This window comes from Streptosporangium roseum DSM 43021 (assembly GCF_000024865.1).
In the GTDB taxonomy this organism is placed as follows: Bacteria; Actinomycetota; Actinomycetes; order Streptosporangiales; family Streptosporangiaceae; genus Streptosporangium; species Streptosporangium roseum.
This window is the reverse complement of the sequence record NC_013595.1, coordinates 5,945,876-6,001,374: the sequence shown is the minus strand read 5'-3', so window position 1 is coordinate 6,001,374 and position 55,499 is coordinate 5,945,876. Positions and strand designations below refer to the sequence as shown.

General features: G+C 71.7%; 56 protein-coding genes (2 of these 56 running past the window's edge). 29 read left to right on the top strand and 27 right to left on the bottom strand.

The window, feature by feature from the left end:
* The 4 genes from SROS_RS26400 to SROS_RS26385 form a co-directional block, all read left to right on the top strand.
* Window positions 1-361, top strand: partial view of an ABC transporter ATP-binding protein gene (locus SROS_RS26400; RefSeq protein ID WP_245564281.1) — the 3' portion only. 374 nt of this gene lie to the left of the window's left edge; the window shows 361 of its 735 coding nt (coding positions 375-735); the start codon falls outside the window, past its left edge; it ends in the stop codon at window positions 359-361.
* Window positions 358-1,152, top strand: coding sequence for an ABC transporter permease subunit (locus SROS_RS26395; RefSeq protein ID WP_012891974.1), 795 nt, complete (start codon window positions 358-360; stop codon window positions 1,150-1,152). Before SROS_RS26400 ends, SROS_RS26395 begins: the two co-directional genes overlap by 4 nt.
* A 175-nt stretch (window positions 1,153-1,327) precedes the next feature.
* A complete protein-coding gene (locus SROS_RS26390) occupies window positions 1,328-2,167 on the top strand; it encodes a pentapeptide repeat-containing protein (RefSeq protein ID WP_012891973.1) in 840 nt (279 codons plus the stop codon).
* 144 nt (window positions 2,168-2,311) lie between these two features.
* On the top strand, window positions 2,312-3,745 hold the full coding sequence (locus SROS_RS26385; protein ID WP_012891972.1) for a carboxylesterase/lipase family protein: 1,434 nt from the start codon (window positions 2,312-2,314) through the stop codon (window positions 3,743-3,745).
* A gap of 48 nt (window positions 3,746-3,793) precedes the next feature.
* Here SROS_RS26385 and SROS_RS26380 read toward each other — a convergent pair whose 3' ends face one another.
* Complete coding sequence (locus SROS_RS26380; protein WP_012891971.1) at window positions 3,794-4,927, bottom strand: PucR family transcriptional regulator; 1,134 nt, start codon at window positions 4,925-4,927, stop codon at window positions 3,794-3,796.
* A gap of 160 nt (window positions 4,928-5,087) precedes the next feature.
* Between SROS_RS26380 and SROS_RS26375 the strand changes: the two genes are divergently transcribed.
* From SROS_RS26375 to SROS_RS26365, 3 genes are all read left to right on the top strand, one after another.
* A complete protein-coding gene (locus tag SROS_RS26375) occupies window positions 5,088-5,927 on the top strand; it encodes an alpha/beta hydrolase family protein (RefSeq protein ID WP_012891970.1) in 840 nt (279 codons plus the stop codon).
* A 333-nt stretch (window positions 5,928-6,260) separates the two neighbouring features.
* Window positions 6,261-6,923: a TetR/AcrR family transcriptional regulator gene (locus SROS_RS26370; protein WP_043652992.1), complete on the top strand. Its 663-nt coding sequence runs from the start codon at window positions 6,261-6,263 to the stop codon at window positions 6,921-6,923.
* Window positions 6,924-7,128: 205 nt separating this feature from the next.
* Window positions 7,129-7,872 carry a polyprenol monophosphomannose synthase gene (locus SROS_RS26365; RefSeq protein WP_012891968.1) on the top strand — a complete coding sequence of 248 codons (744 nt, stop codon included), beginning with the start codon at window positions 7,129-7,131 and terminating at the stop codon, window positions 7,870-7,872.
* Between the two features lie 139 nt (window positions 7,873-8,011).
* Here the strand turns inward: SROS_RS26365 and SROS_RS26360 are convergent, their stop codons facing one another.
* From SROS_RS26360 to SROS_RS26340, 5 genes are all read right to left on the bottom strand, one after another.
* The gene (locus SROS_RS26360) at window positions 8,012-8,536 is read right to left on the bottom strand and encodes a GNAT family N-acetyltransferase (protein WP_012891967.1); all 525 of its coding nucleotides are present in this window, start codon (window positions 8,534-8,536) and stop codon (window positions 8,012-8,014) included.
* Between the two features lie 200 nt (window positions 8,537-8,736).
* Window positions 8,737-9,333, bottom strand: a complete 597-nt coding sequence (locus SROS_RS26355) for a helix-turn-helix domain-containing protein (RefSeq protein WP_012891966.1) — start codon at window positions 9,331-9,333, stop codon at window positions 8,737-8,739.
* A 522-nt stretch (window positions 9,334-9,855) separates the two neighbouring features.
* On the bottom strand, window positions 9,856-10,089 hold the full coding sequence (locus SROS_RS26350; protein ID WP_012891965.1) for a hypothetical protein: 234 nt from the start codon (window positions 10,087-10,089) through the stop codon (window positions 9,856-9,858).
* Window positions 10,090-10,209: 120 nt separating this feature from the next.
* Complete coding sequence (locus tag SROS_RS26345) at window positions 10,210-10,677, bottom strand: hypothetical protein (protein WP_012891964.1); 468 nt, start codon at window positions 10,675-10,677, stop codon at window positions 10,210-10,212.
* Window positions 10,678-11,368: 691 nt separating this feature from the next.
* Window positions 11,369-12,094, bottom strand: a complete 726-nt coding sequence (locus tag SROS_RS26340) for a TetR/AcrR family transcriptional regulator (protein WP_012891963.1) — start codon at window positions 12,092-12,094, stop codon at window positions 11,369-11,371.
* Between the two features lie 187 nt (window positions 12,095-12,281).
* Between SROS_RS26340 and SROS_RS26335 the strand changes: the two genes are divergently transcribed.
* Window positions 12,282-13,055: a DUF4386 domain-containing protein gene (locus SROS_RS26335; RefSeq protein ID WP_012891962.1), complete on the top strand. Its 774-nt coding sequence runs from the start codon at window positions 12,282-12,284 to the stop codon at window positions 13,053-13,055.
* A 324-nt stretch (window positions 13,056-13,379) separates the two neighbouring features.
* Here the strand turns inward: SROS_RS26335 and SROS_RS26330 are convergent, their stop codons facing one another.
* Together SROS_RS26330 and SROS_RS26325 are read right to left on the bottom strand one after the other, a co-directional pair.
* Entirely contained in the window at window positions 13,380-14,033 is a 654-nt protein-coding gene (locus SROS_RS26330) for a hypothetical protein (protein WP_012891960.1), read from the bottom strand.
* 256 nt (window positions 14,034-14,289) lie between these two features.
* Window positions 14,290-14,862, bottom strand: coding sequence for a TetR/AcrR family transcriptional regulator (locus SROS_RS26325; RefSeq protein WP_043656726.1), 573 nt, complete (start codon window positions 14,860-14,862; stop codon window positions 14,290-14,292).
* A 93-nt stretch (window positions 14,863-14,955) separates the two neighbouring features.
* Between SROS_RS26325 and SROS_RS26320 the strand changes: the two genes are divergently transcribed.
* The 6 genes from SROS_RS26320 to SROS_RS26295 all read left to right on the top strand — a co-directional run bounded on the left by SROS_RS26320 (window position 14,956) and on the right by SROS_RS26295 (window position 19,042).
* Window positions 14,956-15,687 carry an SDR family NAD(P)-dependent oxidoreductase gene (locus tag SROS_RS26320; RefSeq protein WP_012891958.1) on the top strand — a complete coding sequence of 244 codons (732 nt, stop codon included), beginning with the start codon at window positions 14,956-14,958 and terminating at the stop codon, window positions 15,685-15,687.
* A gap of 385 nt (window positions 15,688-16,072) precedes the next feature.
* Complete coding sequence (locus SROS_RS26315) at window positions 16,073-16,543, top strand: fluoride efflux transporter FluC (protein WP_012891957.1); 471 nt, start codon at window positions 16,073-16,075, stop codon at window positions 16,541-16,543.
* The gene (locus SROS_RS26310; RefSeq protein WP_012891956.1) at window positions 16,543-16,887 is read left to right on the top strand and encodes a DUF190 domain-containing protein; all 345 of its coding nucleotides are present in this window, start codon (window positions 16,543-16,545) and stop codon (window positions 16,885-16,887) included. Before SROS_RS26315 ends, SROS_RS26310 begins: the two co-directional genes overlap by 1 nt.
* Window positions 16,884-17,258: a fluoride efflux transporter CrcB gene (gene crcB / locus SROS_RS26305; RefSeq protein WP_012891955.1), complete on the top strand. Its 375-nt coding sequence runs from the start codon at window positions 16,884-16,886 to the stop codon at window positions 17,256-17,258. The genes SROS_RS26310 and crcB overlap by 4 nt, the downstream gene beginning before the upstream one ends.
* Before the next feature lie 171 nt (window positions 17,259-17,429).
* Window positions 17,430-17,792, top strand: coding sequence for a YciI family protein (locus tag SROS_RS26300; RefSeq protein WP_012891954.1), 363 nt, complete (start codon window positions 17,430-17,432; stop codon window positions 17,790-17,792).
* A 2-nt stretch (window positions 17,793-17,794) separates the two neighbouring features.
* The gene (locus SROS_RS26295) at window positions 17,795-19,042 is read left to right on the top strand and encodes an RNA polymerase sigma factor (protein WP_012891953.1); all 1,248 of its coding nucleotides are present in this window, start codon (window positions 17,795-17,797) and stop codon (window positions 19,040-19,042) included.
* Window positions 19,043-19,136: 94 nt separating this feature from the next.
* Here SROS_RS26295 and SROS_RS26290 read toward each other — a convergent pair whose 3' ends face one another.
* Genes SROS_RS26290 through SROS_RS26270 form a run of 5 tightly spaced genes read right to left on the bottom strand, consistent with a single transcriptional unit; the run spans window position 19,137 to window position 23,583 of the window.
* Entirely contained in the window at window positions 19,137-19,742 is a 606-nt protein-coding gene (locus SROS_RS26290; RefSeq protein WP_012891952.1) for an energy-coupling factor transporter transmembrane component T family protein, read from the bottom strand.
* On the bottom strand, window positions 19,739-20,413 hold the full coding sequence (locus SROS_RS26285; protein ID WP_012891951.1) for an energy-coupling factor ABC transporter ATP-binding protein: 675 nt from the start codon (window positions 20,411-20,413) through the stop codon (window positions 19,739-19,741). Before SROS_RS26285 ends, SROS_RS26290 begins: the two co-directional genes overlap by 4 nt.
* The gene (locus SROS_RS26280) at window positions 20,414-21,568 is read right to left on the bottom strand and encodes a thiolase family protein (protein ID WP_012891950.1); all 1,155 of its coding nucleotides are present in this window, start codon (window positions 21,566-21,568) and stop codon (window positions 20,414-20,416) included. It lies immediately after the preceding gene.
* Window position 21,569: 1 nt separating this feature from the next.
* Window positions 21,570-22,949, bottom strand: a complete 1,380-nt coding sequence (locus SROS_RS26275; protein ID WP_012891949.1) for a class I adenylate-forming enzyme family protein — start codon at window positions 22,947-22,949, stop codon at window positions 21,570-21,572.
* Window positions 22,950-22,956: 7 nt separating this feature from the next.
* Complete coding sequence (locus SROS_RS26270) at window positions 22,957-23,583, bottom strand: biotin transporter BioY (protein WP_043652982.1); 627 nt, start codon at window positions 23,581-23,583, stop codon at window positions 22,957-22,959.
* A gap of 347 nt (window positions 23,584-23,930) precedes the next feature.
* On the opposite strand from SROS_RS26270, the gene SROS_RS26265 reads away from it, so the two are divergent.
* A complete protein-coding gene (locus SROS_RS26265) occupies window positions 23,931-24,890 on the top strand; it encodes an alpha/beta hydrolase (RefSeq protein ID WP_012891947.1) in 960 nt (319 codons plus the stop codon).
* Window positions 24,891-25,003: 113 nt separating this feature from the next.
* Here SROS_RS26265 and SROS_RS26260 read toward each other — a convergent pair whose 3' ends face one another.
* Window positions 25,004-25,876, bottom strand: a complete 873-nt coding sequence (locus SROS_RS26260; protein ID WP_245564279.1) for a glycoside hydrolase family 19 protein — start codon at window positions 25,874-25,876, stop codon at window positions 25,004-25,006.
* A 457-nt stretch (window positions 25,877-26,333) separates the two neighbouring features.
* Here SROS_RS26260 and SROS_RS26255 point away from each other — a divergent pair, with 457 nt between their 5' ends.
* Both SROS_RS26255 and SROS_RS26250 read left to right on the top strand, forming a co-directional pair.
* Window positions 26,334-27,557: an MFS transporter gene (locus SROS_RS26255; protein WP_012891945.1), complete on the top strand. Its 1,224-nt coding sequence runs from the start codon at window positions 26,334-26,336 to the stop codon at window positions 27,555-27,557.
* A gap of 208 nt (window positions 27,558-27,765) precedes the next feature.
* A complete protein-coding gene (locus SROS_RS26250; protein ID WP_012891944.1) occupies window positions 27,766-28,647 on the top strand; it encodes a putative protein N(5)-glutamine methyltransferase in 882 nt (293 codons plus the stop codon).
* A gap of 171 nt (window positions 28,648-28,818) precedes the next feature.
* On the opposite strand, the gene SROS_RS26245 is transcribed toward SROS_RS26250, so the two are convergent.
* Both SROS_RS26245 and SROS_RS26240 read right to left on the bottom strand, forming a co-directional pair.
* Window positions 28,819-29,643 (bottom strand): NmrA family NAD(P)-binding protein, encoded by an 825-nt coding sequence (locus SROS_RS26245; protein ID WP_012891943.1) that lies wholly within the window; start codon window positions 29,641-29,643, stop codon window positions 28,819-28,821.
* Window positions 29,644-29,845: 202 nt separating this feature from the next.
* Window positions 29,846-30,298, bottom strand: coding sequence for a hypothetical protein (locus SROS_RS26240; RefSeq protein WP_012891942.1), 453 nt, complete (start codon window positions 30,296-30,298; stop codon window positions 29,846-29,848).
* 96 nt (window positions 30,299-30,394) lie between these two features.
* Between SROS_RS26240 and SROS_RS26235 the strand changes: the two genes are divergently transcribed.
* The 3 genes from SROS_RS26235 to SROS_RS26225 all read left to right on the top strand — a co-directional run bounded on the left by SROS_RS26235 (window position 30,395) and on the right by SROS_RS26225 (window position 32,897).
* On the top strand, window positions 30,395-31,081 hold the full coding sequence (locus SROS_RS26235) for a response regulator transcription factor (protein WP_012891941.1): 687 nt from the start codon (window positions 30,395-30,397) through the stop codon (window positions 31,079-31,081).
* A 10-nt stretch (window positions 31,082-31,091) separates the two neighbouring features.
* The gene (locus SROS_RS26230; RefSeq protein WP_012891940.1) at window positions 31,092-32,369 is read left to right on the top strand and encodes a HAMP domain-containing sensor histidine kinase; all 1,278 of its coding nucleotides are present in this window, start codon (window positions 31,092-31,094) and stop codon (window positions 32,367-32,369) included.
* 111 nt (window positions 32,370-32,480) lie between these two features.
* The gene (locus SROS_RS26225; RefSeq protein WP_012891939.1) at window positions 32,481-32,897 is read left to right on the top strand and encodes a PepSY domain-containing protein; all 417 of its coding nucleotides are present in this window, start codon (window positions 32,481-32,483) and stop codon (window positions 32,895-32,897) included.
* A 395-nt stretch (window positions 32,898-33,292) separates the two neighbouring features.
* On the opposite strand, the gene narI is transcribed toward SROS_RS26225, so the two are convergent.
* The 5 genes from narI to SROS_RS26200 form a co-directional block, all read right to left on the bottom strand.
* Window positions 33,293-34,021 carry a respiratory nitrate reductase subunit gamma gene (narI, locus tag SROS_RS26220; RefSeq protein ID WP_012891938.1) on the bottom strand — a complete coding sequence of 243 codons (729 nt, stop codon included), beginning with the start codon at window positions 34,019-34,021 and terminating at the stop codon, window positions 33,293-33,295.
* A complete protein-coding gene (gene narJ, locus SROS_RS26215) occupies window positions 34,018-34,644 on the bottom strand; it encodes a nitrate reductase molybdenum cofactor assembly chaperone (protein ID WP_012891937.1) in 627 nt (208 codons plus the stop codon). Before narJ ends, narI begins: the two co-directional genes overlap by 4 nt.
* On the bottom strand, window positions 34,641-36,302 hold the full coding sequence (narH, locus tag SROS_RS26210) for a nitrate reductase subunit beta (protein WP_012891936.1): 1,662 nt from the start codon (window positions 36,300-36,302) through the stop codon (window positions 34,641-34,643). Before narH ends, narJ begins: the two co-directional genes overlap by 4 nt.
* 87 nt (window positions 36,303-36,389) lie before the next feature.
* Window positions 36,390-40,055 carry a nitrate reductase subunit alpha gene (locus SROS_RS26205; protein WP_012891935.1) on the bottom strand — a complete coding sequence of 1,222 codons (3,666 nt, stop codon included), beginning with the start codon at window positions 40,053-40,055 and terminating at the stop codon, window positions 36,390-36,392.
* A gap of 51 nt (window positions 40,056-40,106) precedes the next feature.
* The gene (locus tag SROS_RS26200; protein WP_012891934.1) at window positions 40,107-41,303 is read right to left on the bottom strand and encodes an MFS transporter; all 1,197 of its coding nucleotides are present in this window, start codon (window positions 41,301-41,303) and stop codon (window positions 40,107-40,109) included.
* Between the two features lie 329 nt (window positions 41,304-41,632).
* Here SROS_RS26200 and SROS_RS26195 point away from each other — a divergent pair, with 329 nt between their 5' ends.
* Window positions 41,633-42,487, top strand: a complete 855-nt coding sequence (locus SROS_RS26195) for a universal stress protein (protein ID WP_012891933.1) — start codon at window positions 41,633-41,635, stop codon at window positions 42,485-42,487.
* Window positions 42,488-43,140: 653 nt separating this feature from the next.
* Entirely contained in the window at window positions 43,141-43,866 is a 726-nt protein-coding gene (locus SROS_RS26190) for a dienelactone hydrolase family protein (RefSeq protein WP_245564277.1), read from the top strand.
* A 242-nt stretch (window positions 43,867-44,108) separates the two neighbouring features.
* Here the strand turns inward: SROS_RS26190 and SROS_RS54535 are convergent, their stop codons facing one another.
* A complete protein-coding gene (locus tag SROS_RS54535) occupies window positions 44,109-44,318 on the bottom strand; it encodes an Rrf2 family transcriptional regulator (RefSeq protein ID WP_425358637.1) in 210 nt (69 codons plus the stop codon).
* 151 nt (window positions 44,319-44,469) lie between these two features.
* Here SROS_RS54535 and SROS_RS26185 point away from each other — a divergent pair, with 151 nt between their 5' ends.
* A complete protein-coding gene (locus SROS_RS26185) occupies window positions 44,470-45,204 on the top strand; it encodes an SDR family oxidoreductase (RefSeq protein ID WP_012891931.1) in 735 nt (244 codons plus the stop codon).
* 168 nt (window positions 45,205-45,372) lie between these two features.
* On the opposite strand, the gene SROS_RS26180 is transcribed toward SROS_RS26185, so the two are convergent.
* The gene (locus tag SROS_RS26180; protein ID WP_012891930.1) at window positions 45,373-45,810 is read right to left on the bottom strand and encodes a cupin domain-containing protein; all 438 of its coding nucleotides are present in this window, start codon (window positions 45,808-45,810) and stop codon (window positions 45,373-45,375) included.
* 124 nt (window positions 45,811-45,934) lie between these two features.
* Complete coding sequence (locus SROS_RS54530) at window positions 45,935-46,321, bottom strand: hypothetical protein (protein ID WP_081453224.1); 387 nt, start codon at window positions 46,319-46,321, stop codon at window positions 45,935-45,937.
* A 148-nt stretch (window positions 46,322-46,469) separates the two neighbouring features.
* Between SROS_RS54530 and SROS_RS26170 the strand changes: the two genes are divergently transcribed.
* On the top strand, window positions 46,470-47,009 hold the full coding sequence (locus SROS_RS26170; RefSeq protein ID WP_012891929.1) for a GNAT family N-acetyltransferase: 540 nt from the start codon (window positions 46,470-46,472) through the stop codon (window positions 47,007-47,009).
* A gap of 154 nt (window positions 47,010-47,163) precedes the next feature.
* On the opposite strand, the gene SROS_RS26165 is transcribed toward SROS_RS26170, so the two are convergent.
* The gene (locus SROS_RS26165; RefSeq protein WP_012891928.1) at window positions 47,164-48,063 is read right to left on the bottom strand and encodes an aminoglycoside phosphotransferase family protein; all 900 of its coding nucleotides are present in this window, start codon (window positions 48,061-48,063) and stop codon (window positions 47,164-47,166) included.
* 432 nt (window positions 48,064-48,495) lie between these two features.
* On the opposite strand from SROS_RS26165, the gene SROS_RS54525 reads away from it, so the two are divergent.
* From SROS_RS54525 to SROS_RS26155, 3 genes are all read left to right on the top strand, one after another.
* Window positions 48,496-49,056 carry a leucine-rich repeat domain-containing protein gene (locus SROS_RS54525; protein WP_148269208.1) on the top strand — a complete coding sequence of 187 codons (561 nt, stop codon included), beginning with the start codon at window positions 48,496-48,498 and terminating at the stop codon, window positions 49,054-49,056.
* Complete coding sequence (locus tag SROS_RS26160; RefSeq protein ID WP_245564272.1) at window positions 48,984-49,502, top strand: GNAT family N-acetyltransferase; 519 nt, start codon at window positions 48,984-48,986, stop codon at window positions 49,500-49,502. Before SROS_RS54525 ends, SROS_RS26160 begins: the two co-directional genes overlap by 73 nt.
* A gap of 485 nt (window positions 49,503-49,987) precedes the next feature.
* Window positions 49,988-51,109: a DUF5685 family protein gene (locus SROS_RS26155; RefSeq protein WP_012891926.1), complete on the top strand. Its 1,122-nt coding sequence runs from the start codon at window positions 49,988-49,990 to the stop codon at window positions 51,107-51,109.
* Window positions 51,110-51,293: 184 nt separating this feature from the next.
* On the opposite strand, the gene SROS_RS26150 is transcribed toward SROS_RS26155, so the two are convergent.
* Window positions 51,294-51,986 carry a B3/B4 domain-containing protein gene (locus SROS_RS26150; RefSeq protein ID WP_012891925.1) on the bottom strand — a complete coding sequence of 231 codons (693 nt, stop codon included), beginning with the start codon at window positions 51,984-51,986 and terminating at the stop codon, window positions 51,294-51,296.
* Window positions 51,987-52,401: 415 nt separating this feature from the next.
* On the opposite strand from SROS_RS26150, the gene SROS_RS26145 reads away from it, so the two are divergent.
* Window positions 52,402-52,998, top strand: coding sequence for a TIGR03086 family metal-binding protein (locus tag SROS_RS26145; RefSeq protein ID WP_012891924.1), 597 nt, complete (start codon window positions 52,402-52,404; stop codon window positions 52,996-52,998).
* 124 nt (window positions 52,999-53,122) lie between these two features.
* Here the strand turns inward: SROS_RS26145 and SROS_RS26140 are convergent, their stop codons facing one another.
* Window positions 53,123-54,814: a right-handed parallel beta-helix repeat-containing protein gene (locus SROS_RS26140; protein WP_012891923.1), complete on the bottom strand. Its 1,692-nt coding sequence runs from the start codon at window positions 54,812-54,814 to the stop codon at window positions 53,123-53,125.
* A 67-nt stretch (window positions 54,815-54,881) separates the two neighbouring features.
* On the opposite strand from SROS_RS26140, the gene SROS_RS26135 reads away from it, so the two are divergent.
* On the top strand, window positions 54,882-55,499 hold the 5' portion of the coding sequence (locus SROS_RS26135; RefSeq protein WP_012891922.1) for a TetR/AcrR family transcriptional regulator. 201 nt of this gene lie beyond the right edge of the window; the window shows 618 of its 819 coding nt (coding positions 1-618); it begins with the start codon at window positions 54,882-54,884; the stop codon falls past the right edge of the window.

Here is a 55,499-nt window from a genome sequence, read left to right as displayed (position 1 = left end):
GCTGGGCATGCCGGAGTTCGCCGACCGCCCGGTCCGCGGGTTCTCCACCGGGATGCGGCAACGGCTCAACCTCGCCACCGCCATGCTGGGAGATCCCCCGGTGCTGGTGCTCGACGAGCCCAGCAACGGGCTCGACCCGGAGGGCATCGCCTGGCTGCGCCGCTTCCTCCGCGCGATGGCCGCCGAGGGCCGCACCGTCCTGGTCTCCAGTCACGTGCTGAGCGAGGCCGAGCAGATGGTCGACCAGGTCCTCGTCATCCGTCGCGGGCGGCTGATGAGCGCCGGGCCGCTGGCTGACCTGACCGGCGACGGATCCACCCTTGAGCAGGCGTTCCTGCAGCTGACAGGAGGTGCCGCATGAGGCGGCTCGTCAAGGCGGAGTTCCGCAGGCTGTTCACGACGGCGCTGTGGAAGTGGGGGCCGCTCGCCGCCGTCGTCTGCGGCGGCGTCCTGGTCGGCCTGGCCACGCTGGTCGGGCCGGAGAACTTCGAACCCGCGATGCCGGGCGTACGGACCGAGGAAGGCGTCCGCACCGTCCTCAGCCTGACCGGCCTGACCGTGATCGTCCCTGCGCTGTTCGGGGCGACCGCCGTGACCTCGGAGTACCGCCACAAGACGATCACCCTCACCTTCCTGTTCGCCCCCCGGCGGCAGACCGTGCTGGCCGCGAAACTGCTCACGTACGCGGTCGCGGGAGCGGCCTACGGCCTGGTGGTCACCGCGTCCGCCGCCGCCGGCCTGTACGGCGGGGCCACGCTGCGAGGAGTGAGCATCGGCGCCGGGCCGGGCACGGTCGCCGAACTCCTGCTCCGCCTGGCCGCCGCCATGACCGTCTACACCATGCTCGGCGTCGGGATCGGAGCGCTGCTGCGCAACCAGACGGCGGCCCTCGCGGCCCTCGGCCTGTACCTCTACATGGTCGAACACGCGCTGGCGCTGATCCCCGGCGTCAACCTCCTCTATCCCTACCTGCCGGGCGGAGCCACCGCGGCGCTGACCAACTTCAACCTGATCAGCCAGGCGGCGGCGGAGATCTCCGTCTCCTCGGCACAGCTCCTGCCGCCGGCGCTCGGCGCGCTCGTCCTGGCGGCCTACGCCGTCACGGCCACCGCGCTGGCGATCGGCGTCCCCATGCGCCGCGACGTGACCTAGCCCCCGTTCGTGACCGAAGGGGCACATGGCCGCGGACGTGTGAGCAGGAGGGCCCACGCGCGAGGGCGCAGGCGCACGGGCGGGATTCGGCTAGGGTTCATCGGGAAAGTGCCGGTCCAGCCGTCCGTGGACGGCTGCGACCAGCAGGGTTGCTTCGTACGGGAGACCGCGCACGTTGTCTGGGAAACGCGAACACGCAGAGCCCGCCTCCGAGGGAGGCCGCCTCAGCCTGCGAGCCGACTGCGAGAGCTGCTTCGCGCTGTGCTGTGTCGTGCCGGCGTTCTCGGCCTCGGTGGACTTCGCGATCGACAAGAAGGCCGGGCAGGCCTGTCCCAATCTGCGGCAGGACTTCCGCTGCGGCATTCACACCCGCCTCAGGCAGCAGGGTTTTCGGGGCTGCACCGTCTACGACTGCTTCGGCGCCGGGCAGAAGGTCTCCCAGGTCACCTTCGGCGGCCAGGACTGGCGGCAGTCCCCGCAGACCGCGGAGCAGATGTTCGAGGTGTTCCCGATCATGCGGGACCTCCACGAGCTGCTCTGGTATCTGACCGAGGCGCTGACGCTGCGGCCGGCCCGCCCGCTCCACGGCGAGCTCAGCCTCGCGCTGGAACAGACCGAGCGCCTCACTCACGCCAGCCCCGGCGCTCTCGTCGAACTGGACGTGGCGGCCCACCGGCGAGACGTCAACGCCCTGCTGCTGCGCGCGAGCGAGCTCGTGCGAGCCGAGGTCCGGCACAAGAAGAAGGACCGCAGAGGAGCCGACCTCATCGGCGCCAAGCTCAAAGGCGCCGACCTCAGGGGCGCCAACCTGAGAGGGGCCTATCTCATCGGGGCCGACCTCAGAGGCGCCGACCTGAGAATGGCCGACCTCATCGGGGCCGACTTCAGAGGCGCCGACCTCAGGGGCGCCGACCTCACCGAGAGCATCTTCCTCATCCAGTCCCAGCTCGACGCGGCGAAGGGCGACAGCGCGACCAGGCTGCCGCCGTCGCTCACTCGGCCGGCGCACTGGTAGCCGCCGGGCACCTCTGACGGCCACTCCCCGACAGGCAGATCCGGATCGCGACGGCGGTCCGGATCTCATGGTCTTCCGCGCCCTTCTGGTCCTACCGATCGATCGGTAGGATCGTCGCCTCCGACGAACGGAAGGACAGCCGATATGGAAACGATCGCGGTCACCCGGCAGGGCGAGGTGCGCGGCCGGATCGATGACGGGATCGCCGCCTTCCTGGGGATTCCGTACGCCGCCGCCCCGTTCGGCGCCCATCGCTTCCGCGCACCCGCACCCGCCGAACCGTGGCAGGGGGTCCGTGACGCGCTGGAGTTCGGCCCGACCGCGCCCAAGCGGCCCTACCGGCCGCCCCTCGATCGGCTGATCCCCGACCCGGACGTCCCCGGTGACGAGTGCCTCAACCTCAACGTCTGGACGCCCCTGGTGGGTGAGGGACGGCTGCCGGTGATGGTCTGGATCCACGGCGGTTCGCTGCGCAACGGGTCGTCGAGCCTGTCGCTCTACGAAGGGCGTGCCTTCGCGCGCGACCGCGTCGTCCTGGTCTCGGTCAACTACCGGCTCGGCGTCGAGGGGTTCGGCGTGTTCCCCGACGCCCCGGACAACCGGGGCCTGCTGGACCAGCTGGCCGCCCTCCGCTGGGTCAGGGACAACATCGCCGCCTTCGGTGGCGACCCCGGTAACGTCACCGTCTTCGGCGAGTCCGCGGGGGCGATCAGCATCGGCGCGCTGCTGGCGAGCCCGCACGCGGCCGGGCTGTTCGGCCGCGCCGTACTGCAGAGCGGGCCGCCGCGCGCGGTGTCGCGTACGGCGGGCGCCAAGACCACCGGACTGATGGCCGAGAGGCTCGGCGTGCCCGCCACGGCCGAGGCCTTCGCCGCGGTCGACCGTGAACGGCTGCTGGACGTCCAGGCCGAGGTCACCGGCAAGACCACCCCGATCGGCGGCGGTCCCGGCTTCGACATCGTCGTCGACGGCGAGACCGTCCCCGCCGACCCGCGGGCCGCGCTGGAGGCGGGAGCGGCCCGCGAGGTCGATCTGCTCCTGGGGGCCAACCGCGAGGAGTACCGGCTGTGGTTCGTGCCGACCGGCGTGCTCGAGCGCGTCGGCAGGCTCACCCTGCGGCTGGCCCTAGCCAGGTTCCGGATCAAGGGCCGGTTGGCCAGGCTGTACCGGGCCAACCGGCCGGGCGCGAAACCCGGGGAGATCCTCGGAGCGATCGCCACCGACCTGCTCGTCCGGGTGCCGCTCAACCGGATCGCCGACTCCCGCCCCCCGGGCGCCGGGACCTTCGTCTACGAGTTCGCCTGGGCCTCGCCCGTGGGCGGCCTCGGCGCCTGTCACGCGCTGGAGATCGGTTTCGTCTTCGACACGCTGCGCACCCCCGGACAGGTCGCGCTCGCCGGGCCCGGCGCACCGCAGAACCTGGCCGACGCCATGCACCGCGCGTGGGTCGCGTTCGCCACCACGGGAGACCCGGGATGGCCGGCGTGGGACAGCAGCCGGCCCGTCATGGTCTTCGACGAGCCCGGCATGGGCCCCGTGCTCGCCCCTCGTGACGACGAGCTGCGGATGTGGCCCTGACCGCCGGCGGTTCAGGCGCTCCCGACGCCGGGGGACGGAGGCTCCCCGTCAGGCGAGGTCCCTGGCGGTGAGCGCCGCCTCCAGCAGGCGCGCCTCGGCCGGGACCATGAGGTCCAGGCCGGTCAGAGCCGTCACCCTGCGGAGCCGGTAGTCGAGGGTGTTGCGGTGGATGTGCAGGTCCTGGGCGGTCCGGCGGCGGTTGTGCCCGCGGTTGACGAAGGCGCGCAGCGTGTCGACCAGGTGCGGGTGGCCGTTCAGCGGGTCGAGCTTGGCGGCGAGTCTGACGAGCCCGCCGCCGGGCCGGGCCAGCTGGTACTCGACAAGGACGTCGTCGAAACGGTAGAGGCCGGGCGGACGGCCGAGGCGCTGGACGACCGACATGACCCTGCCCGCCTCCTCGGCGGCCTCGGGAATGAGACCCGGCTCCGCGGCCGAGGCGGTGGCCGCGACGACGGGCCGGTCCGTGGCCTCCGCGACCCTGGTCACCAGAGCCGGCAGGTCGAGCCCTCCCGGCAGCAGCGCGACGCCTCCGGTGTGGTCCAGCGCGGTGAGCACCGGCATCCCTGTGTGGGCGTCCAGGGCCGACTGCACGAGCCTGACGGTACGGCGCGCGGCCGGCAGCGCAGTGGTGAACCGGATCTGCAGGACCTCGTAGGCGGGCGCGACCGTGACCCGCGCCGCCTCCGCCAGCTCCTGGTGAGGCTGACCGGACAGCAGCGCTGTGACCAGCGCTCGCCGTACCTTCCCCTCCTCGCCGCGGATGTCCTCCTGCGCCTGCAGATGGGCGATGGCGACCGCGGGCACGGCCGAGCGCAGGCATCCGAGCAGGTTCACGCCCGCCTCGACCAGCTGCTCATGCCCGGCGGTCTCGGCCAGGGCGCGCCACCAGACTTCGGCGCCGATGAGATAGGCGGTGAGCGCGGCCTCCAGAGGGACGCGCTCCTCGGCCCGCCGCGCCGACCAGGCGATGAGTTCGGTCAGGTCGCCGGCGCCGAGGACGTCGTCCTCCCGCAGCGTCCGCAGCAGGAGTCCGAGCACCGCCGCGACCGACCGGCTGACCTCCTCGTCGAGGACGTCCTTGGGCAGCTCCCGGTAGAAGGACACCTCGGACTCGCACCGCGCGACCACCTCCGTGGTGAGTCGCCTGACACGTGGAGCCATGCGGGCGTGAAGGTCGGGCATCCCGGGATCGTCACATTGCACAAACCGTGGCGTCAATCATTGCCGCGAATGCGGAGAGACGTCGGGCGCTCCCTCGTTCAGGATGTGCGATCAAACGAGAAGTGCGTCGGAAGCAACCCCCGGTTCACCTCTCGACACCCCCCGGTCAGGAGAACCGTCCATGCTCCGAAGACTGCTCGTCCCGCTGGTCGCACTCGTGCTCGTCCTCGCCGCCGCGCCGCACGCGGCCGGCGCCGACACCGGCTTCCCCTCCGTGGGGAGGAACTGGGGCGCCGCCGGGCCCTACGCCACCGCCGTGGACGTGGGCCCGGTGACCACCCTGTACTACCCGCGCGACATCGCGCAGAGCCCGCGCCGGCACCCGGTGATCGTCTGGGGCAACGGCACGTTCGCCTTCCCCGTGGTCTACCGCGACCTGCTGCTCCACTGGGCCAGCCACGGCTTCGTCGTGGCGGCGGCGAACACCCCCCAGTCCAACCTCGGCATCTCGATGCGGGCCGGGATCGAACTGCTGGCCCAGCGGAACGCCGACCCGGGCAGCGTCTTCCACGGCCGTGTCGACCTGGACCGCATCGGCGCGTCCGGCCACTCGCAGGGCGGCGCGGCCGCCATCGTCGTCGGCGGCGACTCCCGGGTGGACACCGTCGTCCCGATCCAGCCCGGACCGCTGGCCGACGCCGACGCGGTGCACGGCCCGATGTTCATCCTGGCCGGGCAGCGCGACAGCATCGTCTGGCCGGCCCTGGTCAAGGCGTTCTACAACGACGCCGACCACATCCCGGCGATCTACGGTGAGGTCAGGGGCGCCGACCACTTCACCGTCGTGGGCGCCCCCGGTCCCTTCGCCGGCCCGACGACGGCGTGGTTCCGCTTCCAGCTCATGGGCGACGAGGAGGCGCGCGGCGAGTTCTCCGGTCCGGGCTGCCGCGTCTGCGCCGACACCCGGACCTGGTCCGATGTCCGCCGCAACCCCCTGGCGCTGCAGGTGCCAGGTCTCTGACCCCGCCCGGACTCCATGATCGACCGGTCGCCGGGATTTCGCCCGGCGACCGGTCGATCGCGCGACGCGGTCGCGGCGGACCCGCCCGCGGCTCCGACCTCCGGCTTCCGGCTTCCGCCTCCCGCCTCCGGCCTTCCGCCTCCCGCCTCCGACCTTCGGCCTCTCGCCTCCGGCCTCTCGCCTCCGGCTTCGGCGAGCGGGCGGAGGCCGCCCGCCGCAGGCATCGCGGTGGTCATAGCCCCCTCTCGACGTCCGTACCGGAGGAGACCGGCCGGATCGACCTGGAGAGCCGAGCCGGTGCCGTGGGCTCCCGCGCGCGGGCACAATGAGACGATGGCGAGCGATCGATCGGCAGGACCCACGGCCATCCCCGTCGAGCAGCGGCGGATCGTGGCGGACGAGGTACGGCTGCCCCCCGGCGCGATGCCGGAGGGGACCCAGGGCCGGATCCTGTGCGAGGCGCTGCGGTTGTTCGCCGAACGGGGTTTCTACGGCACCTCCATCAGGGATCTGGCGCAGGCGTGCGGTATCCGCTCGGCCACCCTGTACGCGCACTTCCCCACCAAGGAACACGTCCTGGCCGAACTCGTGCGCGTCGGCCACGAGAGCCACCACGCGAGGCTGCTGGGGGCCGGCGGCACCGACCCGGTGTCGCGGCTGCGGGCCGTGGTCCGCGCGCACGTGCTGGCCCACGCCGAGTATCCGCTCCTCGCCGTCGTGGCCAACAACGAGCTGCACGCGCTCTCCCCCGAGATGGCGGCCCCCGCGCTGCTGATCCGCGCCGACGGCAGGCAGCTGCTGCTCGACACGCTCGACGCGGGCGTCGACGCGGGCGTCTTCCACGTGCCCGACACCTTCATGGCGACGACCGCCATCAGCGGCATGGGCATGCGGGTGGCCAACTGGTACGACAGGGGCCTGCCGTACACACCTGAGGAGATCGCCGACACCTACGCCGAGTTCGCCCTGCGCGTCGCCGGCGTCGGGCACGCCTGAACAGCACACGGAGGCGCTCGCCCCGCCCGCCGGACGACCACCGCGAGGTCGCCGGCGTCTCGGACGAGACCGGCACCCGCCCTACCGGCCGCTAGCATGGGGTGCTCTTTGCCGCTTCCGGTGTTCGAGATCACTGGACGGGAACGCCGTGAGTCCTGCGGCAAGGACATCCGACCATCGAGCCCGGAAGGCCCTGACCCCGAACATGGCCCCTGTCACCGTCGTGATCCCCACGTTCAACGAGGTGGACAATCTTCCGCTGATCGCGGAGGCGCTGCTCGCGTTGCCGCTTGACGGTCTGCGGCTCCTGGTCGTCGACGACAATTCCCCCGACGGCACGGGCAAGGTGGCCGACGGACTGGCCGCCGCGCATCCCGGCCGGGTCGGCGTGGTGCATCGGCCGGGCAGGGAAGGGCTCGGGCGCGCTTACGTCGAAGGCCTGAGGACCGCGCTCTCGGACGGAGCGGAGTTCGTGGTGCAGATGGACGCCGACTTCTCGCATCCCGTCGACGCCGTTCCGCGCCTGCTCGGGACCGCGCAGGCGACAGGGGCGGCGTGTGTGATCGGCAGCCGGTATGTGCCGGGCGGGACGCTGGCCGCCGAGTGGAGCCGGCGGCGGCGGGCCCTGTCGGCGTGGGCGAACTTCTACGTCCGCACCATCCTGCGCATCAGGCTGCGGGATGTGACCGCCGGGTTCAAGATCTGGCGGGCCGAAAGCCTCGCCGCGCTGGACCTCGGGGAGATCTCCTCGGGCGGCTACAGCTTCCAGGTGGAGATGCACTACCGGGCGACCAGGGCGGGGATGACGATCGTTGAGATTCCCATCCACTTCTCCGATCGCCGGGCGGGCAGCTCGAAGATGAGCCTGCGGGTGCAGCTGGAGTCGGCGCTGATGCCGTGGCGGCTGCGGTTCAGGAGCAGAGGGCGGGCTCGCGGAAACCGCGGGTGAGGGATCCGCGGGGAGGGGATGGAACGGCCAGCGGCGCGGGCGGGCGTGTTCCCGCGCAGTGGGGTATGACCGGCCGTTCCGTTCCCGAAGGACTTTCCGCGCCGGGGCATCGGCCCGATGCGGTGGTCCGGGCGGGAGCTCAGGCGAGCTGCTTGTAGTGGAAACTGCAGTCTTCGGGGGAGCCGGCAGGGTCGACGGCGTAGCCGGGGACGATGCCGTAGCGGGTCCAGCCGGCGGCGAGGTAGAGATGGTCGGCGGCGCTGCCGGTCACGGTGTCCAGGAGCAGGAGGGTGACTCCGGCCCGGGCGGCGGCCTGCTCGGCGGTGGCGAGGAGTGCGCGGGCCAGGCCCTGGCCACGGGCGTCGCGGTGGACCATGAGCTTGACGATCTCGGCGCGATGCCGGCCGTTGGGCTTGCGCTCCAGGGCGAGGCTGACGGTGCCGACGATGCCGCCGGGCCCGTGGGCGACCCAGACGGCGAGGCTGCCGTCGGACACGGCGGGCTGCCGGGTGTGCCACCAGGCCGCCGCTTCGTCCTGGTCGAAGGGGAACAGGAAACCGAGGGAGGAGCCGTCGGCGACGACGTCGGCGAGGAGGCCGGCCAGGCCCTTCACACTGTCGTGGAAGTCCTCGGCGGGCAGGCGGGTGATGGTGTGGTGCAACATGGGATTCCTTGTCATGCGCGGGAGAGGTCGTCCGCGGGGGAGGCCGGGAGCGTGCAGGGTGACGGGGTACGGCCGCGGATCGGAGGCGGCCGGTGATCAAGCAGCGGGTCCGGGACCGGAGGCACCGCGGAGGTGCGGGGCCGAGCCCGGCACGCCGTCCGCGCCGCGTACGGTAGGACGATCATCAGGGCGTACGCCGCTCACGGTAGGACGATCATCAGGGCGTAGCGGACCGGGTCGGGGCCCGGGCAGTGGAACCGCGACCGGTCCCACAACCGGAAACGCAGGCAGTCTCCTGCCCGGATCTCGTGCACGCCGCCGCCCGTGGTGACCTCCAGCACACCCTCCAGCACCCAGATGTGCTGCTCCAGGCCCGGCACGGGCGGTCCGTCGTATGAGATGTCCGCGCCCGGTCGCAGAACACCCTCGACGATCTCGCCGCGCAGCCCGGGGTGGGGTGGGGACACCGACCGCCGGGTGAAGCCCGAGGTCTCATCCCGCCACACCACCTGCCGGTCGGCCCGCACCGTCTGCGGCGGCTCCGCCTCCGCCTCGGCCAGGAGCTGCGACATCGTCCGCCCGTACGCCGCGCACAGCTTGCCCAGCATCGCCGCCGTCGGACTGATCTCCATCCGCTCCAGCCGTGACAGCGTCGAGCGGCTCACGCCCGTGCGCTGTGCCAGCTCCTCCAGTGACCAGCCGCGCTCCACCCGCAGCTGTGCGAGCCGATCCGCCAGGCGGGCCTCCACCTGCTCGGAACCGGGGCTCTGGAGCGTGGCCTCCTCCGCATTTCTCATATGTGAGACAGTATCCCAGAATGGAGAAACTGGCCCCGGGGCAGATGGAACGCCCCGAGGCCCCGTCGCGCCGGCCGTTTCCCGTCTGCGGCCGGGCTCGCCATGGCCGTGATCCTCGACGTCTCGACATCGCGGTCGTGCGGGCTCGGCGCCCCGGAGGAGCCGGGGCTCTCGCGGCGGGCGTCTCGTCACCGCGGGCTCCACGCCTGCGGGCCGGGGATCACCCGCCGCTCGCGCCGTCGCCGGAAGCGCGTGCCGCGTGGCCGGAATCCGGTCCGACGGGAACGCCTCGTGCGGCGGAAGTTCTGCGGGAGCCCGGCCGGGCCCGTGGGGATGCGATGACTTCCATGGCCGAAGAGCCGGCTGCAGGCGACATGTGAAACCTTCGCGGGAGAAGGTTTCACATCACAAAGACTTTCTCGGTTGCCCGGTGAAAAGCAGGATCAAGGCGCGCCGACATCGGCGGGCGATTCCTTCCCGGGCTTATCGAACCGGTCTGATGTGCGTTCCGGTTCCGTCATATCACCCCGCCGGGATGTCCGTCTCGGGGCTGTCGTTGTTGGCCCGGCATTCGTCGTAAGTGGCGAGCGCGGACGCGAAGGCCCTTTCGTGGCTCCAGCCCTGATCGCGGAGGACATTGTAGTTGTTGTTGAAGATCTGATAGCACTGAGCCTCGGCGTGGGCGGGAGTGCTGACGGGGAGCAACCAGGCGGAGGCCAGTAACGAGGCGATGACGAGACGGCGTCCGTTTTTCATGGGGCTCCTTTGATCAAGGGCGGATTGATTATTCAGTTTAAAATGAATGACCAGTCAGTCAAGAGGCCCGGAGGTGAGGGAAACGCCCGCCTCCCCGGATACGAAAGGGCACGGCACGGGTCAGTCGATCCGCTGGCAGATCGCCACCGCCAGCCGAGGGGACCACGTCCTGGTGGCGTCGTCGTAGCCGCGGGCGTACCCGTTCGTACCCCCGGCGCAGGGAGCGGCGATCGTCGTCTCCACGTAGACGGCCCCGCCGGGAGTGATGGAGTGCGTCCGGGCGGTCTCCCACCTGGAGAACGCCGTCCGGCCGGTGTTGTACTTGACGACCAGGTAGACCCGGCGGCCGACGGTGAAGTTGCCGCCGGCGACCTTGAGGCGGCCGTTGAAGGTGTAGGTGAACAGGAAGGGCTGGGCCTGCTTGAGGCCGTCGACGGCGCCGGCGGAGACCGTGCTGGTGACGCCCGCGGCGGACGTGGCCGACGCGTTCGCGGCGGCGCCGAGGGCCGGGACGCCCAGGGCGACGATGGCGGCGGCGGCGGTGGCGGTGGCGGTGACTCCGAGCAGGGTGCGGATGGTGCGGTTCATCGGGGTCTCCCATGCGATGGTGTGAACCGTTCAGGCCCTGTGGGCTTGCGTCACCATTGACAGGCCGACCGCCTGCAATCCGCTTTCAGCGGTCTGACCGCCGCATGCAGACCGCTGTAGGTCGTCTGAAACCCTGAGCCCCCGCGGTCCTGCCGGCAACCTCTTCTCGCTCTGATCCGCCGCGGCCCGCACCCCTGAGGATCTGCGCCATCAGGTTGGAAGAGCCTCATGCGTGCAGAAGTGATCACTTAGGTGATCCACTTCTGCAATGATCTTTGGGCGAGTCGTGGTGATTTGACCGCCGCTCAGTGGGCGGTACCGGAGCCGTTACCACCGGTGGGAAAGAAGCCAGGTAGGCCACCAAAGTGGACGAAACGCCAGCTCATCGACGGGATCGGCCCTCCGCTCCCGAAGGTGTCCCCAGCCCCAAAGTGAGCTGATCAGTGCAGGTCACCGAGGTTCCAAGAAGACCGTGTTCCCGGAAGCGGAGACGCTACCGACTTCCGGGAACACGGGTGATTCCGACGTGAAGTCCCAGCTCAGCGCTTCCGAGAACAAGACCTCACCGCTACATGGCGGCTGAGGTCACGTTCGGGAGAAGAACGCCGAAGGGGGCCGGACGTAGGGCGGCCCGAGGGCGTCCGGTGAAAACCCCTCGCCCCGGCCGGGCGCGACGGCCGCGGGCGGGGGGCTATGCGCCGTGCTCGCGGACGCGCTGCACGTCGGCCGCGGCCCGGGTCATGGCGTCGCGGTAGTTGGCCTCGGCGTCCGGGCCCAGCCACGGCAGGTGGCCGAGGATCTCCAGCATCACCAGCCCGTGGATTCGTCCCCACAGGTCGAGGCCGAGCCCGAACGCGGCAGGCGGCATCCCGGGGGAGAGCAGTTCGGCGGCGGTGGCGAGCACCGAGGCCGGCCGGGCGTCCTCGCCGGGCCGGCGGATCCCGGCCATCTCGGCCGCGCTCCAGTCGCCGAAGACCACCTCGATCAACGTGGCGCCGAGCCTGCGTGCGGCGCCGGTGGTCGGCCCTTCCTCGGGCGCCCGGTAGCCGGGGACGGGTGTTCCGTAGATCAGCAGGAAGCGGGCCCGGTGCTCGACCGCCCACCGGCGGTAGGTCAGGGCGACCTGCACCAGCCGCTCGGGCGCGGGCAGCGCCCGGTGCTCCCGTCCGGCCGCCTGGATCGCGTCCGCCAGCGCGTTGTGCGCGTCGGCGACCAGGGCGGTGATCAGATCCTCCCTGCTCGGGAAGTAGTTGTAGAGCGACTGGACGGTCAGGCCCACCTCTCGCGCGACCCCGCGCAGTGTCATCTGGCCCGAGTCGGCGGCGAGCTGGTCGATGGCGACGGACTTGATCTCGTCGATCGTCGCCGCCCGTTTCCTCTCGCGCAGAGAACCTTGCCGAGCTGGGACTTCGCTCACTGTCGATCACCTTTCGAACGGGCCCGGGCCGGCGCCTCGGATGGTCGCGGCGAGGCGACCGGAAACCTGTGCCCTCGCCGCCCCCGGCCGCGCCGCTCAAAGTCTAACAACATCTGGATTGACTAACAGTGTTAGTTAAAACTACCGTTGTTCGAGTAGCCAGACGAACCTCCAGGAGGTAGCGACAATGAACGCCGTAGCCGGCTCGCCCGGCACCCTCACCTCGCCCGCTCCAGCCGCCGGTGCCGCAGGTCCGGGGCCCGGCCGCTCCCGGCGCCGGATCATGGGTGCCGCGGCGCTTCTGGCGGTCGAAGGACTGCTGATCTTCGTTCCGGTGGTCGTGCTGGGCCAGGCCGTGAACTGGCCGCAGGGCCTCGACGAGCCCGCCGCCGTCACCCTGCCGCTGGTGGCCGGGAACGAGACGGCGCTGCGCCTGGGGTACCTGGTCTACCTGGCCTACTCCCTGCTGTTCCTTCCGGTGATCGCCGCACTGGTCACCGTCCTCGCCGGCCCCGAGGGGCGGCTGCGTCCGGTCGCCCGAATCGCCGTGATCCTGGCCGCCGTCTCCGCACTCGCCCGGGGGATAGGGATTCTGCGCTGGCTCACCGTGATGCCGGCGCTGGCGGAGAGCTGGGCCGGGGCCGACCCGGCGCTGCGGCGAGTCCTGTCCGTCCAGTTCCAGGCGGTGAACGACTTCGGCGGCGGGATCGGCGAGCTGCTCGGCGTCTCCGCGCTCGGCGCCGCCGCGGTGGCCTGCGCCGTGATCGCGACCCGTGAGCTCGCGCCCACCTGGCTGACCTGGTTCGGCGCGGCTGTCGTCGTGGCGTCGGCGCTCCCGCTGGCCGAGCTGGCCGGGGTGGACGCCGGGGCGCTGACCAGCGTCGGGGTCACCGCCGTCCAGCTGTGGCTCCTCGCCGCGGCCGCCGTCCTGGTCGCGCGTGCCCGCGGGCATCGCCGCTGACCAAGCTCCTCCCCGTGCGAGGAACGATGATCCGGCGCGGCGGGGAGGTGGCCCGTCCCGCCGCGCCGGCGTGACGCGAGCGCCCTACCGTCCGGGCGGCATCCGATGCGTGGCCAGGTCGAGGAAGAGGGCGGAGGACCAGCCGAAGCCGGCGGTGGCGCGGGCCGCGCGGGCGCCGGTGAGCGGGATGGCGGGCATCGGCGCGGATCAGCTCCGCCACCCGGTCGTCGACGTGGCGGGCGAAGTCGCGCCGGTCGGCCTCCTGCTCGCGCAGCTGCGCCACCCGCTGCAGGAAGGCGGGCTCCTCGTGGACGTCGTCACCGCCTACCCCACCTGGTACAGCCAGTACGACACGCTCTGCGGAGCACCCGGCAGCTTGTGGGCCTCCACCGTCGCGCCCTCGTATCCGTAGGTCGTCGAGACCGTGCTCGTGGTCCCCGTCTCGTAGTCCTCGTACTTCTCTTCGTAGTCCTTCGTGATGAACATCTGGCTGGTGTCGTAGACGCTTTCCACGATCACCCGCCCGGGCCCGAACACGTCGATGAGGTCCTGCCGGAACAGCTTCAGGCGGGCCTTGCATCCGGTGCACGGCCCGATGTTGCCGACCACCACGACCCGGATGTGGGTGCCATGAGGGAATGAGGAATGAAGCGCCTCGATCCAGTCCCAGGCTTCCTGCAGGACGGCGACCTCGCTGTCCTGCTTGGACATGCGCGCCTGCGCCTTGTCGACGCGTCCCTGGTAGCTGCGGCCGGCGTCTTTGGTCTCCGTCAGGGAGTAGCGCGTCGTCCCCCCGGAGCGCGCTCCCGCGACCGGGGTCTTGTAGCTGTGCGCCTCGTCGAAGGAGAGGTCTCCGTTGACCATCACCAGCGCCCGGGAGAACAGGCCCGCGCCCTTGGTGCGGATCTCTGCCAGCGACTGTGCGATCTGCGGTGCCGCAGGGTCTGAGGTGAGGGCTTCGGGGGGCGTCGCGGTCATCGTGGTCCTCCTTGACCAGGGAGAAGAACCTCAGCCTTTCATCCGGAAGCGTGCTGTCAAGGGACGTCGGTGTCCGGCTCCGGTCGGCCCGCTCCGCACAAGAAGGGGTCCTGTGGCAATCGGATATGCAGGTCAGGATTTCTGTAAGGGTCTTCGGGCACAGCCCGGAAGAGAGGCCGCTGACCTGCGCCCAGCCGCTGGTGATCTCCCCGGCCGTCCGAAAGCAGCCGTTGGGCCGTCGGGGAACGCCGGATGCTCAGGTGGTGAATCCGGCCAGCAGGCCGTCCAGTCCTGCCTTGACGCGCTCGGCCGTCACCCCGCGGCCGCGCAGGCGGTGCGCGAGCAGCGGGGCGGCCAGCGGGGCCAGCAGGGCGTCGGCCAGGACGTAGGCGTCGGCGCCGGGTCTGGCCTGGGCGATGAGCATCGACAGGTGTGCGTGGTAGCCGTCGTAGGCGCCGCCGAAACGGGCGAGCGGGGCCGCCGTCTCGGCCATCAGCAGCAGATCCAGCTGCTCCACGGTCCGGTCGGTCAGGGCGTGCAGGAAGGCGCGGATGCGGGCCGGCGCCTCGACGCCGGGCCCGAGGGGTGGCGGACCCTCGATGAAGGCCGCCTGGAACTCGCGTTCCCGCTCGTCGATGAGCGCGTAGGCCAGCCCCGAACGGTCGCCGAACCGGCGGTACAGCGTGCCGACGCCGACTCCCGCGGCGGCGGCCACCTCCGCCATCGACAGCCCCTCGACACCGTGAGTGGTGACGATCTCGGCGGCGGCGGTGAGGATCTTCACCCGGTTGCGCGCCGCGTCGGCCCGCTCGCGGCGCGGGCTCGTCATGCCGTTCACGGTCACAGGGTAGTGGACAACTTGCAAGCGAAACCGGTTCCGCTTCAAGGTCAAGCGGAATTGATTCCGTATAAGGGGGATGTCATGGGACGCAGGGTCGCGCTCGTCACCGGGGGGAGCCGTGGGATCGGCGCCGCCATCGCCGTACGGCTGGCCGCCGAAGGCGCCGACGTGGTGATCACATACGCCCGCTCGGCCGATCGGGCGGCGGAGGTCGTCGGGCAGATCGAGGCCGCCGGCGCCCGCGGGCTGGCCATGGCCGCGGATTCCGCCGACGCCGGTGCGCTGGTCGCGGCGGTCGAGCGTACGGTCGCCGAGTTCGGGCGGATCGACATCGTGGTCAGCAGCGCCGGCATCGCCCCGTTCGGGCCGCTGGAGGAGGTGACGCTGGCCGAGGTCGACAACACCCTCGCGATCCATGCCCGCGCCTCGTTCGTGCTGGCGCAGGCAGCCGCCCGGCACATGGGGGCGGGGGGCCGGATCATCTGCATCGGCAGCAGTTTCGTCGAGCGCGTGCCGTACCCGGGGTGGACGCTCTACGCGATGAGCAAGTCCGCGCTGATCGGCCTGACCAAGGGTCTTGCCAGGGACCTGGGGCCGCGGGGGATCACGGCCAACCTCGTCCATCCCGGTTCGACCGACACCGAGATGAACCCGGCCGACAGCCCGGAAGCGGCGGAGGAGCGACGGTACACCGCCCTGGATCGTTACTGCAGCCCCGATGACATCGCCGCCACCGTCGCCCATCTGGCGGGTGAGGGCGGCCGGAACATCACCGGCGCCGCCATCACCGTCGACGCGGGCACCACGGCCTGACTGTCACGGCCTGACCGTCACGGCCTGGCCGCTGCCCCTCCCGGCGGCCGTGCCGCGGACCGTCCGGGCCATCACGCCCGAACGCGCGGCCTGATCGGCGTCATCGGCCGCACGTCCCTCGACGGGTGACAGGCCGGACGCCGTGCGGCCGCCCGGTCCGGAGCCCGGGAGGGCGTGCGGGCCGTCGGGACGGCGTCGCGTTAAGCTGTGGGGTGTGAGGGCGCCGCACCGCTGGGCGGAGCCCGCGGCGGTGGGGCCCGCCGTGCCCGAACCGCGGCACTCCGCTGCCGTCAACGGTCCCTACCCGTGACAGCACACGCCCGTCCTCGCGGGCGCACGCCACGTGTGGGGAGACATGCATTCGGATCAGGTGAGGTTCGCGGCAGTGACCGCTCCCGTCGACCCCGACGCCGAGCTCGCCGGCGCGCGTCGGCGTGGCGAACGGCGTCGCTCGCACTACGGCGTGCTCGCGGTGGTCGCCGCGGGCGGCGCGATCGGCGCGGGCGCCCGCTACGGGGCGGCCCTGCTCTGGCCGACCGCGGCCGGTTCCTTTCCATGGACCACGCTGTGCGTCAACGCCTCCGGCTCCCTGGTCATCGGGATCCTCCTGGTGGCCTTGACCGAGGTGTGGACGGCGCCGGCCTGGGTGCGGCCGTTCTTCGCCACCGGCGTGCTGGGCGGATACACCACCTTCTCCACCTACTGCCTGGACATCGAACGCCTGGTGGCCGCCGGCCGGCCCGAGTCGGCGCTGGGCTACCTGGCGGCGACGGTCCTGACGGCCCTGGCCGCGGTGACGGCCGGCGCGTGGGCCACCCGCCGGCTGCTGGTGGACAAGAGGGCGGGGAGGGCGTGATGGTCCTGTCCGGACGTGCCCTGCGGCTGACGGTCTTCGTCGATGACACCGACACCTGGCACCACCGCCCCATGTACACCGAGATCGTGCACCGCGTGCACGCCGCCGGACTGGCCGGGGCGTCGGTCTTCCGCGGCATGGAGGGTTTCGGCGCCACCCAGGTCGTGCACACCACCCGGCTGCTGTCGATGGCCGGCGACCTGCCGGTGGCCGTCGTCGTCGTCGACACCGAAGAGCGGATCCGCGCGTTCCTGCCCCAGTTGGACGACCTGCTCATCGAGGGGCTGGCCGTCCTGGACGAGGTCGAGGTCGTCCATTATCGAGGCCGGCAGGTGGCGGGGTGAACTGGCTGCTGGTGCTGCTCGGCGGCGCGGTCGGCGCGCCGTTGCGCTACCTGACCGACCGGGCCGTGCAGGCCCGCCACGACACGGTCTTCCCCTGGGGCACCTTCACCGTCAACGTGGCCGGCTCGATGATCCTGGGCGTGCTGACCGGGGCGGTGCTGGCCGGGGCGGTGGGCGACGCCGCGCAGCTGCTGCTGGGCACCGGACTGTGCGGGGCTCTGACCACGTACTCGACGTTCTCGTACGAGACGCTGCGGCTGGCCGAGACCGGCGCGGTGTTCCTCGCCGTGGCCAACGTGGCCGCCTCGATCGTCGCGGGTCTGGGCGCGGTGTCCGTCGGCCTGACGCTCGCCCGCGTCGTCTTCGGATGAGGCCCCCGCCGGGCCGCCGCGGGCGGCGCCGAAGAGCAGCCGAAGAGCAGCCGGAGAAAAGTCGGAGAGAAGTCGGAGAAAGTCGTCGCCGGATGTCGAGGACCCGCCTCCTGCTCCGACTGACGGATGACAGCGCGCCCGCGGGGCGCGCGGAAGCAAAGGAGACCCGGGATGAAGTACGTAGCGATGATCTACGGTAACCAGGCCAAGTGGGACTCCTTCCCGGCCGAGGAGTGGCCGGAGGCGATCGCCAGGCAGGAGGCGTTCAACGAGAAGTACCGGCAGACCGGGGAGCTGCTGGGCGCGTACGGCCTGGCCGACGCGGCCGGCGCCATGCTCGTGCGGCGCAAGGACGGCGCCCCGGCGGTCACCGATGGGCCGTACCTGGAGACCAAGGAGTATCTCGCCAGCTTCTACCTGCTGGACTGCGAGAGCGAGGAGCGCGCGCAGCAGATCGCGGCGGACATGCCCTTCGCCGACGTGGAGCCCGTCGAGCTGTGGCCGATCCTGCACGAGTCCGCGGCGGACCTGTGAGCGTGGATCGGAGCGCCGAGGACCTGCTGCGCGAGCTGGCGCCGCAGGTTCTCGGCGCGCTGGTCCGCCGCTACGGCGTCTTCGACGCCTGTGAGGACGCCGTCCAGGAGGCACTGCTCGCCGCCGCGCTCCAGTGGCCGTCCGAGGGGACGCCGGACAACCCCAGGGGCTGGCTGGTCACCGTCGCCTCGCGCAAGCTGGTGGACCAGGTGCGCAGCGAGCAGGCGCGGCGGCGCCGCGAGGACCGCATCGCCCTGGCCACCCCGCAGGCGGAGCTGCTCAGTCACGCCGCCGACGCCGGGCCGGGCACGGACCGCGACGACTCCCTGGCGCTGCTGTTGCTCTGCTGCCACCCGGCGCTGTCCGATCCCAGCCGGATCGCGCTGACGCTGCGCGCCGTCGGCGGACTGACCACAGCCCAGATCGCCGCGGCCTTCCTGGTTCCGGAGGCGACCATGGCCCAGCGCATCAGCCGGGCCAAGCAGACCGTCAAGGCCTCCGGCACGCCGCTGCGCATGCCGGAGGCGGCCGACCGCGCCGAACGGCTGGACGCGGTGCTGCACGTGCTGTATCTGATCTTCAACGAGGGGTACACCGCCACGGGCGGTGCCGACCTGACCGCGCCGGCGCTGTCGGCCGAGGCGATCCGGCTCACCCGGCTGCTGCGCCGCCTGCTGCCCGACGACGGCGAGGTGGCGGGGCTGCTGGCGCTGATGCTGCTCACCGACGCGCGCCGGCCCGCGCGCACCGGGCCCGGGGGCGACCTGGTGCCGCTGGCCGAGCAGGACCGCGGTCAGTGGGATCGCCGGCTCGTCACCGAGGGAATCGACCTGATCAGCCGGACCCTGCCCCGGGGGCAGGTCGGCCCGTGCCAGCTGCAGGCGGCCATCGCCGCCGTCCACGCCGAGGCCGGGCACGTCGACGCCACGGACTGGCCGCAGATCCTCGTGCTGTACGGACTGCTGGAGCGGATCGCGCCGAACCCGATGGTCACCCTCAACCGCGCGGTCGCCGTCGCCATGGTGCACGGCCCCGACGCCGGGCTGGACCTGCTCGCCACGCTGGAGTCCGACAGGCGGCTGGCCCGCCACCACCGCCTGCTCGCGACCCGCGCCCACCTCCTGGAGATGCGCGGCGAGCACGCCGCCGCCGCGGACGCCTACCGCGACGCCGCCCGGCACACCACCAGCGCACCGGAACGGCGCCACCTCAGCTCCCGTGCGGCGCGACTCGGAGCCGGGCGGAACTGAGGTGGCCGGGACGTCCGGGAGATCTCTCCGCGATCAGCCGTACGGCGCGCCGGGAAACCGCCGCCCGGCAGGACCCGGGCCGTCACGGGCCGGGTCAGTCGTCCAGGCCGCGGGCGCTGAGCGCCTCGCCCAGCGCGTCCGCGTGCCGCAGCACGCTCACCACCAGCGGGACGGCGAAGGCCCGTAGGCTCCGCTCCACCCCCCTGGCGCGCTGGGCCTCCCGGACCCGGGAGGCCAGTTCGGCGACGACCGGCACGCTGCGCAGGGTGAGGGAGAGCAGCAGCGACAGGCGGAACGGGTCCAGGCCCACGAGCCTGGCGGGGGAGAGGCGGCGTTCCAGGCAGGCCATCATGGCGGCGGTGCGCGTCGTGAGGGTGACCAGCCCGGCCAGGGCGACGGCGAGCACGACGCGGAGCGTCGAGGACACCGCCCCGGGCAGGTCCACGAACAGCAACTGCATGCCGAACAGGGCCACGGCGAACCAGCGGACGGGCCGGATCTGCGCCCAGGCCGCCGCGACGCCCACCCCGGAGACGACGTACAGCAGCGCCACGACGGCCGCGGCGCCCGCCAGCGCCACGGGCGGGCGCAGCAGCAGGAGCGCCGTACACGAGGCGGCGAGCCCGGCGAGCTTGGCCCCGGCGGGGAGACGGTGCAGCAGCGAGCCGCCCGGGACGTAGGCTCCGGCGAGCCCGCTCACGACATGATCTTCCGGTAGTGGCCGATCGCGGCCTCCGGCGCGGCGTCGGCGACGATCCGCCCCCGGTCCAGCACCAGCACGCGGTCGAAGTCCTCCAGCAGCGCCAGATCGTGGCTGACCACCACCACCTGCTGCGACAGGCCCCGCAGCAGGTCGGCGACCTGGCGGGAGTGGCGCAGGTCCAGCAGCGTCGTCGGCTCGTCCATGACCAGGATGTCGGGTTCGAGCACCATGACCGAGCAGAGGGCGAGCAACTGCTTCTGGCCTCCGGACAGGTGGTGCGCGGGATGGTCGGCGTGCTCCCGCAGGCCGTACCGGGTCAGCACCTCCTGGACGCGCCGCTCGACCTCCTCACGCGACAGCCCCTTGCGCCGCAGGGAGAAGGCCACGTCCTCGGCCACGGTCGGCATCACGATCTGCGCGTCGGGATCGGTGAACAGGAACCCGACCCTGCGCCTGATCCGGGCGGCGTGGCGGCGGGTGTCGAGCCCGAGGACGGTGACGGCGCCCGAGGACGGCCGGGCCAGGCCGTTGATCAGGCGGGCGAACGTGCTCTTGCCGGAGCCGTTGGCGCCGATCATGCCCACGCGGCGTTCCGGCAGCGAGACCGTGAGGCCGCACAATACGTCACGCTGCCCGAGCCGCACATGGACGTCGGCCAACTCGATCACTCACACCACCTCGAACAGGGCGGCGACCCCCAGGCCGCCGCCGACCGCGGCCGTCGCCAGCCCCAGTGTCCCCGCCGGCGCGCCCGACCGTACGAGCCTGCCGAACAGCCGGGTGACCACCACGGCGCCGGTGGCGCCCCACGGGTGGCCGAGGGCGAGCGCGCCGCCGTCGGCGCAGACCCGGTCCCTGTCGGCGCCCAAGGGGTCGAGGCCGAGCGCGTCGGTCACCGCGAGCACCTGCGCCGCGAACGCCTCCACGATCTCCACCGCCGCCACCTGCTCCAGGTCCGCGCCCGCGCGCCGCAGCACGCGCCGTACGGCGAGCACCGGCCCCCACCCGGGAAGCCCGGGGTCGCAGCCGACGACGGCACCGGCCCGCAACCGCAGTCCGGGCAGGCCCGCGGCCGCCCGCAGCCGTTCCGGCACGAGGGCGACGGCCGCCGCGCCGTCGCTGACCGGGGAGGAGTTGCCGGCGGTCACCGTGCCGCCGGGCACGAACGCCGCGGGCAGCCGTGACAACGACTCCATCCGCAGGGCGCGCGGCCGCTGATCGGCCACCCGGCCGCCGACCGCGACGATCTCCCGCTCGAACCGGCCCGCCTCCCGCGCGGCCAGCGCCTTGGCGTGGCTCTGGCACGCGTAGGCGTCCTGGCGCTCCCGGCTCACGCCGCGCGCCGCGGCGAGCGCCTCCGCGGCGGGGCCCATGTCCGGGTCCGGGTGCCCGGCGGGGGCGAACGGCGCCCGCTCGTACGGCACCGCCGCCTCGCCCGCGAGCCCGCGGTGGGCCCGGAGCGGCGCGGTGGAGGCGCTCTCGGCCCCTCCGGCGATGACGAGGTCCATCTCCCCGGCGCCGATGGCCTGGCCCGCCAGCAGGATCGCGGCGAGGCCGCTGCCGCACTGCCGGTCCACCGTGACGCCGGGAACGTCGTGGCCCATCCCGGCGGCCAGCGCCGAGACGCGCGCGACGTTCCCTCCGGGACCCGTGCAGTTGCCGAGCACCACGTCCTCGACCGGGAGGCCGAGGTGCGCGACGTCGCGGGCGACCGCGGCGATGACGGGGGCGGCGAGCCGGTCGACCGTCAGCGACCTGAACGCGTGCGCGGCGGTGCCGATGGGGGTGCGGCGGGCCGCCACGACGACCGGTTGCCCGCGCATGTCAGGCCAGCCGCCGGAAGCCGGGGTCGCCGTCGGCCAGCCGGGCGGCGAGCAGGCCGCGCGCCGGCTTGCCCGCGGGGGTACGGGGCAGGCTCTGGACGGCGTACCAGCGCCGCGGCCGCTGCGCCGCGTCCAGCCGGCCGCGCGCCAACGCCTCCAGCGCCGCCCGCGACGGCGGGGAGGAGCCCTCCGCCTCGAGGATCGCGGTGACCACGGAGCCCAGGTGCGGGTGCGGCGAGCCGACCACCACGATGTCGCCGACTCCCGGCAGCCTCCTGAGGACCTCCTCGACGTCCTCGGGCACGACGGTGGCGCCACCGGTCTGTATCGCGCCGTCACCGCGGCCGCGCAACCGCAGGACCTCGCCGGGCCGGTACGGCTCCGCCACGTCGCCGACGGTCGTCCAGCCCTCGCCGTCGCGCCGCAGCGGACCCGTCGCGCCGGCCAGGTAGCCCTCCGACAGCCAGGGCGAGCGCACCCACACCTCTCCCAGCGTCTGCCCCGGCGCCACCCTCACCTCGATCTCCACGCGGGGAAAGGGCCGCAGCCCCGAGCCGTCGGCGTCCACGGCGACGAAGGACAGCTCGGTGGCGCCGTAGTAGGACACGACACGCACGCCCGCGTCCGCCGCCAGGGCGCGCGACTCGACCGGCAGCGCGGCGCCGCCGATCACCGCTGTCCGCAGCGGGCCCCCGCTCTCGCGCAGGGTCTCCAGTACGGCGGGCAGGTGGTGCGGCACCAGGTGGACCACGGTGGACCGTCGCAGGTGGGCGGCCAGCGACGCGGAGGGCCAGCGCCCCGGCACGACGGCCGTCGCGCCGGTCGCCAGGGCGTGCACGGCCGCGAAGCCGTACAGGGAGGAGACCAGCGGGCCGGGGACCAGCACGACGTCGTCCGGGCCGATCCCGGCGAGGTCGTCCAGGTAGGGGAACGACGCCGTCCAGGACGCGCGGGTACGGACCACGGCGCGGGGCCTGCCGGTGCTGCCGGAGCTGAAGCAGGCCCACGCCCGGTCCGCCGGTGAGGCGCCGGACCGCACCGGCGGCCCCTCCTCGCCGGGCGGCGGCACGGTGATGCGGGTGTCCACGGGGACCGCGTCCATGACCCGCGCCCGCTGCTCCCGGTCCCAGGCGGGGTCGCACACCAGCGGTGTGGCGCCCACCAGGTCGGCGGCCAGCACGGCGGTGAGCAGGGCCACCGGATCGGCGAGGCTGATCGCGGCCAGCGCGCCGCGGCCGATCCCCCGGCCGGACAGGTGCCGTGCGGCACCGTTGATCCCGGCCGCGAGCCCGGCGTAGCTCAGATCGCCTCCCGGACCGCACAGCGCGAGGCGGTGCGGACGGTCGGAGGCGTGTCGCATCACCTGTGCGGCTACCGGCATGGGCGGGTCAACGCTCCCCGGAGACCCGGAGCCGCTCGAGGTGCACGGCGGGAACCGCGTCGGGGTAGGCCCGCTGCGTGCCCCGCACCACGATGGACGCGAGCACCGCCTTGATCACGTCGCCGAGCAGGAAGGCGGAGCTGAGCAGCGCGGCCTTGCCCAGCGGGAGCCCGGTGAGCGCCGCCTGCACGGGGACACCGAAGAGGTAGACCACTCCGACGCCGCCGGCCAGGCAGGCGGCCAGCAGCCGGACGATGCCCGGTGACCGGCCGCCGCGCTCGACGATCCAGCCGGTCACGGCCGCGCCGGGGAGCCAGCCGATCAGGAACCCGGCCGAGGGCCCCGCGAAGACGCCCAGGCCGCCGCGGCCGCCGGCCAGCAGGGGCAGGCCCGCGGCGACGAGCACGAGCAGGACCGCGATGGCGAGAGCGGCCCGCCGGGCGCCCAGGATCGCGCCGGCGAGCATGACGCCGAACGTCTGCAGCGTGATCGGCACCGCGTTGCCGAAGACGTTCAGCGCACCCGGCAGGCCGAGCGCGGCGATCAGCGCGGCGAACACGCTGATCCGCGCCAGATCCCCGGTGGGGAACCTGCGGCCTGACGAGGAGCCGGCTGCCTCTCCGGGCTCTGGCAATGCCTTCCCTTCATCTGTCATGGAGTCGATCTCACACCAGGACGCACCAGTTCGCGCATGGGGAGATCCCACAACATTCTGCATGATCGTCTGAGGGGCGGATACGTGGCAACCGTACGCGCCCTGCCCGTATGCGTGGTCCGGAAGGGGCGGCCCCGGAGGAATCGGCTGGCCAAAAAAGCGCCAAACGTCAATATATGTGAGCTTCTGTGGGTTGATGTAGGGGATTACGTGGATTGGGGCGAGTGTGACCGTTTTTGCTCTCTGCGCACCGGGGGGTGTCCCGCCAGACGGTCGCACTGTCCCGTGTCCGCCGATCCACCGACAAGACTCGGAGTCGAAACCCCATGGCAGAAAACAAGGTGGTCCTGGAGCCGGCAGCCCAGCAGTTCGCCGACGCCAACTCCAAGGAACCGTTCATCTACCAGCTCCCGCCGGAGCAGGGGCGCCGGATCCTGGAGGATCTCCAGTCCGACAAGAGCGTTCCCAAGCCCGACGTCACCGAAGAGTGGATCGAGGTCGAGGGCGGGCCCACGGGCACCGTGCCGGTGCGCGTCGTCAGACCGGCCGGTGCGACGGGCACACTGCCGGTGATCTTCTACATCCACGGGGCCGGCTGGGTCTTCGGCAGCGCCAACACCCACGACCGCCTGGTGCGCGAGCTGGCGGCCGGTTCGGACGCGGCGGTGGTGTTCCCCGAATACGACCGTTCGCCCGAGGCCAGGTATCCGACCGCGATCGAGCAGAACTACGCCGCCGCCCAGTGGGTGACGCGGCACGGGGCGGAGAAGGGCCTGGACGCCTCACGGATGGCGGTGGCCGGTGACTCGGTCGGCGGCAACATGGCGGCGGTCCTGACCCTGATGGCCAAGGAGCGCGGTGACGTGAACCTGGTCTACCAGGTGCTGTTCTACCCGGTCACCGACGCCGACTTCGACACCGGGTCCTACCGGCAGTTCGCCACGGGGTACTTCCTCAACCGCGACGGCATGAAGTGGTTCTGGGACCAGTACACCACCGATCCCGGACAGCGCGCGGAGATCTACGCCTCGCCGCTGCGCGCGACCGTCGACCAGCTCAAGGGGCTGCCGCCGGCGCTGGTCCTCAACGGCCAGGCCGACGTGCTGCGCGATGAGGGGGAGGCCTACGCCGCCAAGCTCCGCGAGGCCGGGGTCGAGGTCACCGCCGTACGGCTGGCGGGCATGATCCACGACTTCGCCATGATCGACCTGCTGCGCGACACCAACGCCAACAGGGCCGCCATGGAGCTGGCCACCACCGCTCTGCACAAGGCCCTGCACGCCTGACCGGCACCGGCACACGGCGGAGACGAAAGACGGAGGAGGGGCGCGGCCGGCGGGCCGCGCCCCTCCTCGTCACGCCGTGACGCCGCGGGGCGGGGTCACGTGCCGCCGCGCGGTCAGCAGCTCAGGTTGTCGCCCGGAGCGACCCCGAGGATCTGCGTGAACCTCTGGTAGGCGTTGATCCGGCTCTGGACCTGCCGGGGGTTGCCGCCGTCGCACTCCAGACGGCCGTTGATGCTGCGGATCGTCTCACCGAAGCCCGCGCCGTTGACGATGGCGTTGTGCGGGGTCATCGTGCCGGGACCGTTCTGGGTCATCCAGTACCAGATGCCGGTCATCCAGGCCACCGAGGCTTCGGTCTGCACCAGGTTCGGGTTGTTGAGCAGGTCGATGCCGAGCGCGTCGCCGGCCGTCTTGTAGTTGAAGTTCCAGCTCAGCTGGATCGGCCCGCGGCCGTAGTAGGACGACAGGCCCGCCGGGCAGCCGTACGGCTGGGCGGGGTCGCAGTAGTGGGAGTAGTTCGCGGTGTTCACCTCGACGATGTGGACCAGGCCGCCGGTCTCGTGGTTGATGTTGGCCAGGAAGGCCGCGGCCTCCTGCCGCTTGACGGTGTCGGTGCCCGTGTTGGAGAACGCCGGGTAGGCGCTCAGGGCCGTGACCAGGCCGTTGTAGGTGTAGAAGGGGTTCCGGTTCGGGAACATCGCGTTGAACTGCGCCTCGGTGACGACGAAGTTGCCCTCGCTCGCCTCGCAGGCACCCTGGTCCGTCCAGATACCGGAGGGGCCGCCCGGGACGTTGTTCCGGGTCCACCACTTCGCCCGCCAGTTGTGGCCGTTGTGGGAGGCGACCAGGCCGCCGGCGTACCCCTTCGCGGCGTTCCACTCGCTCGCGCAGATCGGGGCGGCGGTGGAGGAGGCGGCCGAGGCGGAGGACGCCGGGAGAGTGGCCGCCAGCACGCCCGCGACCGCTATGGCGGAGAGGGACGTCATAATGCGGTTTCTCAACATCTGCTCACTCCTTCGTGCGGTGGGAACCGCACATGAATCGACAATGGACCGGCCCCTGGGCGGACGGTGACACCGCGAGCGGGCACGCCATTGGAGAGCGCCGTCGCGGGATTGATGACAATCAATCGGAAATTGATTTCTCGCGTCAATAGACAGGCCGGAAAGTTCCGCATAGTGCGCACGGCCGGCCTGCGGCGGAGGGAGGGCGGACATCGGGAGTGGTCGACGACCGGAGTGCCATTGACGAAACGTGTCGGCAGTTATAAAACGATGACGTTCTCGCAGCTCGTCTGTTCGGTCTTCCGCCGTTTTCGCGGAAGTCGCCGCGAACCGCCCGGCCACCGTGGGGAGTGTTTTTTCCGGACATCCGGGTCCGGGGTCACTGGTGAGGTCCTAAAAGCGCCAGTCCTCCGGCCGCGGCGGCTGCTGGACTGGGCGGGTGCCTACAGCCACCACCTCCACCGCCGCCCCCGCCATGCCGACACGATCACCTCTGATCGGCTGGCTGGCCGTCATATCGGTGATGATGGGGATCTTCTCGATCGTCACCGCCGAGATCCTGCCGATCGGCCTGCTGACGTCCATCGGGTCCAGTTTCGACGTCTCCGACGGCGCCGCGGGCCTGATGATGACGATGCCCGGCATCCTGGCCGCGATCGCCGCCCCGGTGGTCACCGTCGCGACCGGACGCCTCGACCGGCGCCTGATGCTGTGCGCCCTGATGCTCCTGCTGGCCATCGCGGACTTCCTCGCGGCCGCCGCACCGTCCTACTGGGTCATGGTGATTTCCCGGATCCTGGTCGGGCTGGTCATCGGCGGTTTCTGGTCGATCGGCGCCGGCCTCGCCGTACGGCTGGTGCGGCCGGAGCGGGTCGGCACGGCGACGGCGGTGATCTTCTCCGCCGTCCCCCTGGGATCCGTGTTCGGCGTGCCCGCGGGCACGCTCATCGGGCATCTCGCGGGCTGGCGCGAGGCCTTCGTCATCATGGGTGTGATGACGCTGGGGGTGTTCATCGCGCTGATCGTGCTGCTGCCGCCGCTGCCCGCCGTCCAGGCGACCCGGTTGAAGGTCCTCGGTGACCTGTTCCGCAGCACCGGTGTCCGCATCGGACTCGTCCTGACATTTCTCATAGTGACAGCTCATTTCGGGACCTACACCTACGTGACCCCTTTCCTGCAGCAGGTCACCCAGGTCAGCCCCGGTCTGATCACCACGTTCCTGCTCGTGTACGGCGTCGCCGGAATCGTCGGCAACTTCATCGCGGGCGCGACGGTGACCCGCAACCTGCGGACCACGTTCATCGCCGCCGGCTGCATGCTCGCCGGCGCGACCCTGCTCCTTCCGGTCCTCGGCAGGGGACACGCCGGGGCGATCGTGCTGCTCATCGTGTGGGGGCTGGCCTACGGCGCCGTGCCGGTCTGCTCGCAGACCTGGTTCGCCACCTCGGCCCCTCACGCGACGGAGGCGGCCTCCATCCTCTTCACCTCCTCCTTCCAGGCCACCATCGCCATCGGTGCCCTGCTCGGAGGTGTCGTGGTGGACGCCGCCTCCCCGTCGGCCGTCATGGTGCTCGGTGGCGCGGTCGCGATCCTCATGGTGCTGACGGCCGCCGCCGCCCGAGCCGTACCCGGAGCGGCGTCGGCGCGTCCGGACGCGAGGTAGGCGAGGGCCCGCGGGCGCGGCGTCCGTATGCCCCGGATTCGCGCGCCGCAGTCCGGCTCAGGTAGTGTTACCGGCCCCTGCGGCAAACGTATCGAGGAGGTGGGACCCATTACCGCTGTACCAGGTCGGGTGCTCCCATCTCACGACCGTGCGGTCCATCCGGCATAGGTGACCGCGGGAGCGCCCACAGGCATCCCGAAAGGTTCTCATGTCGGTCTCCCCGTCACCTCTCCCTCGATCCGCCGCCTCCCCCGAGGCCCTGTCCCGATCCCTCGTCGTCACCGCGCTCCGGGCCGCTGGCTGTGTCTTCGCCGAGGACGAGGCGCAGTTGCTCATCTCCACGGCACAGACCCCGGCCGACCTCGCCGCCATGGTGGACCGGCGGGTCGCGGGCCTGCCTCTCGAACACGTCCTCGGCTGGGCGGAGTTCTGCGGCCTGCGGATAACCGTCGACCCCGGGGTCTTCGTCCCCCGCCGCCGCACCGAGTTCCTCGCCCACCAGGCCGTCGCCGTCGCCCGCCAGGCCGCCGATCAGGCCGATCGGGCCGGCCGCGTCCGGCCGCGGACCGTCGTCGTCGACCTGTGCTGCGGCTCGGGCGCGGTGGGCGCCACGCTGATCGCGGCCCTGGACGGGGTCGAGCTGCACGCCGTCGACATAGACCCCGCCGAGGTGCGGTGCGCCCACCGCAACGTCGCCGCCGCCGGTGGCCAGGTGTACGAAGGCGACCTCTACGAGCCGCTCCCCGCCACGCTGCGGGGCCGCGTCGACGTCCTGGTCGCCTGCGCGCCCTACGTACCCACCGAGGCGATCGGCCTGCTGCCCCCGGAGGCCCGCATACACGAGCCGCGGGTGGCGCTGGACGGTGGCGCGGACGGGCTTGACGTCGTACGGCGAGTGATCGCCGAGGCGCCGCTGTGGCTGGCGCCGGACGGCTCCCTGCTGGTCGAGACGAGCGAGCGCCAGGCGCCGCGGACCGTCGAGGCCGTCGCCCGCGCCGGACTGATCCCGCGGGTGGCCGGTTCCGACGAGCTGAACGCCACCGTCGTCATCGGCACCAGGCCCGCTCTCCCGCGTGGACCGGGCGGCTGATCCGTCCTCCGGAGGGTCGTGCACCGGCCGCGGAAGTGGAAGGGACGGCGCCGGGCACTTCTTCGCCATGGAGGAGCCCGGCGTGTCCGCCGAGGGCGTCCGGCGGTTCTTCCGGAACCCGGTGTGAGGGCGAGGGTTCCGGAAGAACCGCCGGACCGGGGAGATCCTCGGTCAGGCGCCGAAGGCCGCGGCGTTCTCCCGCACCCACTGCGCGAAGGTCCGGGCCGGCCTGCCGGTGACCTCCTCCACGGTGGGCAGCACGGTGTAGCCGGCCTCCGGCGGATCGGTCCGCATGGCCAGGAAGAATTCGACGTCCTCGTCGGAGTAGCCCGTCTGCCGCCACTCCGCGACGATCTCATCCTTGGTGAGCTCGACATAGCGTACGTCGCGGCCGAGGACGTCGCTGATCGTGCGGACCTTCTCCGGCGGGGTCAGCGCCTCCGGCCCGGTCAGCCAGTACTCCTGACCGGCGTGGCCGTCGGCGGTCAGCGCGGTCGCGGCGACCGAGGCGATGTCCGCCTCGTGGATCATCGCGCTCCTGGCGCCGGCGAACGCCTCGCGGACAACGCCTTCGGTCCGTACGGACTCCGCCCACTCCAGGGCGTTGGACATGAACTCCACCGGTGACAGGTGGGTCCACTCCAGGCCGCCGGCCTCGATGGCCTTCTCCAGCGGGCTCTTCGTCACCTCCCCCTTGAGCACCGTCACCTTGCGCACGCCGGCCTTCCTCGCCAGGTCCACGATCTCCGGACCGTTGGTCAGCGGCGAGAAGTCCGCCCCGTCGAAGCTGATCAGGTGCGCGGCGCCGACGCCGGAGAAGGCCGCGGACAGGCTCGCGGTATCGGCCAGATTGCCGGCGACCACCTCGGCACCCGCGGGGAGGTTCGCCTTCGCCGGGTTGCGGGTGAGGGCGCGGACCCGGTGTCCGGCGGCCAGCAGCTGTTCGACGAGGGGACGGCCGACGTTGCCGGTAGCGCCCGTCACAAGAATGATCATGAAAGCTCCTTCCGTTGTGATACGGACGCTAGAAGCATTCGCGGCCGGTTCCCGTCCGCGATCGATCCGAGCGCCTCTGGACATGTCACCGGGGGCCAGGCGTGACCGTCGCTCTGAACCGCCACGAGGTGCGTCACGACCCGGAGTCTGCCGGTCCCGGGGGCGGCGCTCCAGCGGGAGCGCCCGTTCCACGCCGGCGCCGTCAGTCCTCGTCGTGCTCGGTCGCGGAACGGACCGTGGCGGCAGGTTTCCCGGAGGTGCAGGTCAGGCTGATGGCGGCCTTGCGGTCGTCCGACTCGAAGACCACGGAGGCGGTGGAGGCGGGGCCGCGCTCGACCTCGTCGACGCCGTACCCGGGGGCGGGGCTCCAGGACAGCAGGAGGACCTGGCCGGAGTCGCAGGCGGCGGTCACCGACCCCTCGGCGTAGGAGAAGTTGCCGGTCTCCGCGGATGGTCCGGCCGAGGCGGGGGGCGCGATGGCCGGTCCCGCGGGGGTGGTGGTCAGGGCCCGCTCGACCTCGTCCAGCGTCATGGAGCGGACGGCCTGCCCGGTGATGTCGGTGCCGATCAGGGACACCGCCCAGGTGCCGGTGGCCGTGGTGAGGACGGCGGCCGCGATCCAGCCGCCCAGGCCCAGGAGCGCACGCCGGCGCATCGATCGACCACCCTTCGGTGTCCTTTACGATTCATGGGGGAAGTTTCTACCTCTGCCAGCATTATTATCCAGTTCAAGAGAGGCCGGCGCGTTGCCGTGGCCCAGCTGCTTCTCGTCGAGGACGACGCCCAGGTGCGATCCGCGCTGACCCGCGCGCTCACCGAACGCGGTCACGCCGTCATCTCGGCCGCCGCGGGCATGCCGGGGCTCACCCGGGCGCTGGAGGACCGGCCTGACCTGGTCGTGCTCGATCTGGGCCTGCCCGACCTCGACGGCTGCGAGGTGCTGCGCATGCTGCGGGCCGTCAGCGCCGTCCCGGTCATCGTGGCGACCGCGCGCGACGACGAGCCTGAGATCGTCCGGGCGCTGGACGCCGGGGCCGATGACTACGTCGTCAAGCCGTTCAGCGCGGCCCACCTGGACGCCCGGATCCGGGCCGTGCTGCGCCGCGGCCGGGACGCCGACGAAGGGACGGCGCCGGTGCGGGTCGGCGGGCTGCTCATCGAGCAGGCGGGCAGGGAGGCGTTCCTCGACGGCGTCCGTCTCGATCTGACGCCCAAGGAGTTCGACCTGCTGCACTATCTCGCGGCCCGCCCCGGCCAGGTCGTCTCCAAGCGGGAGCTGCTCACCGAGGTGTGGCGGATGGCGTACGGCGGTGCGGACAAGACCGTCGACGTGCACCTGTCCTGGCTGCGCCGCAAGCTCGGCGAGAGCGCCCAGGCCCCCCGCTACCTGCAGACCGTCCACGGCGTCGGCGTGAAGATCGTCGACCCGGGAGCATGAGGGCCGCCGGATGAGGCGACGCCTGGCCCTGCTCGCGGTGGCGACCACCTCGCTGGTCCTGGTCGCCTTCCTCGTGCCGCTCGCCGTACTGGTGAGCACGCTGGCCGCCGAGCGGGCCACGGCCGCCGCCACCACCTGGGCGCAGTCGGTGGCCACCGCGGCGGCCCTGGGCGACCAGGACACCCTCGACGCCACCGTACGGCAGGCCAACGGCTCCGGCGGCACACCGATCACGGTCTTCCTGTCCGGCCACGAGTTCCTCGGCGTGCCGGCGCCCCGCGGTCCCGGCGTCGAGCTGGCCGCGCGCGGGCGCAGCGTCACCGTCGAGACCCCGGCCGGCCGGGAGATCCTGGTGGCCGTCCAGGGCGGGGAGCGCGGCACCATGGTCGTCCGCGCGTTCGTCGGCACCGAGCGGCTCCGGGAGGGGGTCGGGCGGGCGTGGTCCGTGCTGGGCCTGATCGGGCTGGCGTTGCTCGCGGTCGGGATCGTCGTCGCCGACCGGCTCGCCCGCTCGCTGATCCAGCCGGTCGGGCAGGTCGCGGGGGTCTCCCGCCGGCTGGCCCGCGGCGATCTGGACGCGAGGGTGGAGCCGGCGGGCCCGCCGGAGATCCGCGAGGTCGGCGCCGCCCTCAACCATCTGGCCGCCCGCATCCGCGAGCTGCTCACCCGCGAGCGGGAGGCGGTCGCCGATCTCTCCCACCGGCTGCGCACGCCGGTCACGGCGCTGCGGCTGGAGGCCGAGACCCTGCGGGACAAGGACGAGGCGGCCCGGATGGGAGAGGCCGTCGACAGCGTCGAGCGCATGGTCAGCCAGGTCATCCGGGAGGCGCGCCGGTTCGATCGGGGAGGCGCGCCGAGCTGCGACGCCGCCCAGGTGGTCGGCGACCGCGTCGCCTTCTGGTCGGCGCTGGCGGAGGACCAGGACCGGCCGCTCCGCCTCGGCCTGGCCGACGGCCCGATCACCGTGGGGGTGAGCGGCCCGGAGCTGGCGGCCTGCGTCGACCTGCTGCTGGAGAACGTGTTCGCCCACACCCCCGACGGGACCTCGTTCACCGTCGAGCTGACGGTGCGGCCGGGCGGCGGCGCCCTGCTGGTGATCGCCGACGAGGGGTCCGGCTTCGCCCTCCCGGACCCGGTCGGCCGCGGGGCGAGCGGCGGGTCCTCCACCGGCCTCGGCCTCGACATCGCACGCCGTACCGCGGAGGCCTCGGGCGGGCGGCTGCGGGCCGGCGCGTCGCCCTCGGGGGGAGCCGAGGTCGCCCTCGAACTCGGCCCCGGCCTGACTTAGCGATTCCTTAGGAACCTCGCAGCATCTCGCTATCGCCCGGGCGGGCACTCTCAGAGAGTCATCGCGAATCCCCCGGAATCGCGGCTTTCCCCGGACAACGGAGTACCCCTGATGCGCAAGCCAGTGATCATCTTTACCGGAATCGCCCTCGCCGCGCTCACGGTCGGCGGCGGCGTCGCCTTCGCCGACCGGGACGCGACCGGTCCGGCTCTCTCCTCGCCCGCCGGTACGGCCACCCCCGGTACGACCACCCCCGCCCCGGACACCGACGACGGCGCGGACGTCACGCGCAAGCCCGCCGTACTGGCGGAGCAGGCCCAGCAGACCGCGCTCGCCCGGGTGAGCGGCGGATGGGTCACCTCCTCCGACCTGGAGACCGAGGGCGGCACCATCTCGTGGCAGATCGAGGTCGCCGACGGCGCGGGAGCCGAACGGGAGATCGTCGTCGACGCCACCAGCGGCAAGATCCTCTCAGAGGCCACCGACACCGACGACGGCCGGGAGAACGACGAGCAGGACGACGACTGACCGGCCGCCACCCGTCCCCGGCATATCCGGGTGCCCTCGCCGTACGGCATGACGGTGTCCCGCACGGCGGAGGCCCCGGCGGATGACCAAGGCCGGCGGAGTCCGGGCCGGAGGACCTCTGCCGCAGCCGGACATCGGTCACCAGGGCGATCCTGCGGCGCGGGTCATGCCCGGTCGCGGTCGTCCCCGCCGTGGGGCAGGGCCCGCAGCGGGCCGGGGCGCCGCCCCCGGCGCGGAGGACGCCGGGGGCTGATCGCGCCACTGGCGCCGGGGCCGGGCGGAGGGCGGGTCATGACGGGACGGCCTGCCGCCCGCGGAGACCGGCCCCTCCCACGGTGAGGACGTCTCCGTGCCTCGGCGCCGGTCGTGGGAGAGTGCCGGCGCCGAGGTGCGGTTCAGCGGGTCGGCTCCCACCCGCGCCGCGGTTTCCGGGAGCCGGGCTGGTCGTCGCGGCTGCGGTAGACGATGTAGGGCCGGGTGAGGTAGCCGACGGGGGCGGTGAGCATGTGCACCAGCCGGGTGAAGGGCCAGATCGCGAACAGCAGCAGGGCGCTGAGCGCGTGGAGCTGGAACAGCGGCGGGGCACCGGCCATCAGCCCGGCCTCGGGCTGGAGCAGGAAGATCGACCGGAACCAAGGGGAGATGGTGGTGCGGTAGTCGTAACCGCCGCCGACGATGTTGGCCGCGACCGTGGCGGCCAGGCCGAGCACGATGACCAGGGAGAGGACGGCGTACATGAGTTTGTCGTTGCGGGTGGTGGCGGTGAACACCGGGCCGACGGTGCGGCGGCGGTAGATCAGGATCGCCAGACCGCCCAGGGTCGCCACGCCCGCGAGGGTGCCGAGCACGACGGCGGAGATGTGGTAGACCTCCTCGGTCACACCGGCCGCCTCGGTCCAGCTCTTGGGGATCACCAGGCCGCCGATGTGACCGAGCAGCACGACCAGGATGCCGAAGTGGAACAGCGGACTGCCGATACGCAGCAGCCGGGACTCGTACATCTGCGACGAGCGGGTGGTCCAGCCGAACTTGTCGTAGCGGTAGCGCCACACGTGACCCAGCACGAACACGGTGATGGCCAGATAGGGCGCCACCACCCACAGCACCACATCGAGGGCGTTCACCGGTGTCCTTCCATGACGGCGAAGGGTTCGAGCCCGACCTCCTCGGCCGGCGGCCCCTGGGCCGCCAGCCGCAGCGCGGCCTCCTGATCTCGCAGACTGGCCGCGGGGAGCGTGGCCAGCACCGCGATCACGACGTCGGCGTACGGCGACCCCTCCGCCTCCAGGGCCTTGCGCAGCAGCTCCAGGCCGGCCCGGTTCTCCAGCAGCAGACGCCTGGCCTGCTTGACGGCCCCGCGCGCCAGCAGCTCGCACACCACCGGCAGGTGGTCGGGCAGCTCGCCGTCGGTGAGCTCGAAGCCCGCCGCGCGGAAGGCGTGTTTGAACCGCACCAGGGCGGCGCCGCGTTTGCGGGTGTCACCGTGGGCGTAGTAGGTGAGATACAGGCAGCAGCGCCGCTTGAGGTCGAACGTCGCCACGTAGTGGGCGGCCAGGTCGCTCTGCGCCGTGGCGCCGAGATGGTCGAGGAAGGCGGTCAGCCGGGTGCGCACCTCGCCTCCGGGAAGCGCGGCCACCGCCTCGGCCAGGGTCCGCCGCCCGCCGTACAGCGCGTCGTCGGGGTAGCTGAGCAGCACCGACGCCACCAGATGGGCGCTGCGCAGCTCGTTTTCACTGAGGGTTGTCATGGTTCCTTCCTGCCGTTCCTGTCCGGGAAGAGACCGTCGGGCGTCCCCTTGCCGTCCCAGTTGAGGAGATTGACCCGGTTCTGCCGGTCCTCGGGGTCGACCAGGGCGCCGCTGGTCTGCCGGTCCCTCAGCGCGTGGAAGTTCTCCACCGCGACCGGGACGGGCACGCCGGAGGCCTCGCCGAACGGGCCGCCCATGCCGGGGCCGCCCTCGTAGTCGAGGCTGCAGCCGCTCGCCGACTCCTCCAGGCGCGCGCCCTGCTCGGCGTGCGCCTTGGGGATGACGTAGCGCTCGCCGTAGGCGGCGATGGCCAGCAGCCGGTACATCTCCTCGACCCGTTCACCGGTCATGCCGACCGCCGTGGCGATCGACTCGTCCCGCTCCCGCCCGAGGTTGATCCGCCGCATGTAGGAACGCATCGCCGCGAGCCTGCGCAGGACACCGCGTACCGGCTCGGGATCTCCGGCGGTGAACAGCTCGGCCAGGTAGCCGATCGGGATGCGCAGCGCGTCGATCGCGCCGAAGAGGTTGTCCGCGTCCTCGCCGTCGTGCCCGGTACCGCTCAGCACGTCGATGACCGGTGACAGCGGCGGGATGTACCAGACCATGGGCATGGTGCGGTACTCCGGGTGCAGCGGCAGCGCGACCTCGAAATCGGAGATCAGCTTGTGGACGGGGGAGCGCCGCGCGGCGTCCAGCCAGTCCTCGGGGATGCCCTCCGCCCGGGCCGCGGCGATCACCTCGGGGTCGTGCGGGTCCAGCAGCACGCTCCGCTGCGCCGCGTAGAGGTCCTTCTCGTCGGGAGTGGACGCGGCCTCGGCGACCCGGTCGGCGTCGTAGAGGATCAGCCCGATGTAGCGCAGCCGGCCCACGCATGTCTCCGAGCAGACGGTGGGGATGCCCACCTCGACCCGCGGATAGCAGAAGGTGCACTTCTCGGCCTTGCCGGTCTTGTGGTTGAAGTAGACCTTCTTGTACGGGCAGCCGGTCACGCACATCCGCCAGCCGCGGCAGCGGTCCTGGTCGACCAGGACGATGCCGTCCTCGGCACGCTTGTACATCGCCCCCGACGGGCAGGAGGCCACGCACGAGGGGTTGAGGCAGTGCTCGCAGATGCGCGGCAGGTAGAACATGAAGGCCTGCTCGAACTCCAGCCTCACCTGGTCCGACAGCTTGCGCAGCACCGGGTCGGCGGGAGCCAGCTCCGGCCCGCCGGCCAGGTTGTCGTCCCAGTTCGCACTCCAGCTGATCTTGGTGTTCTCGCCGGTGATGAGCGACTTGGGCCGGGCGACCGGGGTGTCCTCCTGCATGGGGGCGGAGAACAGCCTGTCGTAGTCGTAGGTCCAGGGCTCGTAGTAGTCCTGGATCGAGGGCATGAGCGGGTTGGCGAAGATCGACGACAGCTTGCGCAGCCGCCCGCCGGCCCTGAGCCGGAGCCGGCCGCGGCGGTTCAACTCCCACCCGCCCTTCCATTTCTCCTGGTCCTGGTAGGTGCGGGGGTAGCCCTGCCCGGGGCGGGTCTCGACGTTGTTGAACCAGACGTACTCGGTGCCCGCCCGGTTGGTCCAGGCCTGCTTGCAGGTGACGGAGCAGGTGTGGCAGCCGATGCACTTGTCCAGGTTCATCACCATGGCGAGTTGGGCCATGACTTTGGTCATTGGTTGTTCACCTATCCTCGTTCGCCTGGCGGACGGCTCTGTTCCCCGGCCCGCCACTCCGTTCACCGCGTCGGATGCGCCCGCGCATCAGTAGTCGACCTCCTGGGAGCGGCGGCGGATCACGGTGATCTCGTCGCGCTGGTTACCGGTCGGCCCGAGATAGTTGAAGGCGAACGACAGCTGGGCGTAGCCGCCGATGAGATGGGTGGGTTTGATCATCAGGCGGGTGAGGGAGTTGTGGATGCCGCCGCGCCTGCCGGAGGCCTCGCTCCTGGGCACGTCCACGACCCGTTCCTGGGCGTGGTACATGTACACGGTCCCGGTGGGCATGCGGTGCGAGACGATCGCACGGGCGACCACGACGCCGTTGCGGTTGAGCGCCTCGACCCAGTCGTTGTCGCGGATCCCCGCCCGGGTGGCGTCGGCGGGGCTCATCCAGATGGTCGGCCCGCCCCGCGACAGGGTCAGCATCAGCAGGTTGTCCTGGTATTCGGAGTGGATGGACCATTTGGAGTGCGGGGTGAGGTAGCGCACGGTGATGCCCTCCTCACCGCCCTCGCCGATGCCCGGCTCGCCGAACAGCACGGTCATGTTCAGCGGGGGCCGGTAGATCGGCAGCGCCTCGCCGGCCTCGTGCATCCAGTCGTGGTCCAGGAAGAAGTGCTGGCGCCCGGTGAGGGTGTGCCAGGGCTTGCGGTGCTCGACGTTGATGGTGAAGGCCGAGTAGCGGCGCCCGCCGGTCTCGCTGCCCGACCATTCCGGCGAGGTGGTCACCGGGACCGGCCGGGCCTGGGTGTCGGCGAAGGTGATCTTCTTGTGCTCGTCGGCGAGGCCGTCGAAGCCGGTGCCGGTACGGCGGGCCAGCGTGGCGAACCCCTGGGCGGCCAGATGCCCGTTGGTCGTACCCGAGAGCGCGAGGATGGCCTCGCACATGTCGGTGTCGCGGGCCAGGGACGGCCGGCCGTCGGCCACCCCGCCGTGGACGGTCCCGTTCATGGCCCGCAGCCGGTCCATCTCACCCGCGACCTCGTACGTGATGCCCTTGGTCGTGGCGCCGAGCCGGTCCGACAGCGGGCCGAGCGAGGCCATCTTCTCCGCGACGGCGCCGTAGTCCCGCTCGACCGTCACGATCTTGGGGAAGTTCCGGCCGGGCACGGGCACCTCGCCGGTCCGCCGCCAGTCCCGCACCTGACCGTGCGGGGTGGACAGCTCGTCGGCCGTGTCGTGCAGCAGCGGCACCGCGACCACGTCCTGGCGCACCCCCAGCCGGGGGCCGGCCAGCGCGCTGAACGTCTTGGCGATCGCCTGGAAGGCGGCGAAGTCGGTGCGGGTCTGCCAGGGCGGGTCGATCGCCGGGGAGAAGGCGTGCACGAACGGGTGCATGTCGGTGGAGGACAGGTCGTGCTTCTCGTACCAGGTCGCGGCCGGCAGCACGATGTCGGAGAACAGCGTCGTGGACGTCATCCGGAAGTCCAGCGACAGCAGCAGGTCGAGCTTGCCCTGCGGCGCCTCCTCGTGCCACCGGACGTCGTCAGGCCGCTGCTCGGGTGCGGCCTCCTCGGCCCGCACGGAGGAGTCGGTGCCGAGCAGGTGGCGCAGGAAGTACTCGTTGCCCTTGGCCGAGGAGCCCAGCAGGTTGGCTCGCCACACGGTCAGCACCCGAGGCCAGTTGCCCGGGGCGTCGGGGTCCTCGCAGGCGAAGCCGAGCTTCCCCGAGTGGGCCTGTTCCGCGACGTACGCACCGGCCTCCCGGCCGGCCGCGGCCGCCTCCCCTGCCAGGTCGAGGGAGTTGCGGTCGAAGGTCGGGTAGGACGGCATCCAGCCCAGCCGGGCCGACTGCGACAGCAGGTCCGCGGTCGCCTTCCCGGTGAACGCGCCGCCGCCGAGCGGGGAGGAGACGGTGTCGGCGCTGTAGGTGTCGTAGCGCCACTGGTCGGTGTGGAGGTACCAGTAGGCGGTGCCGATCATCTGCCGGGGCGGGCGCGCCCAGTCCAGCCCGAACGCCATCTGCGCCCAGCCGGTGATCGGCCGGCACTTCTCCTGGCCGACGTAGTGCGCCCAGCCGCCGCCGTTGACGCCCTGGCAGCCGGTCAGCGTGGTGAGCGCCAGGAAGGAGCGGTAGATCGTGTCGGAGTGGAACCAGTGGTTGGTCCCCGCCCCCATGATGATCATGGAACGGCCGCCGGACTCCTCGGCGGTCCTGGCGAACTCGCGGGCGATCTTCACCGCCTTCGCCGCCGGCACGCCGGTGATCGCCTCCTGCCAGGCCGGGGTGTACGGCGCGGCCGCGTCCTCGTAGGAACTCGGCAACGTCCCCGGCGTCCCGGGCCGGCCGACGCCGTACTGGGCCAGCATGAGGTCGAAGACCGTCGTGACGAGGCGGCCCGCGATCCGCCGGGCGGGAACGCCGCGCCGCAGCACCCCGTCGCCCTGCGGCTGGTCGAACCTGGGCAGCGCGACCGTCACGCTCTCCACCCCGCCGGTCCCGTCGAGGGTGAGGAGCGGATCCACCTGGCCGAGGTCCAGGTTCCAGCGGCCCTCGCCCTCGGCGGAGTAGCGGAAGCCGAGCGAGCCGTTGGGCACGGCCGGCTCACCGGTCACCCGGTCGATCAGCACCGTCTTGAAGGCCGCCTCCGCCCCGTCCTCCCCGAGATCGGCCGCGGTCAGGAACTTGGCGGGCACGTGGACGCCGTCGCGCTCGGTCAGCGTCACCAGGAACGGCAGGTCGCTGTGGCGCTTGACGTAGTCGGTGAAGTACGGCACCTGCCGGTCGACGAAGAACTCCTTGAGGATCACGTGGCCCATCGCCATGGCCAGCGCGCCGTCGGTACCCGGATGCGGGGCGAGCCACTCGTCGGCGAACTTGGTCGCGTCGCTGTAGTCGGGGGAGACCACGACGACCTTCTGGCCGCGGTAGCGGGCCTCGGTCATGTAGTGCGCGTCCGGGGTCCTGGTGACCGGGACGTTGGAGCCCCACAGCATCAGGTAGGCGGCGTCCCACCAGTCGGCCGACTCCGGCACGTCGGTCTGGTCGCCGAAGACCTGCGGGGAGGCGACGGGCAGGTCGGCGTACCAGTCGTAGAACGACAGCATGGTCCCGCCGATCAGCGACACGAACCGGGCGCCCGAAGCGTGGGAGACCATCGACATGGCCGGGATGGGGGAGAAGCCGGCGACCCGGTCGGGGCCGTGGGCCTCGATGGTGTGCACGTGCGCGGCGGCGATCATCTCGGTCGCCTCGTCCCAGGTGATCCGGACCAGCCCGCCCTTGCCGCGCGCCGACTGGTAGCGGCGGCGGCGCTCCGGATCGGAGGTGACCTCGGCCCAGGCCTCCACCGGGTCGCCCAGCCGCGCCCTGGCCTCCCGGTACATCTCCACCAGCACCCCGCGCGCGTAGGGGTAGCGGATCCGGGTGGGGGAGTAGGTGTACCAGGAGAAGGCGGCGCCCCGGGGGCAGCCGCGCGGTTCGTACTCGGGACGGTCCGGGCCCACGCTCGGGTAGTCGGTCTGCTGGGACTCCCAGGTGATGATCCCGTCCTTGACGTAGACCTTCCAGGAGCACGAACCGGTGCAGTTCACCCCGTGGGTGGAGCGCACCACCTTGTCGTGGCTCCAGCGGTCCCGGTAGAAGGCGTCGCCCTGACGTCCACCGATCTGGTGCAGCGTCCGCAGATCCTCGGAGACCTTACCGGGACGAAGGTGGCGGCCCAGCCGGAGCAGAGCGTCGTCGATCGGCCCATCCATGCCGGCCATATGTACCCCTCTTTTCGTTTTCATGGACCGGACTGCTCTCCGCCGCCGGCGTCAAGGCCGCTCGCCTGCCTGCAGGACGAACCAGCAGTAGACGAGGGCGGCCGAGGCGACCACCGCCAGCAGCATCAGCCCGATGGCGTAGGAGCCGGTGGCCTGGTAGATCAGCCCCATCACGATCGGCGGCAGGAACCCGCCGAGACCGCCGGCCGCGCCGACCACGCCGGTCGCGCTGCCCACCATCCGGGCGGGCACCACCCGCCCCAGCAGCGCGAACACCGCGCCGTTGCCCAGCCCCAGCGCGGCGGCCATGGTCAGGAAACCCGCCGTCGCCAGCGGCATCGCCGGAGCGAAGGCCACGATGATCGCGCACACGGACACGGCCGCCAGCGCCCCGCCCAGCACCGGCCGGCTCCCCACCCGGTCGGCCAGCCAGCCGCCGACGGGACGGGTCAGCGTGGCCAGCAGCACGAACCCCGCGGCCCGGGCCGCCGCGTCGGCGGTGGTCAGCCCGTAGGCGGCCTTGAGATACAGCGGCAGGTAGACGCCGAAGGCGACGAATCCGCCGAAGGTCAGGGCGTACATCGCCGCCAGTTCCAGGGTGATCCGCAGCCGCGCCGCGGCGAGGAACCGGGTGAGGAACGGCTCGGTGGCCGCCTGGGTCCCCGGGGCGTCGCGGCCCACGGCCAGGAAGGCCAGGCCGACGAGGACCAGGGCGGCGGCGACCACGAAGAACGGGGTCTTGTGCCCGAACTCGACCGCCAGCCAGGGGGTGGCGAAGCCGGAGACCGCGGTGCCGACGTTGCCCATGCCGAAGACGCCCAGCGCCAGGCCGCGGCGCTCCGGCGGGAACCATCCGTTCACGTACGGCACGCCGATGGCGAAGGTCGCCCCGGTCATGCCCAGCAGCAGTCCGCCGGCCAGCAGCGTCGGATAGCTCTCGGCGAAGGCGAGGAACACCACGGGAACCACGCCGAGCAGGCTCGCCACCGCGAACACCCTCCGCCCGCCGTAGCGGTCGGTCAGGCCGCCGAGCACGATCCGGCCCAGCGATCCGACGATGACCGGTACGGCGACCAGGACCGACACCGCCAGCGGGCTCAGTCCGAGGAAGTCCTTGTAGGTGGGACCGAGCGGGCTGAGGAGGGCCCAGGCCCAGAAGTTCACCGCGAAGGCGGTCGTCGCGAGCACGAGGGCGGCTGTCCGGCCGCCCCTGGTCGCTTCCGGTTCGGCCTGTCGGACGGTCGTCATCGTGCCAATCCCTCCGGGGACAGACGTTGCGTGAGGTGTTTGGTGAGGCCCTCTTACCCTTCTGTGACGACGTATGTGGATATCAGAGTCTTTAGTCCCATCGCCTATGGCCAAAGGCCCGAACCGGAGGGCGACCGGCTGCGCGGGCGTGCCGTGGCGCCTGCCTGGCGAGCCGGGAGGGACCCGGCGACGGGGGAGCGGGAGGTCCCCAAACCCGTCACGCGGTGACCGGAGGTCCGCCGGGAGGGCTTTCGCCGGGGTCGCCTCGGTGCCGTCTCACGGTGTGCTGAAACCATGGGATGTGCCGGAGCCATGGAAGGGGAGACGTCATGATCCTTGTGGGAGTCGACGGTTCACCGGCCGCGCTTGAGGCCGTGAGCTGGGCCGTACAGGAGGCAGCGCTACGCGGGGCCGGGCTGCGCGTCGTGCACGTCATGCCGGCCTGGCCGCTGGAGATGTCCGAGGACGCCCCGTACGCCGACGTGGGGCGCTGGATGCGCGACGGGGCCGCCTCCATGCTGACGGAGGCGGTGGAGCGGGCCCGTGAAGCGGACGCTCGTGTCAGGGTGGAGTCGCAGCTGCTCCCGGGCGACCCCCGGCTCGTCCTGATCGAGGCGGCGAAGGACGCCGACCTCCTGGTGGTCGGCAGTCACGGGCTGGGCGGGTTCTCCGGCATGCTGCTGGGATCGGTCGCGCTGGGCGTGGCCGGACACACCTCCTGCCCGGTCGCCGTCGTGCGGACGGTGCCCGCACAGGCACGCGGCGAGGTGGTCGTCGGGGTCGACGGCTCTCCGGCCGGTGGGACCGCCGTCGGATTCGCCTTCGCCGAGGCGTCCCTGCGCGGCGCCGCCCTGCGGGCGGTTCACGCGTGGAACCGGCCCGTCATCGGGGGCGGCCCGTTCGCCCTGGCGTCCGCCGAGGAGATGGCCGAAGGGGAGCGGCGCCTGCTGGCCGAGGTGCTGGCGGGCTGGGCCGGGCGTCATCCGGATGTCAAGGTCATCGAGCAGGTGGAGCACGGGCACCCGGTGGAGCTCCTGAGAAGCGCCTCGGAACACGCGGACCTGCTGGTCGTGGGGTCACGTGGCCGTGGCGGCCTCGCCGGGCTCCTGCTGGGCTCGGTGAGCCACGCGCTGCTGCACCACGCCGCCTGCCCACTGGTCGTGGCGTCCGGCACGCCGGCATAGGAGCCCTCCGCCTCCCGAACGTGCCTTGGCCGCCGGTCGGCGACACGGTCCCGTTCCCGGAAGCGCCGAGCTGGGTTCCGCCTCTCGGCAGACCTCGTCGGGGTCCCGGTGGCATCGGCGAAATCTTCAGCGGATACGCAGGCCGGAGCTTCCTCCCCGATCGGGGCGGCGGGCGGGTCACGTCGTCGCGTCACCCGCCCGCCGCCTGTTTTGGTGCGCGTACGCGACGGCGTCCTCGTCATCCCACTGCGACATCAGCCCGTCCTTCCGATGCGGCACTTGATCGCCTGTCTCGCGGCTGACGGCCTGTGGTCAGATGACTCCCTCAGCGGCCAGAGCCTCCCGTCCGGCCTCCGGGCGACGCTGGCGAAACGGATCATCGAACTTGCGTAACCGGACTGAGCCACAACAGGCGCAGGCCGCTGCGGAGCTTGTCAAGCTTGGTGAGACGTGGTCGCTCTGGTGCCGCGTCAGGCAACGTCTGCCCGGCGGGGCCCGTGTGATAGCTTCGGCGTCGCCGTGCAGCACTACGACTGGAGGAGGTGAGACCGATCAACGCTGTGATGACAGGTCGGGGCTCCCTCCCGTGCATGGTCTAGGGAGCGCCCGCACAAGGCACCCCCGAAAGGCTTTGAAACGCTATGCGCTTCAGCTTGACCTCTCAGACGTCGACCGACGGCGTCACCGAACAGTCCTTCACTCTCGGCGAGATCACCGGTGTGCTGTTCGCACCGCAGGGCGCCACCGGCCCCCGCCCGCTGATCCTGATGGGACACGGCGGCGGCCAGCACAAGAAGGCCCCCGGCGTCCTGGCCGGCGCGCACCGGTTCGTCGCCGAGGGGGGTTTCGCCGTCGCCGCGATCGATGCCCCCAACCACGGCGACCGGCCGAAAGATAAACAGTTCATCCAGTTCGCGGGCGATATGCGGGCCCGCATGGCCGCCGGAGAGGATCCGGCCGGGCTGGTCGCGGCCATGCACGACCTGCTGGCCGGGCAGGCCGTCGCCGACTGGCAGGCCGTTCTGACCGCGGTCCAGGAGCTCGACCACGTGGGCGCCGGTCCGGTCGGCTATTGGGGGGTGTCGATGGGCTGCGGGCTCGGTATGCCGCTGCTCGCCGCCGACTCCCGGATCCGCGCCGCGGTGCTGGGTCTGCTCGGCGTGCACGGGCTGGCCGCAGCCGCCGCCCGGGTCACCGTGCCGGTGCAGTTCCTGCTCCAATGGGACGATACGCGGGTGCCCAGGGACCAGGCTTTGGCGCTGTTCGACGCCCTGGGCTCGACCGACAAGACGCTGCACGCCAACCCCGGCGACCACGGGGGAATCCCCGCGTTCGAGACCGGCAACGCGCTGCGGTTCTTCGCACGGCACCTTGGATAAGGCCGCTGCCTTGTAGCTCGCGACGCGCCGGCCGGACCCCGTTCCCGGCCGGTGCGTCGCGAGCCGGACTGTTCGGCATGGCGAGCGGGTGCAGATCCGGGCGATCGCGTACGGCGTGGTGCACGATGCGGCGGGGGCCGCGAGCGGGCCACGCCGGCGGATCTCGGTGCACATGGCGGCGGAGCCCGGCCCGTCGACGGCCTGGACCACGTCGAGCACGGTGATCGTCTCGGGGGTGCGCGTCAGCGCGTAGCCGCCGGATTTCCTCTGGACGGACCGGATTTCCCCTGGCCGGAGTGGATGGGCCCGGCGCGGGAAAGAGACTGGAGTCGCTTGGCGGGGTAGCTGCCGGGGACGTCGTGCAGCTCCGCGAGTTTGGCCGCCGGGACGGGCCTGCTGCTGGTGGTGAGGGCGACACAGCAGTGCAATGCCCAGGCGACCCCGCCTGACATCTTCATCGCCTCACCTGACCACACCCCCCTTGCCCGGTCATTTCCTATCCGAGAAGAAGTTCTCGGATAGGAAATGCCCAAGTTTCGGCCATGGTGCAGCGATCAGACAAGCGGACCGAAGAGCTGACTTCGCAGGGAAGGCGTGACAGATATGAAGATCATCGTGATGGGTGGGACCGGGCTCGTCGGGTCGCAGGTCGTCAAGATCCTCAAGGCGGCCGGGCACGAGGCGGTGCCCCACTCGCAGTCCACCGGCGTGGACCTCCTCAGCGGCCAGGGGCTGCCGCAGGCGCTGGTGGGTGCCGACGCCGTCGTCAACCTGACGAACTCGCCCACCTTCGACGAGGCCTCGCTCGCCTTCTTCCAGACGACCATGGACAACCTCCTGGAGGCCGCCCGGCGTGAAGGTGTCGGCCACGCCGTCATCCTGTCCATCGTCGGCGCGGACCAGGTGCCCGACCTCGACTACTACCGTGCCAAGGTCCTGCAGGAGGACATCCTCAAGGCAGGCCCCATCCCGTATTCGATCGTGCGCGCCACCCAGTTCTTCGAATTCATGGACGCGGTCCTGTCCTGGTCCGCCGACGAGGAGACCGTTCGCCTGCCTGCCACCCCGCTGCAGCCCATCGCCTCGGCCGACGTCGCCCAGGCCGTGGCCGAGGTCGCTGCCGGCAGTCCGCTCCAGGGCACCCGCGACATCGCCGGTCCCGATGTCTTCCCGCTGGACGAACTCGGCAGGATCACGCTCGCGGTCCGCGGCGACAGGCGCAGCGTCACCACCGACGACAGCGCCGGAATGTTCGCGGCCGTACCCGATGACGCCATCATCGCCAAGGACGGCGCCCGCATCGCTCCGACGCACTACCGGGACTGGCTCACCGCCTGACGTCCGGATCGCCGGGCCCGTAGTCCCGCGTCCCCGGTGAGCCGGACGCACCGGCCTTGCGAGATGACCGTGCGGCGCTCGCAGTCTCACACGGGCTCGCGGTCCGCCGGCGCTCGCGTTCTCCGCCGGCCGTGTGCGGCAGCGCCACGCCAGGGAGTTCCTCCGGGATCAGGACGGCCTCGGGGCGCGGAGGGCCTCGCGCTGGGCGAGCTCTCCGTCGTCGACCAGGGTAAGCATCGGCTTGCCGGGTTCGCACAGCATCGTGACGGTGAAACGGAGCGGGACGTCGTCGCGGTTGTTGCCGTCCTGATAGTGGATGACGTCGCCACCCGGCTCCCAGAACGCCTCCCCTGCCCGGATGACCCGTTCGGGCTCGCCCTCCAGTTCGAACAGCATCTCGCCTTCCAGCACGTAGCCGAACGCCGGGCCGGAGTGGCGGTGCGGCGGCGTACCGGGATCACCGGGCGGGAACGCGATGACCACGGTCATCGCGTGCGCTCCCGCCGGGATGAAGGGTGGTTCCGCCTCCTGCAGCAGGGTGAGGGCCGTCTGCCACGCTGTCGATCTCGGTTTCTGCTCGTCGGTGGTCGGATCGGTGTCCGGCATGGGAAATACCTCCGTGACGAATTGATGATGGTGGAGCCGGGCCGGTGCCCGGCGATGGACGTGCTCCTGCCCGACCGCGGTCCGGCCAGGGCGGTCGCTGTACTTGATCTGCCCGAAAATCGCGTCATCGCCCGGCCCCGCACCCATTACGGCTGCCCCGGCCACGGCCGACCACCTGCCAGCCGCGTACCCAACCTCTCAGGTCACTACACCTGGCCGTCGATGCGCGGGCGAGAACCAGGACGCCCCTGCCGGCCGTACCCAGCACGAGGATCAGCGACTCGACCAGAGACCAGGTCCCGCCGAAGGGCTCGACCCCGGAGAGAAGCACGGCGCGCAGCGCCTCCAGTCCCGACCGGTGACAGCTCGATGAGGACGCTGTGGTCGCCCGGCTCCCGGCGCGGGGGCGGGCGGCTTCTTCGATCACCGGCTCCAGGGCCTTGAACTGCGGCGAGTCACCCCGCTGCCCGGCAGTGATCACCAGCGACAGCGGCTTCTGGCTCTGCTCCACGGTCAGATGCAGCTTGGTAGTCAGCCCACCACGCGACCGCCCACTGTGCGGCGGTCAAATCACCACGACCCACACCAAGATCATCCCAGATGGATCACTCGGGCGATCCACTGCTCACAACAGGCCCTAACGTTGGTCCGTGTCCGAAATGCCATCACGGGTCGAACTGCGCCCGCTCACCCTCTCCGACCAGGACGAGTTCTGCTCGCTCGTGCAGGCCAGCATCGAGCTGCACCTGCCATGGATGCAACTGCCCGCGACCCCGGAGGAGTTCCAGGTCTGGATGCGCCGCTTCGACGCCGGCACCAACCTGGGCTTTCTGATCCGTGTCCGGGAGACCGGCGCAGCCGCCGGCACGGTCAACATCAACTCGATCATCCGGGGCCGCTACCAGGGCGCGTCCCTCGGCTATGCGGCCTTCGCCCCGTCCGCAGGGCAGGGTTACATGACCGACGGGCTCGCCGTCACCCTGCAGCACGCCTTCACCGACCTGCGGCTCCACCGGCTGGAGGCCAACATTCAGCCAGCGAACAAAGCATCCCTGGCCCTGGCCCAGCGCCTGGGCTTCCGTTACGAAGGGCTGTCGCCCGCCTACCTCTACATCGACGGGGCCTGGCGCGACCATGAACGCTGGTCCATCACCGCACCAAACCCCTGGAAACCCGATCCCTCCCTTCCAGAGGTATGAGCCGCACGGCGCCGCTCATGAAACACGTCCTAGCGGACCGGAGGAAGCGGGCGCCCCACTCCTGGACATGCGCGGCGAACTCCGGCGGGCCCAGGACTTCGAACTCGGCACCGATATTGCCCACTGAGCAGGGCGCAGGCCTTCTGTTACGTGCCTAGCCGATGAGGGCCGCGGTGATCTGACGGATGGTCTGTGTGGCTACCCGGGGGTTGACGGCGGCGTAGGAGGTGTAGGCGTTCAGGCCGGTGGCCAGGGCCCAGCCGCGACCCCGGATCCAGGTGGCGTCGTCTACGCCGAGCGCGGCGCGGAAGGCGGCCCGGCTCCCGGCTGACATCAGGGTGAAGGCGATTGTCAGGTCGCAGGCTGGGTCGCCGATGCCGAGCCCGCCGAAGTCGATGACCGCGCTTAGGCGGCCGTTGTCGATCAGTAGGTTGCCTGTGTGGAAGTCGCCGTGGACCCAGACCGGAGGGCGATCCCATCCGGGGGCGCTCAGCGCCGCGTTCCACAGCTCGGTCATGGCCGCGGTGTCGAACAAGCCGTCGACCTTCGCTATAGCGGCCCGCGTCGCGCGGTCCCGGTCGGCCAACGGCCGGATGGTGAGGTCCTCGCGGGCTTCCACGGCCGCGATCTCCTCGGGCGCGAACCGCTGAAGGGCGGTCAGGAATCCCGCCAGTTCGACGGCGGCCCCGGACGAGTCGGCCAGGGCCTCGACGGTCGCCACCTCGCCGTCCAGCCAGCGGGACACCGCCCACCGCCACGGATAGTCGAAGCCGGGCTCGCCCATTCCCACCGGTGCCGGAATGGCCAGTGGCAGGTGCGCGGCGAGCCGGGGCAGCCACTCGGATTCCTTCCGGGCCTGTCCGATGGCGCCGGCGTGGCGGGGCAGCCGGACAGACAGCTCTTCCCCCAGCCGGTAGATCACATGGTCCGAGCCGGCAGGGTGGAGCAGTTCCAAGGGCAACTCGGCCCACTGTGGGAACTGCGTATCAACCAGGCGCCTGACCAGTGCGGCATCGATCGCGGGGCGGGTGTCCGCGGTTCTCGCGGTTGCCAAGGCAGCTCCTGCGGTCGGCCCGCTCCGTATGGCGGGCAGTCGGACCATCACAGTGCGTCGCAAGCTCGCTTGTCGACCGGGTTTCTCGGAATCGGCGCTCAACACTGTCCCGTCCGGGTGAACCTTGTGAATTCCGGACTTACCTTGCGGAGAATCTGGAGAGTCCACTTCTACCCTGCGCATGGCGCGACGATGTGGAGCACCGTGGGACGAACGGCTGGCTCGCCTGACCCAGCAACTGGCCGGCGGCACGGAAGGCGCAAGGTAGGTGCGAAGAACCAGAGCGGTCGCCGTTCGGACCTACCTCGCTGGACGTGACCCGGTCAGGCCGTAGGGCGCGCCGGGGCCGTCCGACGGTCTGACGGTGATGTTGAGGGGGTGTGGGAGAGGTCGGTAGGTTGCTCGCCGTTGGGTGGATGCCGGGGTGTCCCGATGGGATGGGCGGGAGTCAGGGTGCGGGGAACGGTCGATCAGGCGGTCGAGGCGGTGCTGGGGAGTGGTGCCACAGTGTTGGACCTGTCCGACCGTCGGCTCCGTCGGGTACGGGAGTCGGTGCGGGACCTCACCGCTCTCACCTCGCTCGACCTGTCCGGTAACCAGCTCATCGAGCTGCCGGACTGGTTGAGCGAACTCACCGCCCTCACCGATCTCGACCTGAGGGGCAACTGGCTCACCGAGTTGCCGGAGTCGTTCGGGAACCTCACCGCCCTCACTGATCCGGCAACCGGCTCACCCGGTTGCCGGAGTGGTTTGGGAACCTCACCGCCCTGTCCGGGCTCCACCGACCCGAGCAGCAACCCGGTGAACGTTTCCGGTCACAGCAGTGGGATCTGTCTGACAGAACGATCAACTGCTCGGATCGCCTGGTGGGAGACTTCCCGGGATTGGCAGGAGTCCAGGGCGATAGCATCACGATCGTGGTGGGCTGGAAGCTTCGGCCCGCTTCGATGGCGGACGTCGAGGCGGTGGCCGAGTTGCGGGCGGCGGTGCTGAAGCCGGATCTCGTGCGGCTCGGACGGTACGACGCGCAGCGTGTGCGGCAGCGACTGCGGGACGGGTTCACGCCGGCGCACACCTGGATGATCGAGGTGGGGGGTGCCCCGGCCGGCTGTGTGGCGCTGCGGCCGGCGAAGGACACCCAGTGGCTGGAGCACTTCTACCTGGAGCCGGATCTGCAGGGCAGGGGCATCGGTTCCGCCGTACTGAGCAGGCTGCTGGAACGGTGCGACCGCGAAGCCGCCGCGGTCCGGCTGAACGTGCTGCGGGGCAGTCCGGCCCGGCGGTTGTACGAGCGGCACGGCTTCACGGTTGAGACCGAGGACGAGGTGGACGTATTCATGGTGCGCGACCCACTCCCGGCCCGGCGATGGCCTCTTGCCTCGGCTGAAGGGACCCGGTCCGAGACTTGGCCCGTTGGGCGGCCTCGCCTCGCCCGTTGAAGGCAACCGTCCGTCCATGCCGCGCGCACCGAAGCTGCCGCACCTGACAACAACCGGGCGCTCGATCCGGCATGTCGATGCCGCGAAACAGCGGTGCCGGTCACTGCGCAACGCCAGCGCGCTCGCCACGTCGCTGTATCTGCCGACACGCTCACCTTGAGACATGTCCAACTGTGCATCTCGCAGCCCGACAGCAGGCATCCTTCATGATCGACCCGGCTGGTTGGACGGTACACCCGCGCGCCGACCGATCGGCGCGCCGCTGTCCTTCTCGTGGCCGACCCGGTCGCCGGACGGGAAAAGGGGGGGCGACGTGATCTTCATGGGGGTTGACCGGCCTGGCACCACCTCCGATGTGGTCATTAGGTAAGCCTGCCTTAACGTTGCCGCCGGATCCGGATCGGCGGTGGGCGGGTGCGGCAGTCTGCAAGCGACGCGCAACCGGCGCCTGGCAGGCTGTACCCCATTCGCACTAAAGGGGATATATGTTTGGGATCATCCGTCCGTGTCGCCATGGGATGTGCAGCGGGCTTTTCAAGGAGTGGATGGCGCACCTGTGCGGTCTCTGCCTGGCGCTCCGGGATGAACACGGTCACGCCTCCCGGCTGGTGACCAACTACGACGGCCTGCTCGTCTCAGTGCTCACCGAAGCGCAGACGGTCGCCTCCTCCCCGCAGCGCCGGGCGGGGATGTGCGCTCTGCGCGGGTTCAAGGGTGCCGACGTCGTCGAGGCAGAGGGGGTGCGGCTGGCGGCGGCGGTCTCCCTGATCCTGGCCGCGGGCAAGATCAAGGACCATGTCGCAGACGGGGACGGAGCCTACGCGCGGAAGCCGGTGGCCGCCGCCGCCGAGCGCGTCGCCGCCCGCTGGTCAGTCGCGGGACTGCGTACGGCCGCCGCCCTCGGGTTCGCCCCGGACCCCCTGACCAGGGCGGTCGATGATCAGACCAGGCTGGAGAACACTCCGGGCCTGAGCCTGCTGGAGCTCACCGCCCCCACCGAGGCCGCGGTCGCCGCCGCCTTCGGTCACACGGCCCTGCTCGCGGGCAAGCCGCACAACCGGGATTCGCTGGAGGAGGCGGGACGTTACTTCGGCCGGCTGGCCCACCTGCTCGACGCGGTGGAGGACCTGGCACAGGACCGCGCGACCGGCTCCTACAACCCGCTGGTCGCCTCCGGAACCGACCTGGAGACCGCCCGGCGGCACTGCGAGGACGCACTGCTCGGCCTGGAGCTGACGGTGGCCGAGCTCGACCTGGAAAGGCGGAGGCTGGTCAGGGCGCTGCTGGTCAAGGAGATCGGGCACTCCGTCACCCGCGTCTTCGACGGGGCCGGATCCGGGACGGAGGCCGGGAGCGGGAAGAAGGGCCCGAAGGCGCCGCCGGACGACCCCCGGCTCAAGCCGGATCCGGGCGGCCTGCTGTCGTGGATGTGCGTCGCGATGGCCTGCTGCACCTGCGGTCTGTACCGCCCCCCGTGGGACGAGGACCGCTACAAGTCCTGCGGTGAGCGGTGCGACCCCAGCGGCTGCGACTCCTGCGGATCGTGCTGCGACGGCTGTTCGGGCTGCTGCTCGTGCTGCGAAGGCTGCTCGTGCTGCGACTGCTAGGGGCCGGGCCGGGGGAGAGGACGTCCTGAACGGGCTCACCGCCGCACACTGACCCCTGGCCGGAACCGCCCGGCTCACGCCCGCGACGACCCGCTCCGACGGGTGCCGGTGGCGGGGTGGCGCGATGAGGGCGGTCCCGCCGTCGCGCGGATGCGCGGGCGCCGCCCACCCGGGGGCAGGGGCCTCAGAACTCCAGTCGAGGCGAGGACGGGCTCAGCAGGGCGGTCCGCGGCGCGACCTGCCAGACGGCGTTGAGCTCGTCCGCGACCGTGGCCGTCAGTTTCGGGACGTCCACGGACGCCGAACCGTGCATCGCCTCCGCGACGACCAGGACCGTGGTCGTCGTCTCCCGGACGGCCGAGTGGCCGCTCTGCCGATTCGTCCATCGCCGGGCATGCGCCCGCCCGGCGGCGTCGGCGAAGATCACTTCGCGCACGTCGGGGTTCTCCGTCTGCCCCGAGAAGGTCAGGTAGCTCTCGTCACCATCCGCGTGCCGGACTTCGAGGCTCCCGGAGATCTCGGCGACGTCGAACACGGCCACCGGGATCGCGAACGCGAGCGAGATCGCATTGCAGAGATCGATCAGGGGGTGGATCCGTGGCAGGGCCCCCTCCTTCCTGAAGCGCCGCAGCAGTGACTCCGAGGCGCATCGATACTGGGTGGGTTTGAGCCCCATCCTGGAGAAGGCGCGTCGCCAGGCCTGTATCTCGGGCAGCTCGGCCTCCGAGGCCGTCGCGAGCCGTGCTTCGGCGATGGCGTTGAACCTGGCGACCCGAGGGCCGACGGAGGCGCCCCCGGTGATCCCCCTGGCGACGACCGCGCCGGCGACGAGCTCCGGATGGTCTGACCAGATCTCACTGGAGTGCTGGAAGTGCATGAGGCGGGCCCCTGTCGCGGACTGGAACGGATCTGTCGATCGGACACAACGGGTTCGGCGCCGAGCGCGACGAAGGAGCCGGCGAACACGCGGCGCGTCCAGGTCGTCACCCGAGGCCGTGAGGTCCCGTGGTTCCTCACCGAGGCGGCGGGGACGCCGCGGGCGCTGAAGACGACGACCGTGAGCAGCATGAAGACAGTACTCAACTCCGGCGTCCGCAGGGTGGATTGCGGCGGTTCCCCGGCGATCCGGGACCCCGTGTCCGCCCACCTGGGCGGGTCCGGGTCGCCCGCCCAGGGCAGATGGGAGATGAGCCGGAAATAGCGGAATAGATGATTCTGTTCTGCTATGATGGAGACACGACGACCCGCCCCGAAGGGTGGCGGGTCGAGCCGGACGGAGAGACGGGGAAGCAATGAACGACGACACCGCGACCGGGTGGACCGTGCTGAACGACGCGCATGAGGCGCTGCGCACGGCCGTCCGCGGCGTGGCCGCCGGTGACTGGGACCGGCCCACCCCCTGCGCGGGGTGGAACGTGACCCAGGTGCTCCAGCACGCCGCGGGCGACCAGCTCGGCTTCGCCGCCTTCATCACGGGAGGGCCGGGGCCGTCCGAGGACCCGTTCGCGCCTTCCGGCACGCTGAGCGCCTCCCCCTCGGCCGTGGCCGAGGAGGCGATGAAGGCCTCCGCCGACGCCTGGGCGACCGTCGGCAAGGACGACCAGGAGGTCGCGGTCCCGGTGCCGCCGGGCAAGCTGACCGCCTCGCTCGGCGCCGGCGCCTGTGCCCTCGACGCCGCGGTCCACGCCTGGGACATCGCCGTCGCCACCGGGCAGCCCTCGCCGCTCACCCCGGCGCTCGCCCGGGAGCTGATGCCCGTCGCCACCGCCATCGTCGAGCCGCTCAGGGCGTACGGCGCCTACGCGGCGGCGCTCGGAGCCGAAGACGGGGACGGCGATGTCGCCGCGCTGCTCCGCTACCTCGGCCGCCGCCCCGACTGGACCGCCTGACCGGCGGTCCGCCGTATCTCCCGCGGTCATCCGGAGGAGATACGGTGTCGCCGGCGACGCGGACGCGCAGCCGCGCAGCCGGAAGAGGCCGTCGCCCCGGTGGCCGGCCGGGACGACGACCCGCTCATGCCCGGCGAGGGCCGCCGAGCCCCGCGCCGGCCACGATGTCGGCGACCGTCGGGTCGTCGTCGAGCGCCTTCCCCGACAGCGTCGTGTTGTCGGCGAGTGTCACACCCCCGGGGGGATCGCCGGGGTCGGCGTCCCAGAAGTTGCCGATGAACGCCACGTGCTCCAGCGGCGGCGACACGTTCAGCACCACCGGGGTGTCGGCCCGGTGGACGACGTTGCCCTGGACGGTGACCCAGGCGGCGCCGTAGTCGGTGTAGAGGCCGAAGTTGTAAGGAGTGATCGTGTCCCGGACGACGTTGCCGCGGACCAGCGCGCCGCTGGCGTACGAGGCGCCCTGGCTGCCGGACAGGTAGACGCCGCCGCCGTCGGCCAGCACCTGCATCGTGTCGTGCACCAGGTTGTTCAGCACCTGGGCGCCGCGCCCCTCATACACCACGATGCCCGCGTGCGGCACGTCGTTGACCTGGTTGTGCGCCACGACGGTGTCCTGGGTGCCGGACAGCAGGATGGCGGGTGAGCCGTGGTAGTCACGGCCGACATGGTGGACGTGGTTGTTCTCGACCCGGTGGTGGCGCGCCCCCGAGCCGATCACCACGCCGCCGCCGGACACCTCGTCCACCACGCTGTCGCGCAGCACGTTGCCCACGCCGTCGCCGCGGAACTCCAGCGCGACCGCGCCCAGCCGGGTGAACCGGCAGCCCTCCAGCGTGACCCGCGAGGAGTTCTCGAAGATCACGTTACCGGGCATGGCCGCGGAGTCGCCGGGGACGGTGACCTGCCCCTGGCCTTCGGCGAAGGTGACCGTCTGGAGCGGGCCGCCGTCGTAGTAGCCGTTGCCGTGGTAGTGCAGGAAACCCTCCGGCGCGCTGGGCCGCAGCCAGGTCGCCTCCGCGAAGGTGATGCCGAGGAAGGCGACGTCGTGCACGTCCCGGGCGTGCAGCAGCGTCTCCAGCACCGGCGCGACCACGTCGTCGAGATCCTCACCCGGCAGCGGCAGGTAGTGCAGGACGCCGCCGGCCAGCGCGAAGGTGCCCTCGGTCAGGAACGCGGGGCTGTTCTCGGCCGAGGTGGGGGCATCGGCGCCGTTGGTCTCCCCGGCGCCCGGGCCGTCCCAGGTGATGACCGACTGGTAGAGGCGGGCCGCCCAGCCGAAGGCGGGCTGCGCCATCGTGACGGTGGTCGAGCGCCCGTCCCCGGAGATCCGCGCCACCGGGCAGCGGGCCTCGGACCAGGGATAGGCGCCCCGGTAGACGAACTCCACCTCGCCCTGCCAGGACCGGGGCGCGGGGTCGTTGATGACGTAACCGGTCTCGGTCCTGGTCAGGTTCTGGTCGAGGGCGATGGCGGCCCGTACGGCGCGGCGTCCGGAGACGTAGAGCTGGCGGGTGGCCAGGCCGGGAGCCTCGGACCGCCAGACGCCGTCGTCGTCCCGGCGCCGGCCGGTGATCCTCCGGCCGCCGCTGACCACGACCTTCTCCTGCGCGGCGGTGCCGTAGCCGTAGGCCTGGTAGACGACGCCGGAGTCGGCGGCCGAGAGCCGGAACGGTTCGGTGAGGCGGTGGGTGCCGGCCCTGAGGTTGACCACGCTGCCCGGCGCCGCCGCCGCGCGGGCCCGGTCCAACGTGGCGAACGGCCGTTCGGCCGTACCCGGGCCGGAGTCGTCACCTGAGGGATCAACGAAGAGCATGGGGGTGGCCTTTCGTGTATATGGTGTACACATCTGGTATACAGCATATACATGGAGAGGAGTCAAGATGGCGGATCCGGAGCGCAGCACCGAACTCCTGTGGGGGGCGAGATCCAGGCGCGGCCTCAGCCTGGAGCGGATCGTGCGGGCCGCGATCGAGCTGGCCGACGCCGAGGGCCTGGCGGCGGTGTCCATGCGGCGGGTCGCCGAGCGGCTCGGCTTCACCACCATGTCGCTCTACCGCCATGTGCCGGGCAAGGCGGAGCTGGTCGACCTCATGCGCGACGAGGTGATGGGCGAGGGGCCGGACGCGGGCGCCGGCCGGAGGCCGGGCTGGCGGGCGGAGTTGGAGGCCTGGGCGCGGGACTGCCTGGCGCTCTACCGGCGGCACCCCTGGCTGGCCGAGTCGTCGGGGGCTCGGCAGGTGCCCGGGCCGAACGCGGTGGCGAGCTTCGAGCGGGCGCTGGGCGCGGCGGCGCGGGCCGGGCTGCCGCCCGCGGAGGTGGTGGCGGTGGTGACCCTCGTCGGCGGGTTCGTCGAGAGTGCCGCCCGGCAGGTCCTGGAGACCGTGCGGACCGAGCGGCGCACCGGTGTCAGCGAGGAGGAGTGGTGGGGGGCCCGCGACTCGCTCTTCCAGCACCTCGACCGGTATCCGACGCTGAACCGCGTCTACCGGGAGGGGGGA

Coding starts and splice junctions, on each gene's coding strand:
- SROS_RS26250 (WP_012891944.1), top strand. CDS start 27,766: ATGTCGGTCTCCCCGTCACCTCTCCCTCGATCCGCCGCCTCCCCCGAG.
- SROS_RS26360 (WP_012891967.1), bottom strand. CDS start 8,536: ATGTTGCACCACACCATCACCCGCCTGCCCGCCGAGGACTTCCACGAC.
- SROS_RS26260 (WP_245564279.1), bottom strand. CDS start 25,876: ATGACGTCCCTCTCCGCCATAGCGGTCGCGGGCGTGCTGGCGGCCACT.
- SROS_RS26275 (WP_012891949.1), bottom strand. CDS start 22,949: ATGCCGGTAGCCGCACAGGTGATGCGACACGCCTCCGACCGTCCGCAC.
- SROS_RS26150 (WP_012891925.1), bottom strand. CDS start 51,986: ATGCACTTCCAGCACTCCAGTGAGATCTGGTCAGACCATCCGGAGCTC.
- SROS_RS26320 (WP_012891958.1), top strand. CDS start 14,956: ATGGGACGCAGGGTCGCGCTCGTCACCGGGGGGAGCCGTGGGATCGGC.
- SROS_RS26355 (WP_012891966.1), bottom strand. CDS start 9,333: ATGAGAAATGCGGAGGAGGCCACGCTCCAGAGCCCCGGTTCCGAGCAG.
- SROS_RS26185 (WP_012891931.1), top strand. CDS start 44,470: ATGAAGATCATCGTGATGGGTGGGACCGGGCTCGTCGGGTCGCAGGTC.
- SROS_RS26280 (WP_012891950.1), bottom strand. CDS start 21,568: ATGCGCGGGCAACCGGTCGTCGTGGCGGCCCGCCGCACCCCCATCGGC.
- SROS_RS26240 (WP_012891942.1), bottom strand. CDS start 30,298: ATGCGCCGGCGTGCGCTCCTGGGCCTGGGCGGCTGGATCGCGGCCGCC.
- SROS_RS26155 (WP_012891926.1), top strand. CDS start 49,988: ATGTTTGGGATCATCCGTCCGTGTCGCCATGGGATGTGCAGCGGGCTT.
- SROS_RS26170 (WP_012891929.1), top strand. CDS start 46,470: ATGCCATCACGGGTCGAACTGCGCCCGCTCACCCTCTCCGACCAGGAC.
- SROS_RS54525 (WP_148269208.1), top strand. CDS start 48,496: ATGGGATGGGCGGGAGTCAGGGTGCGGGGAACGGTCGATCAGGCGGTC.
- SROS_RS26375 (WP_012891970.1), top strand. CDS start 5,088: ATGCTCCGAAGACTGCTCGTCCCGCTGGTCGCACTCGTGCTCGTCCTC.
- SROS_RS26370 (WP_043652992.1), top strand. CDS start 6,261: ATGGCGAGCGATCGATCGGCAGGACCCACGGCCATCCCCGTCGAGCAG.
- narJ (WP_012891937.1), bottom strand. CDS start 34,644: ATGACAACCCTCAGTGAAAACGAGCTGCGCAGCGCCCATCTGGTGGCG.
- SROS_RS26180 (WP_012891930.1), bottom strand. CDS start 45,810: ATGCCGGACACCGATCCGACCACCGACGAGCAGAAACCGAGATCGACA.
- SROS_RS26245 (WP_012891943.1), bottom strand. CDS start 29,643: ATGATCATTCTTGTGACGGGCGCTACCGGCAACGTCGGCCGTCCCCTC.
- SROS_RS26330 (WP_012891960.1), bottom strand. CDS start 14,033: ATGACCGCGACGCCCCCCGAAGCCCTCACCTCAGACCCTGCGGCACCG.
- narH (WP_012891936.1), bottom strand. CDS start 36,302: ATGACCAAAGTCATGGCCCAACTCGCCATGGTGATGAACCTGGACAAG.
- SROS_RS26145 (WP_012891924.1), top strand. CDS start 52,402: ATGAACGACGACACCGCGACCGGGTGGACCGTGCTGAACGACGCGCAT.
- SROS_RS26195 (WP_012891933.1), top strand. CDS start 41,633: ATGATCCTTGTGGGAGTCGACGGTTCACCGGCCGCGCTTGAGGCCGTG.
- SROS_RS26265 (WP_012891947.1), top strand. CDS start 23,931: ATGGCAGAAAACAAGGTGGTCCTGGAGCCGGCAGCCCAGCAGTTCGCC.
- SROS_RS26385 (WP_012891972.1), top strand. CDS start 2,312: ATGGAAACGATCGCGGTCACCCGGCAGGGCGAGGTGCGCGGCCGGATC.
- SROS_RS26395 (WP_012891974.1), top strand. CDS start 358: ATGAGGCGGCTCGTCAAGGCGGAGTTCCGCAGGCTGTTCACGACGGCG.
- SROS_RS26325 (WP_043656726.1), bottom strand. CDS start 14,862: ATGACGAGCCCGCGCCGCGAGCGGGCCGACGCGGCGCGCAACCGGGTG.
- SROS_RS26345 (WP_012891964.1), bottom strand. CDS start 10,677: ATGAACCGCACCATCCGCACCCTGCTCGGAGTCACCGCCACCGCCACC.
- SROS_RS26225 (WP_012891939.1), top strand. CDS start 32,481: ATGCGCAAGCCAGTGATCATCTTTACCGGAATCGCCCTCGCCGCGCTC.
- SROS_RS26205 (WP_012891935.1), bottom strand. CDS start 40,055: ATGGCCGGCATGGATGGGCCGATCGACGACGCTCTGCTCCGGCTGGGC.
- SROS_RS26140 (WP_012891923.1), bottom strand. CDS start 54,814: ATGCTCTTCGTTGATCCCTCAGGTGACGACTCCGGCCCGGGTACGGCC.
- SROS_RS26380 (WP_012891971.1), bottom strand. CDS start 4,927: ATGCCCGACCTTCACGCCCGCATGGCTCCACGTGTCAGGCGACTCACC.
- SROS_RS26200 (WP_012891934.1), bottom strand. CDS start 41,303: ATGACGACCGTCCGACAGGCCGAACCGGAAGCGACCAGGGGCGGCCGG.
- SROS_RS26230 (WP_012891940.1), top strand. CDS start 31,092: ATGAGGCGACGCCTGGCCCTGCTCGCGGTGGCGACCACCTCGCTGGTC.
- SROS_RS26350 (WP_012891965.1), bottom strand. CDS start 10,089: ATGAAAAACGGACGCCGTCTCGTCATCGCCTCGTTACTGGCCTCCGCC.
- SROS_RS26300 (WP_012891954.1), top strand. CDS start 17,430: ATGAAGTACGTAGCGATGATCTACGGTAACCAGGCCAAGTGGGACTCC.
- SROS_RS26310 (WP_012891956.1), top strand. CDS start 16,543: ATGGTCCTGTCCGGACGTGCCCTGCGGCTGACGGTCTTCGTCGATGAC.
- SROS_RS26335 (WP_012891962.1), top strand. CDS start 12,282: ATGAACGCCGTAGCCGGCTCGCCCGGCACCCTCACCTCGCCCGCTCCA.
- SROS_RS26365 (WP_012891968.1), top strand. CDS start 7,129: ATGGCCCCTGTCACCGTCGTGATCCCCACGTTCAACGAGGTGGACAAT.
- SROS_RS54535 (WP_425358637.1), bottom strand. CDS start 44,318: ATGTCAGGCGGGGTCGCCTGGGCATTGCACTGCTGTGTCGCCCTCACC.